The 56860-nt window shown below is 71.8% G+C and carries 48 protein-coding genes, 2 tRNA genes and 1 pseudogene (1 of these 51 only partly in view); 29 read left to right on the top strand and 22 right to left on the bottom strand.

The genetic code is table 11. The annotated features are described in order from the left end of the window. The 9 genes from BS80_RS22480 to BS80_RS22440 all read left to right on the top strand — a co-directional run. Nucleotides 1–418, top strand: partial view of a non-ribosomal peptide synthetase gene (locus BS80_RS22480; RefSeq protein ID WP_035800025.1) — the end only. The gene continues 7469 nt to the left of window position 1, outside the view; the window shows 418 of its 7887 coding nt (coding positions 7470–7887); the start codon falls outside the window, past its left edge; it ends in the stop codon at nucleotides 416–418. Further along, nucleotides 415–7650: an amino acid adenylation domain-containing protein gene (locus tag BS80_RS22475; protein WP_332262188.1), complete on the top strand. Its 7236-nt coding sequence runs from the start codon at nucleotides 415–417 to the stop codon at nucleotides 7648–7650. The genes BS80_RS22480 and BS80_RS22475 overlap by 4 nt, the downstream gene beginning before the upstream one ends. Nucleotides 7651–7733: 83 nt before the next feature. Further along, nucleotides 7734–7940, top strand: coding sequence for an MbtH family protein (locus tag BS80_RS22470; protein WP_035800023.1), 207 nt, complete (start codon nucleotides 7734–7736; stop codon nucleotides 7938–7940). An 87-nt stretch (nucleotides 7941–8027) separates the two neighbouring features. Continuing rightward, nucleotides 8028–8279 carry an acyl carrier protein gene (locus BS80_RS22465; protein WP_035800021.1) on the top strand — a complete coding sequence of 84 codons (252 nt, stop codon included), beginning with the start codon at nucleotides 8028–8030 and terminating at the stop codon, nucleotides 8277–8279. Further along, complete coding sequence (locus tag BS80_RS22460; protein WP_035800018.1) at nucleotides 8276–9586, top strand: beta-ketoacyl-[acyl-carrier-protein] synthase family protein; 1311 nt, start codon at nucleotides 8276–8278, stop codon at nucleotides 9584–9586. The genes BS80_RS22465 and BS80_RS22460 overlap by 4 nt, the downstream gene beginning before the upstream one ends. Further along, on the top strand, nucleotides 9583–10710 hold the full coding sequence (locus tag BS80_RS22455) for a beta-ketoacyl synthase N-terminal-like domain-containing protein (RefSeq protein WP_035800015.1): 1128 nt from the start codon (nucleotides 9583–9585) through the stop codon (nucleotides 10708–10710). Before BS80_RS22460 ends, BS80_RS22455 begins: the two co-directional genes overlap by 4 nt. Beyond that, nucleotides 10707–11456 carry a 3-oxoacyl-ACP reductase FabG gene (gene fabG / locus BS80_RS22450; protein ID WP_035800012.1) on the top strand — a complete coding sequence of 250 codons (750 nt, stop codon included), beginning with the start codon at nucleotides 10707–10709 and terminating at the stop codon, nucleotides 11454–11456. Before BS80_RS22455 ends, fabG begins: the two co-directional genes overlap by 4 nt. Nucleotides 11457–11496: 40 nt before the next feature. After that, nucleotides 11497–12606, top strand: coding sequence for a class I SAM-dependent methyltransferase (locus tag BS80_RS22445; protein ID WP_035800010.1), 1110 nt, complete (start codon nucleotides 11497–11499; stop codon nucleotides 12604–12606). A gap of 103 nt (nucleotides 12607–12709) precedes the next feature. After that, nucleotides 12710–12919 (top strand): acyl-CoA carboxylase subunit epsilon, encoded by a 210-nt coding sequence (locus BS80_RS22440; protein WP_035800009.1) that lies wholly within the window; start codon nucleotides 12710–12712, stop codon nucleotides 12917–12919. Nucleotides 12920–12981: 62 nt separating this feature from the next. Here BS80_RS22440 and BS80_RS22435 read toward each other — a convergent pair whose 3' ends face one another. Beyond that, complete coding sequence (locus BS80_RS22435) at nucleotides 12982–15021, bottom strand: serine hydrolase domain-containing protein (protein WP_051966914.1); 2040 nt, start codon at nucleotides 15019–15021, stop codon at nucleotides 12982–12984. A gap of 264 nt (nucleotides 15022–15285) precedes the next feature. Here BS80_RS22435 and BS80_RS22430 point away from each other — a divergent pair, with 264 nt between their 5' ends. The 3 genes from BS80_RS22430 (at nucleotide 15286) to BS80_RS22420 (ending at nucleotide 18097) form a co-directional block, all read left to right on the top strand. After that, nucleotides 15286–16593 (top strand): sensor histidine kinase, encoded by a 1308-nt coding sequence (locus BS80_RS22430; protein ID WP_083975060.1) that lies wholly within the window; start codon nucleotides 15286–15288, stop codon nucleotides 16591–16593. Beyond that, a complete protein-coding gene (locus tag BS80_RS22425; protein ID WP_083975059.1) occupies nucleotides 16557–17210 on the top strand; it encodes a LuxR C-terminal-related transcriptional regulator in 654 nt (217 codons plus the stop codon). Before BS80_RS22430 ends, BS80_RS22425 begins: the two co-directional genes overlap by 37 nt. Nucleotides 17211–17422: 212 nt before the next feature. Then, on the top strand, nucleotides 17423–18097 hold the full coding sequence (locus BS80_RS22420) for a Crp/Fnr family transcriptional regulator (RefSeq protein ID WP_030240972.1): 675 nt from the start codon (nucleotides 17423–17425) through the stop codon (nucleotides 18095–18097). Nucleotides 18098–18124: 27 nt separating this feature from the next. Here the strand turns inward: BS80_RS22420 and BS80_RS22415 are convergent, their stop codons facing one another. From BS80_RS22415 to BS80_RS40985, 5 genes are all read right to left on the bottom strand, one after another. Continuing rightward, nucleotides 18125–18946, bottom strand: coding sequence for an MBL fold metallo-hydrolase (locus BS80_RS22415; protein ID WP_035800003.1), 822 nt, complete (start codon nucleotides 18944–18946; stop codon nucleotides 18125–18127). Next, the gene (locus tag BS80_RS22410) at nucleotides 18943–19155 is read right to left on the bottom strand and encodes a hypothetical protein (protein WP_157536480.1); all 213 of its coding nucleotides are present in this window, start codon (nucleotides 19153–19155) and stop codon (nucleotides 18943–18945) included. The genes BS80_RS22415 and BS80_RS22410 overlap by 4 nt, the downstream gene beginning before the upstream one ends. Then, nucleotides 19142–20044 carry an NUDIX hydrolase gene (locus BS80_RS22405; RefSeq protein WP_051966913.1) on the bottom strand — a complete coding sequence of 301 codons (903 nt, stop codon included), beginning with the start codon at nucleotides 20042–20044 and terminating at the stop codon, nucleotides 19142–19144. The genes BS80_RS22410 and BS80_RS22405 overlap by 14 nt, the downstream gene beginning before the upstream one ends. A gap of 73 nt (nucleotides 20045–20117) precedes the next feature. Next, entirely contained in the window at nucleotides 20118–20582 is a 465-nt protein-coding gene (locus BS80_RS22400) for a RidA family protein (protein WP_035800001.1), read from the bottom strand. After that, on the bottom strand, nucleotides 20579–20746 hold the full coding sequence (locus BS80_RS40985; RefSeq protein WP_157536478.1) for a DUF4177 domain-containing protein: 168 nt from the start codon (nucleotides 20744–20746) through the stop codon (nucleotides 20579–20581). Before BS80_RS40985 ends, BS80_RS22400 begins: the two co-directional genes overlap by 4 nt. A gap of 184 nt (nucleotides 20747–20930) precedes the next feature. Between BS80_RS40985 and BS80_RS22395 the strand changes: the two genes are divergently transcribed. Together BS80_RS22395 and BS80_RS22390 are read left to right on the top strand one after the other, a co-directional pair. Then, the gene (locus tag BS80_RS22395) at nucleotides 20931–22019 is read left to right on the top strand and encodes an ArsA-related P-loop ATPase (RefSeq protein WP_051966912.1); all 1089 of its coding nucleotides are present in this window, start codon (nucleotides 20931–20933) and stop codon (nucleotides 22017–22019) included. Continuing rightward, nucleotides 22016–23188, top strand: a complete 1173-nt coding sequence (locus tag BS80_RS22390) for an ArsA family ATPase (RefSeq protein WP_035799999.1) — start codon at nucleotides 22016–22018, stop codon at nucleotides 23186–23188. The genes BS80_RS22395 and BS80_RS22390 overlap by 4 nt, the downstream gene beginning before the upstream one ends. 140 nt (nucleotides 23189–23328) lie before the next feature. Here BS80_RS22390 and BS80_RS22385 read toward each other — a convergent pair whose 3' ends face one another. Then, complete coding sequence (locus BS80_RS22385; RefSeq protein ID WP_035799998.1) at nucleotides 23329–23652, bottom strand: WhiB family transcriptional regulator; 324 nt, start codon at nucleotides 23650–23652, stop codon at nucleotides 23329–23331. 430 nt (nucleotides 23653–24082) lie between these two features. Here BS80_RS22385 and BS80_RS22380 point away from each other — a divergent pair, with 430 nt between their 5' ends. Further along, the gene (locus BS80_RS22380; protein WP_035799996.1) at nucleotides 24083–26479 is read left to right on the top strand and encodes a transglycosylase domain-containing protein; all 2397 of its coding nucleotides are present in this window, start codon (nucleotides 24083–24085) and stop codon (nucleotides 26477–26479) included. Nucleotides 26480–26531: 52 nt separating this feature from the next. Here BS80_RS22380 and BS80_RS22375 read toward each other — a convergent pair whose 3' ends face one another. Then, on the bottom strand, nucleotides 26532–26987 hold the full coding sequence (locus tag BS80_RS22375; RefSeq protein ID WP_035799995.1) for a GatB/YqeY domain-containing protein: 456 nt from the start codon (nucleotides 26985–26987) through the stop codon (nucleotides 26532–26534). Nucleotides 26988–27166: 179 nt separating this feature from the next. Between BS80_RS22375 and BS80_RS22370 the strand changes: the two genes are divergently transcribed. Both BS80_RS22370 and BS80_RS22365 read left to right on the top strand, forming a co-directional pair. Continuing rightward, nucleotides 27167–28108 (top strand): metallophosphoesterase, encoded by a 942-nt coding sequence (locus tag BS80_RS22370; protein WP_035799992.1) that lies wholly within the window; start codon nucleotides 27167–27169, stop codon nucleotides 28106–28108. 100 nt (nucleotides 28109–28208) lie between these two features. After that, nucleotides 28209–28282: transfer RNA gene (locus tag BS80_RS22365), tRNA-Pro, on the top strand. A gap of 258 nt (nucleotides 28283–28540) precedes the next feature. Here the strand turns inward: BS80_RS22365 and BS80_RS22360 are convergent. Continuing rightward, nucleotides 28541–30031 (bottom strand): RICIN domain-containing protein, encoded by a 1491-nt coding sequence (locus BS80_RS22360; protein ID WP_198045579.1) that lies wholly within the window; start codon nucleotides 30029–30031, stop codon nucleotides 28541–28543. Between the two features lie 166 nt (nucleotides 30032–30197). Here BS80_RS22360 and BS80_RS22355 point away from each other — a divergent pair, with 166 nt between their 5' ends. Both BS80_RS22355 and BS80_RS22350 read left to right on the top strand, forming a co-directional pair. Beyond that, nucleotides 30198–31061 (top strand): glycoside hydrolase family 16 protein, encoded by an 864-nt coding sequence (locus tag BS80_RS22355; RefSeq protein ID WP_157536476.1) that lies wholly within the window; start codon nucleotides 30198–30200, stop codon nucleotides 31059–31061. A gap of 209 nt (nucleotides 31062–31270) precedes the next feature. Then, nucleotides 31271–31753, top strand: a complete 483-nt coding sequence (locus tag BS80_RS22350) for a hypothetical protein (protein WP_157536474.1) — start codon at nucleotides 31271–31273, stop codon at nucleotides 31751–31753. Nucleotides 31754–31902: 149 nt separating this feature from the next. Here the strand turns inward: BS80_RS22350 and BS80_RS22345 are convergent, their stop codons facing one another. Beyond that, nucleotides 31903–33048 (bottom strand): hypothetical protein, encoded by a 1146-nt coding sequence (locus tag BS80_RS22345; protein WP_232246572.1) that lies wholly within the window; start codon nucleotides 33046–33048, stop codon nucleotides 31903–31905. 822 nt (nucleotides 33049–33870) lie between these two features. On the opposite strand from BS80_RS22345, the gene dacB reads away from it, so the two are divergent. Beyond that, entirely contained in the window at nucleotides 33871–35556 is a 1686-nt protein-coding gene (gene dacB / locus BS80_RS22340; RefSeq protein WP_083975054.1) for a D-alanyl-D-alanine carboxypeptidase/D-alanyl-D-alanine endopeptidase, read from the top strand. 275 nt (nucleotides 35557–35831) lie between these two features. On the opposite strand, the gene BS80_RS22335 is transcribed toward dacB, so the two are convergent. Beyond that, complete coding sequence (locus BS80_RS22335; protein WP_035799984.1) at nucleotides 35832–37448, bottom strand: MFS transporter; 1617 nt, start codon at nucleotides 37446–37448, stop codon at nucleotides 35832–35834. A gap of 143 nt (nucleotides 37449–37591) precedes the next feature. Between BS80_RS22335 and sigJ the strand changes: the two genes are divergently transcribed. Further along, the gene (sigJ, locus tag BS80_RS22330; protein ID WP_035799981.1) at nucleotides 37592–38536 is read left to right on the top strand and encodes an RNA polymerase sigma factor SigJ; all 945 of its coding nucleotides are present in this window, start codon (nucleotides 37592–37594) and stop codon (nucleotides 38534–38536) included. Nucleotides 38537–38661: 125 nt separating this feature from the next. Next, on the top strand, nucleotides 38662–39897 hold the full coding sequence (locus BS80_RS22325) for an NAD(P)/FAD-dependent oxidoreductase (RefSeq protein ID WP_035799979.1): 1236 nt from the start codon (nucleotides 38662–38664) through the stop codon (nucleotides 39895–39897). Nucleotides 39898–40025: 128 nt separating this feature from the next. On the opposite strand, the gene BS80_RS22320 is transcribed toward BS80_RS22325, so the two are convergent. The 3 genes from BS80_RS22320 to BS80_RS22310 form a co-directional block, all read right to left on the bottom strand. Then, on the bottom strand, nucleotides 40026–40817 hold the full coding sequence (locus BS80_RS22320) for an ABC transporter permease (protein WP_035799977.1): 792 nt from the start codon (nucleotides 40815–40817) through the stop codon (nucleotides 40026–40028). Next, nucleotides 40814–41776 carry an ATP-binding cassette domain-containing protein gene (locus tag BS80_RS22315; RefSeq protein ID WP_035799974.1) on the bottom strand — a complete coding sequence of 321 codons (963 nt, stop codon included), beginning with the start codon at nucleotides 41774–41776 and terminating at the stop codon, nucleotides 40814–40816. Before BS80_RS22315 ends, BS80_RS22320 begins: the two co-directional genes overlap by 4 nt. Nucleotides 41777–41889: 113 nt before the next feature. Next, complete coding sequence (locus tag BS80_RS22310) at nucleotides 41890–42552, bottom strand: DUF4097 family beta strand repeat-containing protein (protein ID WP_035799972.1); 663 nt, start codon at nucleotides 42550–42552, stop codon at nucleotides 41890–41892. A gap of 224 nt (nucleotides 42553–42776) precedes the next feature. On the opposite strand from BS80_RS22310, the gene BS80_RS44130 reads away from it, so the two are divergent. Next, nucleotides 42777–43532, top strand: a complete 756-nt coding sequence (locus BS80_RS44130; protein WP_035799969.1) for a GbsR/MarR family transcriptional regulator — start codon at nucleotides 42777–42779, stop codon at nucleotides 43530–43532. Nucleotides 43533–43593: 61 nt separating this feature from the next. Here BS80_RS44130 and BS80_RS22300 read toward each other — a convergent pair whose 3' ends face one another. After that, nucleotides 43594–43923 (bottom strand): HGxxPAAW family protein, encoded by a 330-nt coding sequence (locus BS80_RS22300; RefSeq protein WP_157536472.1) that lies wholly within the window; start codon nucleotides 43921–43923, stop codon nucleotides 43594–43596. A gap of 131 nt (nucleotides 43924–44054) precedes the next feature. On the opposite strand from BS80_RS22300, the gene BS80_RS22295 reads away from it, so the two are divergent. Then, complete coding sequence (locus BS80_RS22295; RefSeq protein ID WP_035799965.1) at nucleotides 44055–44540, top strand: MarR family transcriptional regulator; 486 nt, start codon at nucleotides 44055–44057, stop codon at nucleotides 44538–44540. A 23-nt stretch (nucleotides 44541–44563) separates the two neighbouring features. Here the strand turns inward: BS80_RS22295 and BS80_RS39565 are convergent. Beyond that, nucleotides 44564–44848 (bottom strand): annotated as a pseudogene (locus BS80_RS39565) (mycothiol transferase); the annotation flags it as partial. 110 nt (nucleotides 44849–44958) lie between these two features. Between BS80_RS39565 and BS80_RS22290 the strand changes: the two are divergent. Continuing rightward, a complete protein-coding gene (locus BS80_RS22290) occupies nucleotides 44959–45696 on the top strand; it encodes a maleylpyruvate isomerase family mycothiol-dependent enzyme (RefSeq protein ID WP_051966911.1) in 738 nt (245 codons plus the stop codon). A gap of 18 nt (nucleotides 45697–45714) precedes the next feature. Here the strand turns inward: BS80_RS22290 and BS80_RS22285 are convergent, their stop codons facing one another. From BS80_RS22285 to BS80_RS41990, 4 genes are all read right to left on the bottom strand, one after another. Beyond that, nucleotides 45715–47721, bottom strand: a complete 2007-nt coding sequence (locus tag BS80_RS22285) for an NHL repeat-containing protein (protein ID WP_035799963.1) — start codon at nucleotides 47719–47721, stop codon at nucleotides 45715–45717. Between the two features lie 211 nt (nucleotides 47722–47932). Beyond that, on the bottom strand, nucleotides 47933–48736 hold the full coding sequence (locus tag BS80_RS22280) for a hypothetical protein (protein ID WP_051966910.1): 804 nt from the start codon (nucleotides 48734–48736) through the stop codon (nucleotides 47933–47935). Beyond that, nucleotides 48733–49080, bottom strand: coding sequence for a PadR family transcriptional regulator (locus tag BS80_RS22275; protein WP_035799961.1), 348 nt, complete (start codon nucleotides 49078–49080; stop codon nucleotides 48733–48735). Before BS80_RS22275 ends, BS80_RS22280 begins: the two co-directional genes overlap by 4 nt. Nucleotides 49081–49168: 88 nt before the next feature. Then, nucleotides 49169–50119, bottom strand: coding sequence for a DUF2218 domain-containing protein (locus BS80_RS41990; RefSeq protein WP_232246571.1), 951 nt, complete (start codon nucleotides 50117–50119; stop codon nucleotides 49169–49171). Nucleotides 50120–50243: 124 nt separating this feature from the next. Between BS80_RS41990 and BS80_RS22265 the strand changes: the two genes are divergently transcribed. The 3 genes from BS80_RS22265 (at nucleotide 50244) to BS80_RS22255 (ending at nucleotide 52752) form a co-directional block, all read left to right on the top strand. Continuing rightward, on the top strand, nucleotides 50244–50843 hold the full coding sequence (locus BS80_RS22265; RefSeq protein WP_051966909.1) for an ArsR/SmtB family transcription factor: 600 nt from the start codon (nucleotides 50244–50246) through the stop codon (nucleotides 50841–50843). A 137-nt stretch (nucleotides 50844–50980) separates the two neighbouring features. Continuing rightward, nucleotides 50981–51982 carry a daunorubicin resistance protein DrrA family ABC transporter ATP-binding protein gene (locus tag BS80_RS22260; RefSeq protein ID WP_035799959.1) on the top strand — a complete coding sequence of 334 codons (1002 nt, stop codon included), beginning with the start codon at nucleotides 50981–50983 and terminating at the stop codon, nucleotides 51980–51982. After that, entirely contained in the window at nucleotides 51979–52752 is a 774-nt protein-coding gene (locus BS80_RS22255) for an ABC transporter permease (RefSeq protein ID WP_035799957.1), read from the top strand. The genes BS80_RS22260 and BS80_RS22255 overlap by 4 nt, the downstream gene beginning before the upstream one ends. Here BS80_RS22255 and BS80_RS22250 read toward each other — a convergent pair. Next, a complete protein-coding gene (locus BS80_RS22250) occupies nucleotides 52736–56056 on the bottom strand; it encodes a BTAD domain-containing putative transcriptional regulator (protein ID WP_035802414.1) in 3321 nt (1106 codons plus the stop codon). The genes BS80_RS22255 and BS80_RS22250 overlap by 17 nt on opposite strands. 171 nt (nucleotides 56057–56227) lie before the next feature. Between BS80_RS22250 and BS80_RS40980 the strand changes: the two genes are divergently transcribed. After that, nucleotides 56228–56318: transfer RNA gene (locus BS80_RS40980), tRNA-Arg, on the top strand. A 28-nt stretch (nucleotides 56319–56346) separates the two neighbouring features. Here the strand turns inward: BS80_RS40980 and BS80_RS42985 are convergent. Continuing rightward, a complete protein-coding gene (locus BS80_RS42985; protein ID WP_232246570.1) occupies nucleotides 56347–56499 on the bottom strand; it encodes a helix-turn-helix domain-containing protein in 153 nt (50 codons plus the stop codon). Nucleotides 56500–56860: the final 361 nt, after the last annotated feature.

Below are 56860 nucleotides of genomic sequence, written 5' to 3'. Positions count from 1 at the left end.
CACCGCGGCCGTGCTGGCCGCCGAGCCGCGCCCGCAACTCGGGTTCAACTACCTGGGACGGCTGCCGGCACCGGGCGGCGAGGACTGGTCACTCACCCCGGAGGCCGCCGCCCTGGCGGCCGGCGCGGACGACGGGCTGGCGCTGCCGCACGTGCTCGGTGTCAACGCCAGGACCGAGGAGGGGCCCGACGGGATCCAGCTGGTGGCCGCCTGGACCTGGGCCGGACAGCTGCTGCCCGCCGAGGACGCGCAGGACCTGGCACTGACCTGGTTCCGGGCGCTGCAGGCCCTGGTCACGCACGCCCAGGGGCCCGGCGCGGGCGGCCACACGCCGTCCGACCTGGAGCTGGTCGCGCTGAGCCAGGACGAGATCGACGAGTTCGAAGACGAGTTGGACGACTGGGGGACGGAACTGTGAAGGGTGCCGGGAGAGGCACGACGTCGAACGCCGCACGGCGTTCCAATCTGACCGACGTGCTACCGCTGACCGCGTTGCAGGAAGGGCTGATGTTCCACGCGGAGTACAGCCGACAGGAGTTGGACGTCTACACCACCCAGCTCGTGCTCGACCTGGCGGGCGCGCTGGACGCCGACCGGCTGCGGGGGGCAGTCGACGCGCTGCTGGAGCGGCACCCGAACCTGCGGGCCGCCTTCCGCTACCGCAAGTCCGGCGAACCGGTCCAGGTGATTCCGCGGACGGTCCAGCTCCCCTGGGAGGAAGTCGAGCTGGGCGAACTCCCGGCGCAGGACCGACGCGCCGAGACGGACCGCCGGGCCGACCGGGAGCGGGTCCGCCCGTTCGACCTGGCCCGCCCGCCGCTGCTCAGGTTCGCCCTGCTGCGGTTCGGACCGGAGTCCAGCACACTCATCCTGACGGCTCATCAGATCCTGTTCGACGGCTGGTCGATGCCGATCGTGGTTCAGGAGCTGTTCGCCCACTACGCCGACCCCGGGGTCCGGCTTCCCCGGGTCACCCCGTACAAGTCCTACCTGGCTCACCTGGCCGCACAGGACCGGCCGGCCGCCGAACTCGCCTGGCAGCAGGCGCTGGACGGCGTCCAGGAGCCCACCCGGCTGACCGGCGACGTGGTCGCCGGTCAGGCCGGCCAGCAGCCGCCCGGGCAGCACACGGTGGAGCTGGACGAACAGGCCCTGGCCGAGCTCACCGGCTGGGCCCGCGAGCGCGGGCTGACCCTGAACACCGTGGTGCAGGGCGCCTGGGCGGCCACCCTTGGCACCCTCACCGGGTTGCGCGACGTGCTGTTCGGCGGCACCGTCTCCGGTCGGCCGCCCGAGCTGCCCGGCGTCGAGACCATGGTCGGCCTGTTCATCAACTCCCTTCCGGTGCGCGTCGACCTGGACCCGGCCCGGAGCTTCACCGAGATCCTCGGCCGGCTCCAGGAGCAGCAGACCGCGCTGCTCCCGCACCAGCACCTGAGCCTGACCCGGATCCAGCAGCTCGTCGGAGTCGGCGAACTCTTCGACAGCGCCCTGGTCTTCGAGAACTACCCGCTGGACCCGGCCGCGCTGGGCGAACCGGTGCACGGCCTGCGGCTGGTGGACCTCCAGGCCAAGGACGCCAACCACTACCCGCTCAGCCTGATGGCGCTGCCCGGCGCCCGGCTGCGACTGCAGATCGGCCATGACCCCGCCCGGTACTCCGCGGCGGCGGCCGAGACGGTCGCCGAACGGCTGCTGCACATCCTGCGGACGATCGTCGCCGAGCCGGACCGTCCGCTCGGCCGGCTCGACCTGCTGCTGCCCGGCGAGCGCGACCGCGCGCTCGACCGTCCGGCGCCGCCGACGGACGGGCAGCACTGGACGGACGTGGTGGCCCGGGTCCGGGCCTTCGCACTGGCCGACCCGACCGCCGTCGCCGTCGAGGACGGCCGGGAGAGCCTGGACTACCGGGAGTTGGCCGGCCGCGCGAGCGCGGTGTCCGGCGCGCTGCTGGCGGCCGGCGTGGGCGAGGGACCGGTGGGCATCCTGGCCCGGCCGGGCGCGCGCTTCGTCAGCGCCGTGCTCGGCGTGCTCGGCGCCGGCGCGGGCTGGCTGCCGCTGGACGTGACCGCCCCCGTGCGGCGCTCCGCGACCCTGGCCGCCGAGGCCGGTATCAGCGCACTGCTGGTCGAGCCCGAACTCAGCTCCATGGCAGCGGAGTTGCTGGCCGAAGCCGGCCCGGGGACGGCGCTGCTGGAGATCACCGAGGCGGCCGACACCCCGACCGGGCTGGTCCCGCTCACGGGTTCCGGCGACGACCTGGCCTACGTGATCTTCACCTCCGGCTCCACCGGCAAGCCCAAGGGCGCCATGGTGCACCGCGCCGGCATGGCCAACCACCTGCTGGCCAAGGTCGCCGACCTGGAGCTGGACGCGCACAGCGTGCTGATCCACAACGCCCCGGTGACCTTCGACATCTCGGTCTGGCAGATGCTGGCGGCACTGGTCGTCGGCGGCCGGCTGCGGGTGGTCGACAAGGAACTCGCCGCGGACCCGGACGCCCTGTTCGGGCTGGTCCGACCCGAGAGCGTGACCGTCCTCGAAGTCGTCCCCTCCCTGCTGCGGGCCGCCCTGGACGGCTGGGACACCGGCCGCGCGAGGCCCGAACTCCGGTCTCTGGAATGGCTGGTGGTCACCGGCGAGGCGCTGCCGGCCGAGCTGTGCCGCCGCTGGTTCGACTACTACCCGCAGATCCCGCTGCTGAACGCCTACGGCCCCACCGAATGCTCGGACGACGTGACGCACGCGGCGATCCGCTCCGCCGACGAGGTGGCCGCCGTGCGCGCGCCGATCGGCCGGGCGATCCGCGGCACCGGGCTCTACGTGCTGAACGACAGCCTGCAACCGCTGCCGGCCGGGGTGCCCGGCGAGCTGTACGTCGGCGGGACCGGCGTCGGCCGCGGCTACCTGGCCCAACCCGGGCGCACCGCACCGGTGTTCGTGGCCGACCCGTTCACCGACCGGCCCGGAGCGCGGATGTACCGCACCGGCGACCGGGTGGTGCGCCGCCCGGACGGGCAGTTGGAGTTCCTGGAGCGCCGCGACCACCAGGTGAAGATCCGCGGCCACCGGATCGAGCCGGGCGAGGTGGAGGCCGTGCTGCGCTCGGTCGCCGGGGTGGCCGACGCGGTCGTCGTGGTGGGCAAGGACAGCCGCGGCGAGGCCCGGCTGATCGGCTACCTGGCCGGACCGGTGGACCCGGCCCAGGTCAGGGCCGCGGTCGGCGCACTGCTGCCCGAGTACATGGTGCCCGCGGCCCTGATGGCGCTGCCGGCCCTGCCGTTGACCGCCAACGGGAAGGTCGACCGCAAGGCACTGCCGCCGGTCGAGGTCTCCACGGACACCGGCCGCGGCCCGCGCACCCCGCAGGAGGAGGTGCTCTGCGCGATCTTCGCCGAGGTGCTCGGACACCCCCGGGTCGGCATCGACGAGGACTTCTTCGAGCTGGGCGGCCACTCGCTGCTGGCCACCCGGCTGGTCAGCCGGGTGCGCTCGCTGCTCGGCGTCGAGCTGGCGATCCGCGCGGTCTTCGACGCCCCGACAGTGGCGGCCCTGGCGGGCCGGCTGACCGAGCGCGCCGACCGGCCGGCGCTGGTCGCCTCGGCCCGCCCCGAGCGGCTGCCGCTCTCCTATGCGCAGCAGCGGCTCTGGTTCCTCAACCGCCTGGAGGGACCGGCCGGGACCTACAACATGCCCTGGACGCTGCGGCTGGAAGGGCCGTTGGACCGCGTCGCACTGGCCTCGGCGCTGACCGACGTGGTCGGCCGGCACGAGAGCCTGCGCACCCTCTACCCGGAGCTGGACGGCCACCCGCACCAGCTGGTCCTGGCCCCCGAGCTGGCCACCGTCGAACTCTCCGTCCGTCGCACGACCGAGGCCGAACTCGACCTCGCCGTGGCTGACTTCGCCGCCCAGGGCTTCGATCTCGGGAGCGAGCCGCCACTGCGCGCCGCGCTCTTCACGGTGACGGAGCGGGACCACCTGCTGGCACTGTCGATCCACCACATCGCCGGGGACGGCTGGTCGAACGCACCACTCTCCCGCGACCTGTCGACGGCCTACGGGGCCCGGCTGGCCGGCCGCGCCCCGCAGTGGGACGCGCTGGCGGTGCAGTACGCCGACTACGCCCTGTGGCAGCGCGAGCTGCTCGGCGACGCGGCCGATCCGCAGAGCCTGGCGGCCGGCCAGATCGCCTTCTGGCGCGAGGAGTTGGCCGGACTGCCGGACGAACTGCGACTGCCGACCGACTTCCCCCGGCGGGCCACCGCCAGCTACCGCGGCGGCGCCGTGTGCTTCACCGTCTCCGCCGCCGTGCACAGCGCCGCCCTCGCGCTGGCCAGGTCCACCGGCAGCAGCCTGTTCATGGTGGTGCAGGCCGCGCTGGCGACCCTGTTCGGCACGCTCGGCGCCGGTGCGGACATCCCCCTCGGCACCCCGGTGGCCGGCCGCACGGACGACGCCCTGGACGAGCTGGTCGGGTTCTTCGTCAACACCCTGGTGCTGCGCACCGACCTGTCGGGCGACCCGACCTTCCGGGAGCTGCTGGCCCGGGTCCGGGCCGCCGACCTGGCGGCCTTCGCCCACCAGGACGTGCCGTTCGAGCGGCTGGTGGACGCGCTCGGCCCGGCCCGGTCACTGGCCCGCCAGCCGCTGTTCCAGACGCTGTTGGCGTTCCAGAACAACGCCGCCCCCGTCCTGGAACTGCCCGGCCTGCGGACCACGGTGGGTGCCGTCGACACCGCCAGCGCGAAGTTCGACCTCTCGTTCGAGCTGGCCGAGTCCTTCGAGCCGGAGCGGCAGACCCCGGCCGGGCTGCACGGGCGGCTGGAGTTCAGCGCCGACCTGTTCACCCAGGACGGCGCCCAGCTGCTGGCCGAACGCCTGGCGCACCTGCTGGCCCGGCTCGTCGAGCAGCCCGACCGCCCGCTGAGCGCCTGGTCCGCCCTGCTGCCCGGCGAGCACGGACAGTTGCTGGAGACCGGCACCGGACCGGCCGCCCTTAGCTCGGAGCGGTCGCTGGCCGAACTGTTGGAGGCCCGGGCCGCGGCCACCCCGAGCGCCGCGGCGCTGGCCTTCGAGGACGTCGCGCTCAGCTACACCGAGCTGCACGAGCGGGCCAACCGGCTGGCCCGCGTCCTGGTCGAGCAGGGAGCGGCTCCGGACCGGCTGGTGGCGATCATGCTGCCGCGCTCGGTCGACATGGTCGTCGGCGCCCTCGCGGTGCTCAAGTCCGGGGCCGCCTACCTGCCGATCGACCCGTCCTACCCGGCGGACCGGATCGGCTACATGCTCAAGGACGCCCAACCGGTCCTGGCCCTCGGCCTGACCGGCACGGCGGACGCCGTCCCCGGCCTGGACGGCGTGCCGCTGCTGGCGCTCGACGCCCCGCGGACCGCCGCGCTGCTGGCCCGCACCTCCGGCACCGACCTGACCGCCGCGGACCGCCGCGGCGAGCCGCACCCGGCGCACGCCGCGTACGCCATCTACACCTCCGGCTCCACCGGCCGCCCCAAGGGCGTGGTCGTCCCGCGCGCCGCGCTGGCCAACCATCTGCTCGACCTGGCCGGGCGGTTGGAGTTGGCGGCCGGGGACAGCCTGCTCTCGGTCACCACCTTCGGCTTCGACATCGCCAACCTGGAGCTGCTGGTCCCGCTGCTCAGCGGGGCCCGGCTGGTGCTGGCGCCGCCGGCCACCGTCCGGGACCCGGCCCGGCTGGCCGAGCTGATCAGGAGCTCGGGCGCCACCGTCATGCAGGCCACCCCCACGCTCTGGCACACCCTGGTCAGCGAGCAGCCGGACGCACTGCGCGGCCTGCACGTGCTCACCGGCGGCGAGGCGGTCAGCGCGGCGCTGGCCGAGGCACTGGACGGCGCGGCCGGACAGGTCAGCAACCTCTACGGGCCGACCGAGACCACCATCTGGTCCGTCCTGGCCGAGCTCGGCCAGCGGGCCGAACCGGACCACCTGGGCGCACCGCCGATCGGCCGCCCGCTGGCCGGCAACCAGGTCTACCTGCTGGATCCCGCCCTGCAGCCGGTGCCGGCCGGGGTGGCCGGTGAGCTCTACATCGCCGGCGCCGGGCTGGCCCGCGGCTACCTGAACCGGGCCGCGCTGACCGGACAGCGCTTCGTCGCCGACCCGTTCGGCCCACCTGGCACCCGGATGTACCGCACCGGCGACCTGGCCCGTTGGCTGCCCGACGGGAGCCTGGACTACCTGGGCCGAGTGGACCACCAGGTGAAGATCCGCGGCTTCCGGATCGAGCTGGGCGAGATCGAGGCCGTCCTGCTCGACCACCCGACGGTGGCTCAGGCCACCGTGGTGGACCGGGCGGACGAGCACGGCGAGAAACGCCTCTTCGGCTACCTGGTGCCGGTCGCCGGGGCGGAACTCGACCTGCCGCAGCTGCGCGCGCACCTGGCGGCCGGGCTGCCGGACTACATGGTGCCGGCCGGCTTCGTCGTCCTGGACGCGTTCCCGCTGACGCCGAACGGGAAGGTGGACCGCAAGGCGCTGCCGGACCCCGCCGGCGCCGCCACGGGGGCCGGCGGCGAGCCGGGACGGCCCGCACAGAACGCCGTCGAGGAGACGCTGCTGCGTGTCTTCGCCGACGTCCTGGGGGTGGACCGGGTCGGCGTCGACGACAGCTTCTTCGAGCTGGGTGGCGACAGCCTGCGCTCGATCCGGCTGGTCAGCCGGGCCAGGGCGGCCGGCCTGGGGATCACCCCGGCGGACGTCTTCGTGCACCGGACACCGGCCGGCCTGGCCGGCGCGGCCACCCGGCTGGCGGCGGCCTCGCTGGGCGAGGCGGTCGACCTGCTGGGCGACGCCTTCGCCAAGGTCCTGCCGATCCGGCCACGGGGCGGCCGGCCACCGCTCTTCTGCGTGCACGGCGCGGTCGGCCTCGGCTGGCCTTTCCTGACGCTGGCCGCGGAAATCGACCCGGACATTCCCGTCTACGGTTTCCAGGCGGGCGGAATCCTGCACGCGGAAAGCCGTCCGGAGGGCGTCCCGGGAATTGCCGAGGAATATGTCGCCCGCATGCTGGAAATTCAGCCGGACGGGCCGTATCATATTGCTGGCTGGTCGTTCGGCGGACTGGTGGCCCATGAAATGGCCATTCAGCTCCAGGCAAGCGGCAGGCAGGTGGCGCTGCTGGCGAACCTCGACGGTTTCCCGGCGGCACCCGCCCCGCACACCGCCGACCGTCCCGCCGTCGACCTGAGCGACCGGGCGCTGCTCACCGAACTCCTGCGGCGCGCCGGCGCCGGCCCCTCCAGCGCAACTCCGCCCGGCACCGAGCTGGACACCGCCACCGTCCTGGCCCGGCTGGAACAGGACGGCAACCCGCTCGCCGAGCTGGACGAGCAGCAGTTGGAGAACCTCCTCACGCTGATCCGCACGCACAGCGCGCTCGGCGAGGCGCACCGGCCCGGGGTCTACCGCGGCGACCTGCTGCTCTTCGCGGCGACCCGCGCGCTGAGCGCGAACGCCCCCACCGAGGCGGCCTGGGCCGGCCACGTCGAGGGCCGGATCGTGCGCCACGAAGTGGACAGCGACCACGACTCCATGCTCGACCCCGAACCGGCCGCAGCGATCGCCCGCATTCTCTCGGCGGCGCTTTCCGAGGCCCACTGGTCAATTCCGTAGCCCCTCCAAAGGATTTCCGAGCGGAATTCCAGGGCGGATCCGCACACCCTCTTCCCGACCATTCGACAGGAATTGAGAAGGCCATGAGCAACCCCTTCGACGACGAGACCGGAACCTTTCTGGTGCTGGCGAACCACGAGAACCAGCACTGCATCTGGCCGGCCTTCGCCGAGGTCCCGGGCGGCTGGACGGTCGTCAAGCCCGAGGGCAGCCGCGAACAGGCGCTGGCCCACATCGAGACCCACTGGACCGACATGCGCCCGCAGAGCCTGATCGACGCGGCCGCCTGAACCGCAGCACCGAGCACTCCAGGGCCTCGCCCCCCGAGCACCGCCGAAGAACCCCTCCCCGACCGAGCAAGAGCAAGGAGCACTGCCATGAGCGCCACCACCGCCGCCGACGTGGACAAGGTCCGCGAGATCATCGCCGACGCCCTCGACCTGGAGGCCGAGGAGCTCACCCTCACCGGCCTCTTCATCGAGGACTACGGCGCCGACTCGCTCAGCGCCATCGAGGTCCTGGCCAGCCTGGAGAAGGCCTTCGGCGTGACCATCCAGCAGGACGAGCTGCACCACATGATCAGCCTGGAGGCCGTCCTCGAGGTGCTCTCCCGGGCGGCCGCGCGATGACCGGACCAGGAACGGACGACCTGCCGTCAGCGGGTCCGCAGAGCCACACCGCGGCGGGCCACCACCGGGTGGTCCTGACCGGGCTGGGCGTCCTGTCCAGCATCGGCACCGGCGTCGAGGAGTTCACCCGGGCGCTGCGCGCCGGGGAGTGCGGGGCCGGCCCGATCACCAAGTTCGACACCACCGGGTTCCCGCACACGCTGGGCCACGAGGTCACCGGCTTCGACCCGGCCCGCTGGATCCACCGCACACCCGTCGAGCAGCTCGGGCGGGCCACCCGGTTCGCCGTCGCCGCCGCCCGGATGGCGGTCGAGGACGCCGGCGTGGAGCCGGAGCAACTCGGCGCGCTGCGCGGCATGATCACCATCGGCACCACCGACGGCGAGTCGAGCGAGCTCGACGACCTGGTGGAGGCGGCGCTGGCGGAGGGCACCGGGCGGACCGACCCGGTGGCGGCCGGCCGGCTGCCGGCGCACCGGCTGGCGGTGGCGGTGGCCAAGGAGTTGCGGCTGTCCCGGGTGACGCCCGCGGTCCTCGGCACCGCCTGCGCGGCGGGCAACTACGCGATCGGGGACGGCTTCGACGCGGTCCGCTCGGGCGAGGTGGACTTCGCCCTGGTCGGCGGCTCGGACGCGATCTGCCGCCGGACCTTCGCCGGGTTCTCCCGGCTCGGCCTGGTCTCCCCGGACCGCTGCCGCCCGTTCGACGCCGACCGCGAGGGCCTGCTCACCGCGGAGGGCGCCGGCGTGCTCGTCCTGGAGACCCTGGAGTCGGCGCTGCGGCGCGGCGCCCGGATCTACGCCGAGCTGCTCGGCTACGGGCTCAACTGCGACGCGCACCACCCGACCGCGCCCGACCAGGCCAGCGTCGGCCGCTGCATGGAGCTCGCGCTCGCCGACGCGGGGGTCAAGCCGGCGGAGGTGGACCTGGTCTCCGCCCACGGCACCGGGACCAAGACCAACGACATCACCGAGACCCGGGCGATCCGCGAGGTCTTCGGCGACACGCCGCCGCGCGTGGTGGCGCTGAAGTCCATGCTCGGCCACTCGATGGGCGCGGCCAGCGCGCTGGGCGCCGCAGCCTCCGCGCTCGCGCTGGCCCACGGGTTCATCCCGCCCACCGTCAACCACCGCACGACCGATCCGCAGTGCCCGATCGACTGCGTGCCCAACGAGTCGGTACCGGCCCGCCTGCGGGTCGTGGTCAACAACGGCCTGGCCTTCGGCGGCAACAACGCCTCCGTCGTCCTCGGCCACTTCGACGAGCAGTTCGCACCGCACGGCAACCAGAAGGAGCCGGCCTCATGAGTACGACCGCGATCCGTCGGGATCGCCCCGTCATCACCGCCTGGTCCGCTGTCTCCGCCTTCGGCATCGGCCGCACGGCCTTCGCGGACGGCGTCCTCGCGGGGCGCCCGACCGCCACCGTTCCGGAGCCGGACGCCTTCCACCCGACGGACGAACCGGCCTGCCTGGTCCCCGGGTTCGCGGTCCGGGAGGTGCTCGGCAAGGCGGGCACCCGGACCTGGGACCGGTCCACCGGGCTGGCCGTCACCGCGGTGCGCGAACTGCTCGACGAGGCGGTGGCCGACCGGTGCCCGGTGGCCACCGGCACCGGCACCGCCCTGGTGCTCGGCACCACGGTCGGCAGCGCGCAGAGCTCCGGCGAGTTCAGCCGGGCCTCCTTCGAGGGCCAGAAGCCCTACGACGTACCGGCCCAGCTGATGCCGAACGTGCTGATGAACGGTCCGGCCGCGGCCACCGCCATCCGTTTCGACCTGAAGGGCCCCAACACCACGGTGGCGGGCGGCCGGGCCGCCGGCCTGCTGGCGCTCGGCTACGCCCGCCGGCTGCTCGCCGCGGGCCGTGCCGAACGCGCCCTGGTCGGCGCGGTGGAGGACTACTCCAGCACCCGTGCCTGGCTGGAGCAGAGCACCCGGATCCCGGCGGCCGACGGCGAGGGCGGTACTCCGCTCGGCGAGGGCAGCGCGGTGCTGCTCCTGGAACCGTCCGCCACGGTGCCCGAGGGGCGCCGGGTACTGGCCGAACTGCTGTCCCTGGAAGTGCGGGTGGACACCGAGGAGGATCCGGCCCAAGCGCTGGGGAGCTGTGTGCGCGAGGCGCTGGCCCAGGCGGGCGCCCGGCCCGAGGAGTTCTGGGCGGCCGTCGTGAGCGGCCTGCCGGGAGCGTCCGGGCGGCGCGGCACCGCCGAGCTGGTGGAGATCTTCGGCGCCGCGGCCACCGGCCGGGTGGCGCCGCACGAGCTGATCGGCGACACCGCCGCCGCCTCGGCGGTCTTCCAGGTCGCGACCGTGCTCGCGTTGGCCGACCAGGACCCGCTGGCGGCCGGACGCCTCGCGGCCATCACCTCGATGGACCGCGACGGCGTGGTCGCCTGCGCCGTGCTGCGCCTGCGGGGAGGTGTCCGATGACCACGACCGACGGACCGGGAGTCGCCCTGATCAGCGGCGGCTCGCGCGGCATCGGCCGGGCGGCCGCGTTGCGGCTGGCGGCGGACGGCTTCGACATCAGTTTCTGCTACCGCGCCGACGACGAGTCGGCGAACCTGCTCGGCAAGGAACTCGCCGTACTGGGCGTCCGGTTCCTCGCCGACCGGCTGGAGATCAGCGACCCGGAGGCGGTCCGCGCCTGGGTGGCCCGCACCGAGGCCGAACTCGGCCCGATCACGGTCGCGGTGGCCAGCGCCGGGATCACCCGGGACAAGCCGCTGCTGCTGATGTCCGACGACGACTGGCAGCAGGTGCAGGACACCAACCTCAGCGGCACGGCGCACCTCTGCCGGGCCGTGCTGTTCCCGATGATCAAGCGCAAGTCCGGCTCGATCGTCACCCTCTCCTCGGTCTCCGGGGTGTACGGCAACCCGGGCCAGAGCAACTACGCGGCCTCCAAGGCCGGGATCATCGCGCTGACCCGGGCGCTGGCCAAGGAGGTCGGCCGCTACCGGATCCGGGTCAACGCGGTCGCCCCCGGCATGATCGAAACCGATATGACGGCCGTCCTGGACGGCAAGCAGCGGGCCGGCGCCCTGCAGAGCATCCCGCTCGGGCGCTTCGGCACCGCCGACGAAGTCGCCGAGGCGATCTCCTACCTCGCCTCCGACCGCGCCGCGTACGTGACCGGCTCGGTCCTGCAGATCGACGGCGGCATCGTCCTGTGAAACCCCACCGCTCACTACCTCGCCAAGGAGAAACCGCGCCATGACCGTTCCCGCCCTGAACGCCTCCCGCAACCTCACCCCGCTGGTCGACACCGAGCTGCTGCCCTCCCCCACCGGCGAGATCCGCGCCGCGCACCGGCTCTACGAGCACCTGATCGGCATGTGGGCCACCGGCGTCATCGAGGCCGCCCAGGACCTGGGCGCGTTCGCCGCGCTCACCGTCGCACCGGCCACCGCGTCCGGGCTGTCCGAGCTGCTCGGCACCGACCTGCGGGCCACCCGGGTGCTGCTGGACGGCCTCTACGCCTATGACGTGGTCGAGCGCAGCCGCGGCGCGGACGGCCAGGCCGTCTACACGCTCCCCGCCGAGCTGCACCAGGTGTTCGCCCCCGACGGCCTCTACAGCCTGGCCGGCAAGATCGGCCACGACCGCAACGTCGCCTGGCACGCCTGGCGCAACCTGGCCGACGCGGTGCGCTCCGGCGCCCGCGGCGAGGACGGTGCCCAGCAGCTCAACCAGATCTCCGAGAGCGACTACACCTCACTGGTGCGCGGCATCAACTTCTGGGCCCCGCCGATCACTTCCGCCCTCGCTGACGGGCTGCGCGAGCTCGGCTGGACCGACGGCGAGGCGGCGACGCTGCTGGACGTGGGCTGCGGCACCGGCATCTACAGCCACCTGCTGCTGGACGAGTTCCCCGGGCTCCAGGCCCGCGGCCTGGACGCCGAGCGGATCATCCCGATCGCCACCGAGCAGGCCGCCCGGCTCGGCGTGGCCGACCGCTTCGACCCGGTGGTCTGCGACTTCTGGAACGACGACTGGGGCACCGGCGTCGACCTGGCGCTCTTCGTCAACATCTTCCACCTGCAGACCCCGGAGTCCGCACGGGAGTTGCTGCTGAAGTCGGCCAAGTCGCTGTCCGAGGACGGTGTGATCGCGATCGCCGACCACATCGTCGACGAGGACGGCGGCGTCGGCTCCACCCAGAACCGCTTCTTCCGGCTGTTCGCCGCCTCGATGCTGGCCACCGGCGGCGGCGACTCGTTCACCGTCCAGGACTACGACCAGTGGCTGGCCGACGCCGGGCTGCGCCGGGTCGCGCTGATCGACACCCCGATGCACCGCGTCCTGCTCGCCCGCCGCGCCTGATCGCCGGCGACCCCGCTCGCCCGAACCAGCCACCCGAACGGCCCCGGCGCAGTTGCCGGGGCCGTTCGCATCACCCGACACCCGACCTCCCGAAGGGGACCAGATGACCACCGAGGAGCCGGCGCCCGCCGTCCGGGTGCTGCACGGCGCGCCCACCCCCGAGGAGCTGGCCGCGCTCTGCGCCGTCCTGCTCGTCCGCGCCCGGCGGGCCCCCGCCCGGGTGACCGGTCGGCGCGGCCGGCCCACCCTCTCCTGGCAGCGCGCCCCGCAGGTCCCGCACGTCCCCAGCACCTCCTGGCGGGCGATCGCGTGAGCCCGGCCACGGCAGTGGGCCCCGGAGCGATGCTCCGGGGCCCTGGTACTACCGGCGGCGGCTCACCCGATCAGGTCCAGGCTGCCGACCACGTGGTAGGTCCCGATCAGGTTGTAGCCGCCGGCCACCACCATGAAGAGCAGGGCCGCCACCGCGAGCACCGTGTAGTGCAGCCGGCCGGCCAGGCCCCACCAGCGCCGGTACCAGGCGAGGACCGCGCAGAGCAGCACCCCGGCGGTGCCGACCAGAGCCGCCGCCAGCAGCGCCGGCACCAGCTTCAACAGGCCCGAGTCACCGAGGAAGAGCGTCTCGTCGAAGGCGTTGGAGTCCGAGGTCAGGTAGGCGAACATCCCCGTCGCGCCGACGATCAGCAGCCCGGTGCAGCCGGCCAGCAGGCGGGCCAGCCGGGGCGCCGCCGGGCGCTCGGCGCCGTTCGAGCGCTTCGAGCGGACGACCGCGCCGAGCACCCAGCCGAGCAGGCTGAGCAGCACCAGGCCGAGGCTGTAGAGCGCCACCTGCTGGTGCAGTCCGGGCGCCTGGTACCAGGCCAGCGGCTGGAACTCGATGGTCGGGTCGGCGTCGGTGAGCAGCGCGGTGACCTGACCGTCGGTGTCGGTCTCGAAGGCGATCCGGGCCTGTCCGCCCTGCTGCTGGAAGAGGCCGGGCTGCACCTGCACCCAGTGCTGCTCGTCCTCGTCCGGATTGCGGCTGAGCGGTCCGGTGGTGGTCAGCACGCCGTCGGCGCCGGCCGACACGTGCACCGAACCCATCAGCGCACCGGCCTTGGTGAGGTTGCTGTGGCTGGTGCGGGTGGAGCGGTAGTCCCCGGTGAAGCGGGCCAGGTCACCGGGGATCGTGGCGACCGGCGCCGCGGCGGCCGGGGCCGGGTAGAAGTGGTCGACGAAGTCGTTGACCAACTCCTCGGTGGCGTACGAGGCGTGGGTGTCGACACCGTCACCGTTGTAGGTCACGTAGACGCCGACGCCGCGCTGCGGCAGCAGGGCGAGGTTGCTGTGGAAGCCGGGGACGTCGCCGTCCTTGACCAGCAGCTGCTGCCCGTTGCGGTCGCGCTGCTCCAACAGGTAGGCCATTCCGGGCAGTCGGGGGTCGACGCCGAAGTGCCGGCTCTGCATCAGCTGGGCCGTCGCGGCATCGAGGATCCGCTGGTCGCCGAGCCTGCCCGACTGGAGCTGGGCGAGCAGGAACCTGCCCATGTCGGCGGCGGTGGTGACGGCACCCGAACCGGTCGGCGCCCAGGGACCGTACTGGCCCTGGTTCACCACCTGCCCGCCGCCCTCGGGCCGGTAGCCCAGGGCCGTGCCGGCGTCGACGGCTGCCGAGTGGACCTGGCTGAAGCTGGTCCGGTCCATGCCCAGCGGCTGGAGCACATGCTCGCTCAGATAGCGGTCGAAGGGCTCCCCGGAGATCACCTCGACCAGGTATCCGGCCAGCGCCACACCGTAGTTGTCGTAGGCCGTCGCGGTTCCCGGCGGGCGGACCCGGGCGGGCTGGTGGGCGGCGAGACTGGCGCCCAGCGATCCGGCGTCCTGCGGCTGGGCGACGGCCAGGCCCATGAACGTGTCGTCGAAGCCGGCGGTGTGGGTGAGCAGGTTCTCGGCGGTGACCGGGTGGCCCGGGTAGCTGTCCTTGATCTTGAAGCCGGTCAGGTACCTGTTGACGTCCGCGTTCAGGTCCAACTTCCCCTCCTGCACCAGCTGGAGGACCGCGACGGAGGTGAAGACCTTGGCGTCCGACCCCATGAAGAAGTCGGTGTCCTGGGTCACCGGTGTCTTCTTCGCAACGTTCGAGACGCCGTATCCGGTCGCCAGTACGGTCCGGCCGCCGGCCACCACCACCACTGCGGCACCTGGGATTTGATACTTCGCCAGCTGTTTCGGGATGATGCCGTCGACCAGGGCGCGGACCTGGGCGGCGTTCGTCGGATCCGGCGCCGCGGCGGCCGCGGCGGCCGGCCCACCGGCCGGCCCGGCGGCGTAGGCGGGTGTCAGGGTGCACACCAACACGGTCAGGGCGGTGAGCAGCAGCACGGCGAGGCCGAGCGGGCTGAGGACGGATCCGGTGCGGCGGGTTCGAGCGGTCATCGTGGACTCCCGGTGGCGACGCGCAGGGCGCTGGAGCGGGCCCGCCGTTCCCGGCCCGGCCCCGCTGCTGACACCCAGAACGCTAGGCCGCGGCCACCCGCCCGCGACATGGTCTTGGGGGGTGTCTGCGGGGGTGTACCCAGGTACCGCCAAGAGGGGTCCAGGGCCCAGTGATCGGCGATCGCAACAGCGGCAAGCTGAGTAGCAGAAGAAATCGACGGGTAGTCATCCAGGCCGAGCGGCCGGGGAAAAGGGGACCGACACATGAGCATGGACATCAGCCACGGTGGCGCGGCGGGTTCGCGGATCGGCGGCGGGCTGACCGCGGTCGGACGGGGAGCGGTGCTGGCCGGGGTCGCGGTGGCGGAGGTGGCGCTGCTGTCCCTGCTGATCACCGCGATGGGCCTGCTGGGAGCCGGCATCGGCCTCTTCCTGGTCCCGCCGATGGCGGCGGCGATGCGCGGCACCGCCGACCTGACCCGGCGGCTCTCCCGTGACTGGTCGGGCGTCCCGATCGCCTCCCCCTACCTGCCCCGCCCGGCCTTCTCCGGCGGCCTCAAGGGCTGGTGGGAGCGTTGCCAGTGGGTGCTCACCGACCGGGCGACCTGGCGCGACATGGCCTGGATGCTGGTCAACCCGGTGGTCGGGCTGGTCCTGGCACTGCTGCCGCTGGCCCTGGTCGGCTACGGCCTGTTCGGCCTGCTGATGCCGATGCTCTGGCACAGCATCACCCAGAACGGCGGCAACGACTGGTACTTGATGGTCAAGGTGACCGGCTCCGGCAGCGCCTTCGCGGCGGCCGCCCTGGGCGTACCGATCGTGCTGGCCGGCGCGCTGTCCGGCCCGGCCCTGCTGCGGCTGCACGCCCGGTTCGCCCAGAGCCTGCTCGGCCCGACCGCCGCCAGCGCCGCCGCGCTGAAGGTGCGTCACCTCACCGAGACGCGGCACGACGCGCTGACCACCCAGGCCGCCGAACTGCGCCGCATCGAAAGGGATCTGCACGACGGTGCGCAGGCTCGGCTGGTCGCGATGGGGATGAACCTGGGCGTGGCCGAGCGGCTGTTGGAGCGTGACCCGGAGGCCGTCCGCGCCCTGCTGGTGGAGACCCGGGAGGCCTCCGCCTCGGCCCTGAACGAGCTGCGCGACCTGGTCCGCGGCATCCACCCGCCGGTCCTGGCCGATCGCGGACTGGCCGACGCCGTACGGGCGTTGGGCCTGGACAGCCCGCTGGACGTGACGGTCTCGGCCGACCTGGCCGGCCGCCCCGAGGCCCCCGTCGAGTCCGCCCTGTACTTCGCGGTCTCGGAGGCCCTGACCAACGCCGCCAAGCACGCCGACGCCGCCCGGGTCGACGTCCAACTCTGGTACGGCGACGGCAAGCTGCGCGCCCAGGTGACCGACGACGGGATCGGCGGAGCAGACCCGTCGCGGGGCACCGGACTGCGCGGCCTGGAGCGCCGGCTTGCTACCTTCGACGGAGTCCTGGCCGTCAACAGCCCGATCGGCGGCCCCACGACGCTGACCATGGAGCTGCCGTGCGCGTTGTTCTCGCCGAAGACCTCTTCCTCCTGAGGGACGGCCTGGTCCGAATGCTCCAGGCGTACGACTTCGAGATCGTCGCCGCGGTGGACACCGGACCCGATCTGCTGCAGGCCCTGTTGGAGCAACGTCCGGATGTGGCGGTCGTCGACGTGCGACTGCCCCCGACGTTCACCGACGAGGGCCTGCAGGCCGCGTTGGAGGCCCGCCGGCAGATCCCCGGTCTGCCGGTGCTGGTGCTCTCCCAGTACGTCGAGCGGCTCTACGCCAAGGAGCTGCTGGCGGACGGCAGCGGCGCCATCGGCTACCTGCTGAAGGACCGGGTCTTCGACCCCGACCAGTTCGTCGAGACGGTCCGCCGGGTCGCCTCGGGCGGCACCGCGATCGACCCGCAGGTGATCGCCAAGCTGGTGACCGGCGCGGAGCGCGGCAACGGCCCGCTCTCCCGGCTGACCCCCCGCGAGCGCGAGGTGCTGGAGCTGATGGCCGAGGGCCGCTCGAACGGGGCGATCGCCGAGCGGATGGTGATCACGGAACGGGCGATCAAGAAGCACACCGCCAACATCTTCCTGAAGCTCGACCTGCCGCCCTCCGAGGAGGACCACCGCCGGGTGCTGGCGGTCCTCGCCTACCTGGAGGTGGGCGGGTGACAGGGGCCTCCGAGGGAGGCCCCACAGGGGTATCCCGGCGTACGAATGGCTGCGTACGCAGCCCCGGGACCGCACCCCTCCTCATATGATCTGAGAAGCATGCGTCATTCTTAGTGATAGATCGCATTGTTTGTGCGTCCGGCATGATGGGGAACAGCAAGCACTTGCGCCGTCCGTGACCAGCCACGGGACGGCCGAGAAGGAGGAAGCACGTGGACGACGTTCTGCGGCGGGCCGCGCTCTTCGCGGCTCTCGACGACGAACAGGCCGGCGAGCTGCGCGCTTCCATGACCGAGGTCACCCTCGCCCGTGGTGAGTCGCTCTTCCACGAGGGCGACCCGGGCGACCGGCTCTACGTGGTCGCCGAGGGCAAGGTCAAGCTGCACCGCGCCTCGCCGGACGGTCGCGAGAACATGCTCGCGGTGCTCGGCCCCAGCGAGATGATCGGCGAGCTCTCGCTGTTCGACCCCGGACCCCGCACGGCCACCGCCAGCGCGCTGACCGAGGTCAAGCTGCTGGGCCTGGGCCACGGCGACCTGCAGCCCTGGCTGCACGCCCGTCCGGAGGTCTCGATCGCCCTGCTGCGCGCCATCGCGCGCCGCCTGCGCCGGACCAACGACGTGATGTCCGACCTGGTCTTCTCGGACGTCCCCGGCCGGGTCGCCAAGGCACTGCTCGACCTCTCGCGCCGCTTCGGCGTGCAGTCGGAGGAGGGCATCCACGTCGCCCACGACCTCACCCAGGAGGAGCTGGCCCAGCTGGTCGGTGCCTCCCGCGAGACGGTCAACAAGGCGCTGGCCGACTTCGCCGGCCGCGGCTGGCTCAAGCTGGAGGCCCGCGCCGTCGTCCTGATGGACGTCGAGCGACTCTCCCGCCGCTCGCGCTGAGCACCCCGCTCCACCGGGACCACGGACTCAGATGAGTCCGTGGTCCTCGAGGTATCGCAGCTGGGCCCGCACGGAGAGCTCGGCGGCCGGCCAGAGCGCCCGGTCCACGTCGGCGTAGACCCGCGCCACCACCTGTTCGGCGGTACGGCAGCCGGCCTCCACCGCGGTCTCCACCTGGGCCAGGCGCCCGGCCCGGTGCGCCAGGTAGTACTCGACCCCGCCCAGCGCGTCGCCCAGCACCGGCCCGTGTCCGGGCAGCACCGTCCGCACCCCGTGTTCGGCGGCCAGCGCGCGCAGCCGCCGCAGCGAGTCGAGGTAGTCCCCGAGCAGGCCGTCCGGGTGGGCGACCATCGTGGTCCCCCGCCCCAGCACGGTGTCCCCGGTGAGGATCGCGCCGTCGGCCGGCAGGTGGAAGGTGAGCGAGTCCGAGGTGTGCCCGGGGGTGGCGACGACCCGCAGCTCCAGGCCGCCGACCTCGATCACCTGGCCGCCGTGCAGGCCCTCGCCGCCGAGCCGGTGTGCCGGGTCGAGCGCCCGGACCTCGGTGCCGGTCAGCTCGGCGAACCGGGCGGCGCCCTCGGCGTGGTCGGCGTGGCCGTGCGTGAGCAGGGTCAGCGCGACCCGTCGGCCCTGCTGCTCGGCGATCTCGATCACCCGGCGCAGGTGGCCCTCGTCCAGCGGTCCCGGGTCGATCACCACGGCCCGGTCCGAGCCGGGCTCGGCGAGCAGCCAGGTGTTGGTCCCGTCCAGGGTCATCGGGGACGGGTTGGGGGCCAGGACGCAGTGCGCCCTGGGTGTGGCGGCCCCGCCGACGGTGTCGGCGGGGTCACCGGGAAGCAGACCGGTCACTGCGTGCCTTCGAGTTCGTCCAGGCGTCCGCCTTCGGTACGCCGGGCCAGCGGGCGGGGAGCGAGGGAGCGGACCAACGGGCGCCAGGTCGGGTCGGTCGCACCGACCACGGCCTCGCGGCAGAGCCGACGGCCCGGCGTGCGCCGGGCGTCCAGGCTGCGGGCGTGGAGTGCACGCACCGTACGGCGAGCCACGTCATTGTGGATCATCGGTTGGAGGTCCTTCCTCGGGATAGCTGCCATCGATGGTCAGCTCTTCATACCCTGACCATCGGACGGTCATTCGATCACCCGACAGCTCGGCCGTGCCGAGGACGGGAGCCAGATCGCGGGCCACCGACGCGTCGAGCGCCTCGCGCGCCGTACGGACCGTCAGCAGCTCGCGCAGCACCGACAGCGTCGGCGGGAGCATGCCGTACCGGCCCTCGGCACAGCCGCGGACCGCCTCGGCCGGGGTCAGCCAGGCCACCCGGTCCGCCTCGCCGACCTCGTCCGCGGCCTGCTGGCCGGGCGGCAGCGCGGCGACGAAGAACCAGGTGTCGTAGCGCCGGTCCTCGAAGGCCGGGGTCACCCAGCGGGCCCAGCCGCCCAGCAGGTCGCTGCGCAGCACCAGGGCGTTGTCACGGCAGAACTCGGCGAAGGAGAGCTCATGGGCTTCCAGCGCGGCGCGTTCGGCGCTCCAGTCCCGCGCCGGGGCGATGGTCCGCTCGTCCGGGCCGGCCAGCAGCACGCCGGCCTCCTCGAAGGTCTCCCGGACCGCCGCGCAGACCACCGCCTGCGCCGTCGCCCGGTCCACGCCCAGCCGGGCCGCCCAGGCGTCCGGGCTCGGGCCGGCCCACGCGGGCGCGGCCTCGGCGTCCCGGGGGTCGACCCCGCCGCCCGGGTAGGCGTACATCCCGGCCGCGAACGCCATCGACGTCCGGCGGCGCAGCAGGTACGCCTGCGGCCCGTCGGCGGCGTCCCGCAGCAGCACCACGGTGGCCGACGGCTTCGGCACGGGCGGGATCAGCTCGCCCGCGGCCAGCGCCCGGATCCGGGCGGGCCAGCCGGGCGGCATCGAGGGGGCGGCCGGAGTCGAGCCGGAGAGGTGCGCAGCCATGCCCGGATGCTATGCACCCGGGCACGGCTCTGAACAGACCCGATCACTTCCGGACCTGTCCCGGAGTGGACCCTCAGCCGCGGACGCGGACCTGGATCTCGACCTCGACCGGCGCGTCCAGCGGCAGCACCGCGACGCCCACCGCGCTACGGGCATGCACGCCCGCCGCGCCGAGTGCCTGGCCGAGCAGCTCGCTGGCGCCGTTGACGACGCCCGGCTGCCCGGTGAAGTCGGGGGCGGAGGCGACGAAGCCGACCACCTTGACGACCTGCTCGATCAGGTCCAGGTCACCGATCACGGACTTCACGGCGGCCAGCGCGTTGAGCGCGCAGAGCTGCGCCAGCTCCTTGGCCTCCTCGGCGGTGACCTCGGCGCCCACCTTGCCGCTGTTCTGCAGCTTGCCCGCCACCAGCGGCAGCTGGCCGGAGGTGAAGACGAACTCGCCCGCACGGACCGCCGGCACGTACGCGGCCAACGGCGGCGCCACCTCGGGCAGGGTCAGGCCGAGCTCGGCCAGCTTGCTCTCGACCTTGCTCATGCCTGGGCACCCTTCTCGCGCTTGAGGTAAGCCACCAGCTGCTCGGGGTTGTTCGGTCCGGGAACGACCTGGACCAGCTCCCAGCCGTCCTCGCCCCAGGTGTCCAGAATCTGCTTCGTGGCGTGGACGAGCAGCGGCACGGTTACGTATTCCCACTTGGTCATGAGGGTGACTCTAGACGGTTGCCGAGCCCCCTGAGGCGATGTGAGGTGGGACACAAAGCGGGCAAGAATGCCCGTCGTCACCCGGATGCTCCCGGCATCCGGCCCGGGTGCTGGTTACCCTCGCGAGGAGGGGCCCGGTCCCCGAGAGCCAAGCGGTCGAGCCAGCAGCGGACGGAGACGGAGCGTGGCAGGTACGGAGGAGCCCGGCGACGCGCGCGGCGGCCCCGACTGGGAGGGCGTCCGCCTGCACGTGGTCAGCGGCAAGGGCGGCACCGGAAAGACCACCGTCGCCGCCGCGCTGGCGCTGGCGCTGGCCGCCGAGGGGCGGCGCACGCTGCTGATCGAGGTCGAGGGCCGGCAGGGCATCGCCGAACTCTTCGGCATCTCCGCGCTGCCGTACGAGGAGCGCAAGGTCGCCGCCGTCGCAACGGGCCGGTTCGGGCCGCCCAGCCGGGCCCGCGGCACGGGTAGCGGCACGGGCGAGGTGTTCGCGCTGGCCATCGACACCGAACAGGCGCTGCTCGAGTACCTCGACATGTTCTACAAGCTCGGCCGGGCCGGGAAAGCGCTGCAGAAGGTCGGCTTCGTCGACTTCGCCACCACCATCGCCCCGGGCGTCCGGGACGTCCTGCTCACCGGCAAGGCCTGCGAGGCGGCCCGGCGCAAGGGGCCGGACGGGCGCCGGGCGTACGACGCGGTCGTGATGGACGCGCCGCCGACCGGGCGGCTCACCCGGTTCCTGAACGTCAACTCCGAGGTGGCCGGGCTGGCCCGGTTCGGGCCGATATACAGCCAGGCCCAGGCCGTGATGGGCGTGCTGAAGTCGCCGGAGACGGCGGTGCACCTGGTCACGCTGCTGGAGGAGATGCCGGTCCAGGAGACCGTGGACGGTTTCACCGAGCTGCGGGCGGCCGGCCTGCCGGTCGGCGGGGTCATGGTCAACATGGTGCGGCCGCCGGTCCTGGACGCCGCCGCGGTGGCCGCCGCGCACGGCGACCACCGCGAGGAGGTGGCGCTCGCGCTGGTGGAGGCCGGCCTCGGCGGCCGGTCCCGGACGGCGGCGACCCGCCGGGCCGCCGTGGAGCCGCTGCTCGACCCGCTGCTCGACCAGGCCCGCGAGCACGCCGAGCGGGTGACCCTGGAGCACGAGCAGCGCGCGGACCTGGCCGAACTGGGGCTGCCGTCCTACGAACTGCCACTGCTCAGCGGCGGGGTGGACCTGGGCGGGCTGTACCGGCTGGCGGGCGAGCTGAAGGCACAGGGGGCGGCATGACCAGCGAGCGAGACCTCTCCGTCGACCGGCTGATCGATGACCCGCGGACCAGGATCATCGTCTGCTGCGGCTCCGGCGGGGTCGGCAAGACCACCACCGCCGCCGCGATCGGCCTGCGCGCGGCCGAACGCGGACGGCGCACGGTGGTGCTGACCATCGACCCGGCCCGCCGGCTGGCCCAGTCGATGGGCCTGACCGAGCTGGACAACACCCCGCGCCCGGTCAAGGGCGCGGCCGGCCCGGACGGTCCCGGCGAGCTGCACGCCATGATGCTCGACATGAAGCGCACCTTCGACGAGGTGGTGATCGCGCACGCCGATCCCGAGCGCGCCAAGGCGATCCTGGAGAACCCGTTCTACCAGTCGCTCTCGGCCGGGTTCGCGGGGACGCAGGAGTACATGGCGATGGAGAAGCTCGGCCAGCTGCGGGCCACCGGCACCTGGGACCTGATCGTGGTCGACACCCCGCCCTCCCGCTCGGCGCTGGACTTCCTGGACGCGCCCAGCCGGCTCGGCTCGTTCCTCGACGGCCGGATCATCCGGGTCCTGATGGCACCGGCCAAGGTCGGCGGCCGGGGCGCGATGAAGTTCCTGAACGTCGGGGTGGGCATGGTGACCGGCACCCTCGGCAAGATCTTCGGCAGTCAGCTGCTGACCGACCTGCAGACCTTCGTGGCCGCGATGGACTCGATGTTCGGCGGCTTCCGCGAGCGGGCCGACCGGACGTACCAGCTGCTCAAGGCCGAGGGCACGGCCTTCCTGGTCGTCGCCGCGCCCGAACGCGACGCGCTGCGCGAGGCCGCGTACTTCGTGGACCGGCTGGCGGCGGACGAGATGCCGCTGGCCGGACTCGTCCTCAACCGGGTGCACGGCACCGGCGCGCCGCAGCTGACCGCCGAGCGCGCGCACGCCGCGGCGCAGAGCCTGGAGGAGAACGGCGCGGATCACGAGTCCGAGCAGGCCGAAGCCGACGTGCTGGCCGCCGGACTGCTCCGACTGCACGCCGAGCGGATGGAAGTGATGGTCCGTGAGCGCCGCACCCGGGACCGGTTCGTCTCGGTCTATCCCGATGTGCCGATCGTCGAGGTGCCGGCCCTGGCCGGCGACGTGCACGACCTCGACGGGCTGCGCCAGATCGGCCGGCGCCTGAGCGGCACCGACGACGACTGAGCCTCAGCCCCCACTGAGGCATCCGTCTGCGGCATCCTGCTGGGGCAGCGAGCCGCGCCGTCCAGCTGCGTCGTCCAGCTGGGCATCCGTTTGCCGGGTATCCCAGCATCTACGTGTTGGGACCCGGTGCTGACCGGGCCTCAGCCCGCCTGGGCGTAGTCCGACAGGATCACGCCGGTCGCCAAGGACTCCTCGTACTCCGTGCGGGCGGTCTCCAGCAACCGCCGCCACGACATCACCGTCGGACGCCGGCGCAGCAGCGCCCTGCGCTCGCGCTCGGTCATTCCCCCCCAGACCCCGAACTCGACCCGGTTGTCGAGCGCGTCGGCCAGGCACTCGGTGCGCACCGGACACCCGCTGCACACCGCCTTGGCGCGGTTCTGCGCCGCCCCCTGGACGAACAGCTCGTCCGGATCGCTCGTGCGACAGGCAGCCTGCGCACTCCAGTCATCTACCCAGCCCATGCCGGCGCCGTCCTCTCCCGAATCGAGGCTCCCCCACGGCGGCAACGGCATATTCACCGCTGCCAGTTGAGGACGTTACGGAAGATTGGCGAAGCGCAACAGCCCCCCAGGGCCCAATCTCGAATGACCCGATTGGACTATGGGTGCCCGTCAGATCACTCGTTGGAGTGATCGCAGGTTGCAGGCCTTGCGGGCGCCTGGATCGCCCCTTTCGTCACGCTGTGCCACAGCCGTCGGCCCAGGAGACCCCGACGACGCCACAGAACGGCCGTGACAGCTATCTCATACCCCATCAATTCGGACAACTCTCAACACTCACAGGAGTCTCGGGAGTATACGGAGCGAAGCTGTCACGCCCCCTCGTCAAGCGTAGGCGAACGCGTGCCTTCAAGGGCGGGAATCCGCAACGTGGAAACGTAGAGTCGCCCCCATGGCACCGAAGCGCCCCACATCCGCCCCGCGCCCCGGCGAACCGGCAGGCCGAAAGGGCACTCCTCCCGTCGAGCTGGCCGGCCAGGGGGCGAAGTTCCTCGGGGTCAGCGTCCTCTCCGGCTTCCTGCTCGCCGGCCTCGCGCTGCCCGCGGTGGGCGCGCTCGGCATCGGGGCGAAGAAGGGCGCGGAGAGCTTCGACAACATCCCGGACGACTTCAAGACCCCCACGCTCTCGCAGGCCTCGTTCATCTACGACAGCAAGGGCCAGCAAATCGCCAAGGTGTTCGACCGGGACCGCACCATTCTGACCCGGGATCAGATGTCCCCGATCATGCGTCAGGCGCAGGTCGACATCGAGGACAACCGCTTCTTCGAGCACGGCGCGATCGACCCCAGGGGCGTCGTCCGGGCGATCAGCAAGAACGCCGAGTCGGGATCGGCGACCCAGGGCGCCTCCACGCTGACCCAGCAGTACGTGAAGAACGTCTTCGTCGAGCAGGCCGGCGACGACCAGGCGGCCTTCCTGGAGGCCACCAAGAAGAGCCTGGGCCGCAAGATCCAGGAGCTGAAGTACGCCATGAAGCTGGAGGAGGAGCTGCCCAAGGAGCAGATCCTCACCAACTACCTGAACATCACCTTCTACGGCCACCAGGCGTACGGCGTCGAGGCCGCCTCCAACCGCTACTTCGGCAAGAGCAACAAGGACCTCACCGTCGCCGAGGCCGCGACGCTGGCCGGCCTGGTGCAGAACCCCTCGGCGTACGACCCGATGCTCCACCCGGCCGCGGCCAAGACCCGCCGGGACACCGTGATCGCCAAGATGGCCGAATACCGGCACATCACCGCGCAGCAGGCCAAGGACGCCACCGCCACCCCGCTCGACCTGAACTACCACGAGCCGCTGAACGGCTGCATCACGGCCAGCGCCGGCATGGGCTTCTTCTGCGACTACGTCCGGCACGTGATCAAGGGCGACCCGGTCTTCGGCGCCTCCGCCGCCGACCGCAACAAGCTCTGGAACGACGGCGGGCTGAGGATCTACACCACCATCGACCCCGACAAGCAGGCCGCCGCGAACAAGGCCGTCACCACGAAGGTCTACACCACCGACACGGTCTCGGCCGCGATGACCATGCTCAAGCCCGGCACCGGCGAGATCCTCGCGATGGCCCAGACCCGCCCCTACGGCCTGGACGCCACCAAGCACCAGACCGTGGTCAACCTGAACGCGGACGCCGCGATGGGCGGCGGCAACGGCTTCCAGCCGGGCTCGACGTTCAAGCCGATCCTCGCCGCGGCCGCGCTGGAGTCCGGCACCCCGCTGAACCAGCAGTACCCCGCGCCCGCGCAGATGCCCTACCCCAGCATGACCACCTGCGAGGGCACCTGGACCAACAGCGGCCACGACCTGGTGGCCAACGACAGCCCGTCCGAGGTCGGCCCGTTCGGCATGCCCGAGGCGATGGCCCGCTCGGTCAACACCTACTTCGTCCAGCTGGAGCAGGACGTCGGCCTCTGCCCGATGAAGCAGATGGCCAACAAGCTGGGCATCCGGGGCAAGGCCAGCGGCGCGCCGCTGGAGGAGGTCCCGGCGATGACGCTGGGCGTCGAGGAGATGAGCCCGCTGGACATGGCGGGCGCCTACGCCGCGTTCGCCTCGCGCGGCACCTTCTGCACCCCGGTCGCGATCAGCTCCGTCACCGGAAGCGACGGCCGCAAGCTCACCGTCCCGGCGGCCGACTGCGAGCAGGTCATGCAGCAGGGCACCGCCGACGCCATCAACACCCTGCTCAACGGCGTCACCGAGAAGGGCACCGGCAGCGCGCTGGGCCTCGACGACGGCCGCATGATCGCCGGCAAGACCGGCACCACCGACGAGCGCCGCGCCGCCTGGTTCGACGGCTACACCCCCGACCTGGTCGGCGTGGTCTGGCTCGGCGGCCCCGAGGGCGGCGTCAAGATGGACGGGAGCATCAAGATCGGCGGGCGGTCCTTCGCCGACAACAACGGCGTGTACGGCTCCACCGGCCCCGGCCCCGCCTGGCAGGAGGCGATGAGCGAGGCGCTCGCCGGCACCCCGCGGAGCACGTTCCAGCTGGTCACGCTGCCGGCGCCGACGGCCGGCGGCTCAGCATCGCCGAGCCCCGGCCAGAACCCTGGGCAGAACCCGGCGCAGCCCGCCGGCCAGAACTCCCCCGCGACCAACCCGCCGCCGAACCCGGCGCCGGCGGCCGGCCTCAACCCGCCGCCGGGCGGCGGCACCACCCGCGGTCCGGGCACCGGCGGGATCGGCGGCGGGATCGGCGGAGCCGGCAGCCTGCCGCCGATCCCGGGCGGCGGCATCGGCGGGATCACGGGCGGCGGCAAGCCCGGCAAGCCGACCGCCCACCACTGAGGGGGAGGGGGCGGGGCCCCGCCCCCTCCCCCTCTCCTCGCCTACTTCTCGCCTACTTCTGCAGAGCGGCCTTCACGGCGGCGGCCACCCGGCCGCCCTCCGCCACACCGTCCACCTTCGGCCGGACGATCTTCATCACGGCCCCCATCGCCTGCGGCCCGCTCGCCCCGCTCTCGGCGACCGCGTCGGCGACGATCGCCGCCAGCTCGTCGTCGTCGAGCTGCTTCGGCAGGTACTCCGCCAGCACCACACCCTCGGCCCGCTCACGCGCCGCGGACTCGGTTCGGCCGGCGCCCTCGAAGGCGGTGGCAGCGTCCAGGCGCTTCTTCGCCTCCCCCCGGACGACCTGCAGCACCTCGCCGTCCGTGAGCTCACGCTTCACCTTGCCGGCCGTCTCCGCTCCGGTGACGGCGGCCAGGGTCAGCCGAATGGTGGACGAGCGCAGCTCGTCCCGAGCCTTGATCGCGGCCGTCAGGTCATCCCGCAGCCGCTCCTTGAGCGTTGTCATGCAGCCGAGTCTTACACCTACGCCCTGCCCCCGCCCCCGATTAACCCCGCCACCGCCTGAGCTCCGGGCGATCACCAGCCGATCGCCGGCCGATCACCGACCGACCGCCCTCAGGGCGCACGCTCCCGGCGCGTCAGGGGGCGTGCACTCGCCGTGTCATGGTCTGCGACGATGGGACGATGCGAAAGCTGTACTCCGTTCCGCTCGGAATCGCCGCGACCGGCGCCGCCTGCCTCACCTACTCCGTCGGGTACGAGGTCCGTGCCTTCCGGCTGCGCCGGGTGCAGGCCGCCGTCCTGCCGAAGGGGGCCAAGCCGGTCCGGGTACTCCAGGTCTCGGACATCCACATGGTCGTCGGGCAGCGGAAGAAGCAGCGCTGGCTGCAGAGCCTGGCCGGCCTCCGCCCCGACCTGGTGGTGAACACCGGCGACAACCTCTCCGACCCGCTCGCCGTGCCCGCCACCCTGGCCGCCCTCGGCCCGCTGATGGAGTTCCCCGGCGTCTACGTCTTCGGCTCCAACGACTACTACGGTCCGACCCCGAAGAGCCCGACCCGCTACCTCAAGGCCCTGAGCAGCGGAAACCACGGACTCAACAACGCCGACGGCACCGGCCGACGCGGCATCACCGGCGCCGTCCACAACCCGTGGGAGAAGCTCCGCGACGGCTTCGACGGCGCCGGCTGGCTCGACCTCACCAACAGCCGCGGCCGGCTCCCGCTGGCCGGCCTGGACGTCGAGTTCACCGGCCTGGACGACCCGCACATCCGCCGTGACCGCTACGCCGACGTATCCGGCGGACCGTCAGCCGACGCCGACCTCTCCATCGGCGTGGTGCACGCCCCCTACCTCCGCAGCCTGGACGCGTTCACCGCCGACGGCTACCCCCTGATCCTGGCCGGTCACACCCACGGCGGCCAGCTCTGCATCCCCTTCTACGGCGCCCTGGTGACCAACTGCGACCTGGACACCAAGCGCGTCAAGGGCCTCTCCACCCACCGCGCCGGCGGCCGCGAGTCCTACCTCCACGTCTCCGCCGGCTGCGGCACCAACCGCTACACCCCCGTCCGCTTCGCCTGCCCCCCCGAAGCCACCCTCCTCACCCTCACCCCCCGCCCCTGACCCCTCCCCACACCCGCCCAGAAACCGGATTTCGTCTCCTGACCTGCGTCGGGTAGAGTTCTACTCGTTGCGAAGGAAACAGAGCGACAAACCGCAGGACCGGGGTGTGGCGCAGCTTGGTAGCGCGCTTCGTTCGGGACGAAGAGGCCGTGGGTTCAAATCCCGCCACCCCGACCCAGTAGTACGAGTCAGGGCCCTATCGGAGAGATCCGATAGGGCCCTGACTCGTTCTGCGTGACCACCTGAGTGACTGAGGCTCAGGATCTCGCTTGAGTAACACGAACCGGTTCGCCAGCCGTGACAGTCGCCAGTACCGCCCGCTCCCGAAGGTCACGAGGCGAGGGCGTGGTCAGTCCAAGCCAGTGTTGGTAGCAGGGGGACCCGCTGGTGGGCCCGCCGCAGCGCGGCGGGCCCGTTCGGGTCACCGGGCAGTCAGCTGAGTGCCCACTGCTGGGTCCAGCCGCTCTTGCAGGTCCACACGCCCAGGGTCTTGAAGTCCTCGTCGTAGGTCAGGCAGTCGTCGGAGCTGATCCGGATCTGGTAGGTGCCGTTCCCAGTGCTGGCGAGCTCCCATTTCTGCTCGTCGGCACCGTTCCAGGGCTGGGTCTCGGCGAGATAGCTGCCGGTGTTCTCGGTGAGAGCCAGGCCGGAGGAGACGTTTGTGATCTTGTAGCGGCCGCCGCCCAGGGAGGTGAACTGCCACTTCGAGTCGCTGCCGCCCCGGATCCCGGCGACGACCGGCGCTCCGGCGTTGGAGCCGGTGACGACGGCGCCCAGGCCGTCCGACAGGCGCAGGTACGGCGTGCCGTCGATCACCTTCCCGCCGTCACCCGTTCCCCCGCCGCCGCCGTCCACGATCACGCCGCCCCAGTGCCAGCTCTGGTGGCCGAGGCTGCCGTTGGCCGCCGATCCGCAGCCCCAGACCTGGAGCCGGGTACCGTTGCTGACCACGCCGTTGGGGACGTCGATGCAGACATCCTTGCTGCGGTCCGTGGGGTCCTCCATGTGCCGGAAGGTGCCGTCGGGCGTCAGGTACCAGCGCTGACTGGCGGCCTCCACGCAGTCCCAGAGCTGGAGCTTGGTCCCCTGCGCCGTGTTGTCATCGGGCAGGTCGAGGCACTTGCCGTTGGCACGGAGCTGGAAGCCGTTGTACGTCCAGGACTGGTTGCTGCCGCCGTGGCAGTCCCACAGCTGGATCGGGGTGCCGTTGGCGGTGCCGTTCTGGTCGACGTCCAGGCAGGCGTGGTGGCCGGAACTGGCGTCCGGGCTCAGGCTGTTGGTCTGCTGCGGGGTGGACCGGGCGGGAAAGTGGAGGGTGCGGTCGGTGTGACTGCAGGCGATCTTCCCGCACGGGGGGTGGCGCACCGTGTCCGTCTCGCCGTCGCTCCCCACGAAAGCCCAGTTCGAGTAGCCACCGTCCCCCTTGTTGGTGAACGTCGACTCGCCCTTGAAGACCCAGAGCCGGAAGTCGTCGTAGCCGAACGGGCCGCCCTCCGAGTCGTGGTGCTGCAGCTTGAAGGTCGTGTCGATCAGCACGCCGTGCATGTTCGCCGCATAGGGGTTGACGAACCATTTGGTGTCGTAGGCGTCGGTGCCGTCGTACTTGAACACCAGGATGTTGTAACCGGGCGCCGTGGCCTGGAACTGGGTGACGGCGTCCTGGGTGAACTTCGCATTGTCGCTCTTGGCGCCCCGAGCCGCCGAGACGAAGACGTTGATCTCACCGAAGATGGAATTGATCAGGGCGCTGATGCAGTTGCCACCCCCTGGGGTGTCCTGCCCCGCGCAGCCGTTGGCGCCAGCTGCGGCAGCACGCTGCGGTGCGGCCAGGCCGCCCACCCCTGCCATCGCCAGGGCCATCAACAGAACCGCCGTGACGGCGCGTTGGCGCAACGTTTGTTTCAGGCGCGAGAAAGCGCGCATGGTGAACCCCTGATTCCTCACTGGAATGTGCGAGATCCGGATGCTAGATCCACTTCTCGACCGATCCAGACCACCTTGACGAACCTGATACGCCCGCCAGATCGATCTTGACGCGCCGTCCGTTGACGAGGGGTTTAGATCCCCGGCGCGGAGGCTCCAAGCCGCAGTGACGCGCCACAACGTGACCATCTGCCCGTCAGGATTCACCTACACCTCGGGCGCGCGGACCTTCCTTGCCGGCACGTACTCGGAATTCGGCTACTACAAGGACAGTACGGGCTACCACGACCTGCCCCAGCAGACTCTGACGGTGGCCCCGCCGTCCGGGCCTCCGGCGGATCCGACCCAGGGGAAGACCCTCACCTGGGACGAGGAGTTCAACCAGCCCATCGCCTACGGAACCCGCTGGGTCGGCACCACGACCAGCGCCTACCAGTACGGCACTCACAACCCCAACGACGACAAGCTCGACTGGCTGGCCCAGTCCGCTGTGACCGTCGCCAACGGTGTCGCCACCTTCACCGCCCAGCCCAGCTCCCACGTCCTGGAGAACGGCAAGCAGGCTTGGACCACCGGGCTGCTCACCACCGAGGGTTCCTCGGAGGGCTTCCAGGTCCGGACGGACGACTACATCGAGACCCGGGTCCAGATGCCTTCCGGCATCGGCGCCTGGCCCGCTCTGTGGAGTTGGCGCAACGGCGACAACGAGATCGACAAGTACGAGTACCACCCCGACAACCCGAACCTGCTGGAGCTGACCAACCACGTCCAGGCGTCCCAGGACTACTACACCAATGCCGCCGGGGTGGCTCCGGGCGACTGGGTCGTCATCGGGACACACTACGGCGCCACCTCGGTGGACTGGTACGTGAACGGCGTGAAGGTCTTCTCCGACGGGACCGGAGTGGGCGCGTCCTGGTCGGCCTACCTCATCCTGAACCTCTCGGTGGAGGCGGGGACCTATCACCCCGGGCCGCAGAACTCCACGCCGATCACCTCGGCCGCCGACTACGTCCGGGTGTACCGGTGAGCGCACGCACCACCCCCTCCGGCAGCACCGCCTCGCCGGCAGCAGACGAGTCGTCCACCCCTCCGACGTCCAGTCAGTTAACGTGGCGCGATACCCCATCGGCCGCTCCAACCGGTCGCCCCGGCACCCTGACCGGCGGGCGTCCCCGGACGCCCCGGGCGTCCCACGCACCGCAGCACGTTGGCTCTCAGACAAGGCAGGTGCTTGCTATGACTCACGGACCAGGATCGCGACGGCAGTTGGCGCTGTGGACGGTCGCGGCAGCATGCCTGCTGGCAGCAACCCCAGCCATGGCCGCAGGCCCCTCCGACTCGCACTACGCCGTGGTCAGCATCACCGTCCCGCCTGCTCCTCCGGGTGGGTCGACGACCGTCAACGTCCTGGTGGTCAACGATGGACCGGACACCAGCGCCTCGGCCCACAGCGTGCGGGTCACCCTGCCGAACGGCGCCACCACCACGGGCGCCTCTTTCCCCTCGACCTGCACCACCGACGGGACCGGCACCGTCGTCACCTGCACGTTTCCGCCGGGCCTGCGCGCGCTGCGCACGGCCACCGTGCTTCTCCCGGTGCAGATTTCGCCGACCGCTCCTCCGCACGGCGAACTGGACGGCGGCTGGGTGCACCTCGAAAGTGCCGATGACCAGGTCAGCCCACTGCACGACGTGGAGTTCGACATCGTGACGCCGTAGTCCCCGGGTGCCCGGGGACCCCCGCCCCGGGCACACCTCGAACAGGACCGCACCGACATTCATCGGCGACACCGTCGGGCCCGCGAGAATGTCCGGTGACAGGGCTTCGGCCATCAGGACCCGCGAGCGACGGCGACGTGGACCGTGGTTCAGCTGCCGCCGCCCCTGGGCTCCAGGTCGCCGATCACTCCGAGCCGGATGCCGAACCACGGATAGGTGAGGTTGAAGAACACGTTGTCCTGGGGCTGGAGTCCGACCGCGGAGGGCCACATCTGATACGCGCCGGCGTTGGACACCCCGCCGTGCGCGCGGCGCCAGACCCGTGCGGAGTCGCCTCCGGTCGGGGGCGGCGTGATCGTGTCGGTCGACTCGACCGCGTTGCCGCCCTGGTCGAGGGTGCCCCACGGTGAGGTGCTCCTCGCCTGGCCGACCGTACTGAGGCTGCCCTGGTAGGCGCTCGCGTAGCTGGCGGGATCGAGTCCGAACGGGTTGACGGTGGCACAGACGTCGGGCTGCACCTCGCCGGGGCACCAGTTCGGCGCCGGCTGGCCGGTGGCGTGGTACGAGGCGAGGGGCTGGGTCGCCGCGTTGACGACATCGCCGGTGGTGGGGTTGAGGACCGTGGGGGCGGGAGCGGTCGCCTCGCCGTCGCCGAAGACTCCGGGATTGGTCGGGTACTTCCAGTAGGAGTAGGTGCCGCCGCCGTTCGGGTCGTAGTAGGCCGCCTTGATCCACTCGTCCTGGCTCGGTACGACGAAGCCGGAGTCATGGGCTCGGGTCGCGTCCGGCCGGGCGAGGTCGTACATCCCGCGCTCGGTCTCCGGCGACAGTTCGACCTGGTAGGTGACGTAGTGGAAGCCCTGGCTGCTGCTGTCCTGCTTGGAGATCAGTCGGCCGTTGTAGAGCGCGTTGACGAAGCGCGCGGCCTTCAGGAAGTTCGCGAAGCCGTACGGCTTGTCCGCCCACTCCGGATACGCCACGGAGTAGTGGCAGCCGTCGCCGCCGGCGGCGGAGAAGTTGACCGAGCCGTACTTCGGCCAGGCCGACGAGCTCTCGGTCCTGTCGTAGAGGCCGTGGGGGTCGCGGCCCGCAGGGTCAACCGTGTTCAGGAAGGCCACCCACTCGCCGACCGTCACCTCCAACTGCCCGATCTCGTAGGGGTCTCGGACGGCGCCGACCATCAGGCAGTCACTCGACGTCGGCGGGGCGTCGGTGCACGTGCGGTAGACGGCATCCGTGAACGGAACGACACCTACCGCCGGGTTGCCGGGCGCACCGACCTTGGCGGTCGTCACGGTGATGACCGCGCCCCTACCGTGAGCGGCCTGGTCGGATGAACGCGATCCGGCGGCAGCGGCACTCGAACCGAGCATCGCGTGCGAGGTGAGCAGCACCGACACTCCGCACGTTGCCAGGACGGCCCTGCTGAGACGAGTGCGACTGGAGACGACGTGCATGGGCAAACCCTTTCGGCCCTTGCGGCTCGCCCGTGGCCGCAAGCGGCGCGGAGCGGTCCGACGATCACAACAGCGGGTGACCACAAGCTACCTCTCTCGTTACTCTCCGCACTCGCGACGTGGCGGGACCCGAGCCTCCAGTCCGTCAGCCGTTCGTTGGTACAGCAGCGAAGTACAGCAACCGGGGCGTCCAGCAGGTGGCCCTCAGCGCATCTGGCATCGCCTCTGACCTGTGCAGACGACCTCAGTGACCGCCCCGCCCGTGATTCGGGACGAAGAGGCCGTGGGTTCAAATCCCGCCACCCCGACCCAGTAGTTCGACTTCAGGGCCCTACCGGAGAAATCCGGCAGGGCCCTGACTCGTTCTGCGTGACCAACTGAGTGACTGTCCCTCAGAGCCGAACTTGAACAGGTCGTCCATGACCACCGCGCCGGTCTGGATCACGGGCCCCCTTGATGACTCAGCCGGCCACGCGCGGGCAGGCCCGCCCACTGTTCGACCCCGACTCATACGGGTGCCCGGCTTCGACCAACCGAATGAGTTTCACACCCCACGCCGTCAGCACACCGCGCAGCAGCCCCGCCCCCGGAGACCGCGTACCTACCATGCGCCGTGAGCGCCCTGCAGAACGGGGCTTCCACCTCCAGAACGGTTGACGAATGAGATCAAGGATCCGTGGTCGGCTTCGGGCCTGGGCCACCGTCGGTGTCACGCTCGCGGTCGCGGCAGGTACAGCTGCCGCCGCACCTGCGGATAACTCGCACAGCGACCTCGGGCCTGACATCGCGGCGATCATGAACAAGCCCGCGTACAAGCACGCGCAGTGGGGTCTGCTGGAGATCGACGCCGAGAACGGGCGGGTCGTCCACTCGATGTACCCCGACCAGTTCTTCATGCCGGGTTCGACCGTCAAGCTGATCACCATCTCCGGTGCCTGGCACGACCTCGGCCCGGACCACCGCTTCACCACGCCGGTGAACGCGGTCGGCCACCTCAACGGATCGACCCTCACCGGGAACCTGGCGCTCGTCGCTCAGGGCGACCTCACCATGGGCGGCCGGACCAAGCCGGACGGGTCGGTCGACTTCACTCCCATCGACCACACCTACGCCGACGACGTCCCGGGCGCCACCCTCACGCCCGAGGACCCCCTCGCCGGCCTGGACCAGATCGCCCAGCAGGTCCGCGACTCGGGCATCACCACGGTCGACGGCGATGTCGTGATCGACGCACGGCTGTTCACGCCCCCGCCGATCACCCCCCAGCCGACGCCCCTCATGATCAACGACAACGTCATCGACCTGTTGAGCACGCCGACCTCCCCCGGGCAGCCTGCCCAGCTGAGCTGGCGCCCGCAGGTCGCGCCGTACCGGGTCACCTCCAACGTCCAGACGGTGGAGGCCGGTGGCACCACCGACATCCAGGTCTCCACGTCCCCCGACGGCACCGCGATCACGCTCTCCGGCACAATCGCCGCCGACGCCCAGCCCGCCCTGAAGAACTCCCAGATCCAGGACCCCAACGCCTTCGGGCGCACCGCCCTGATCGAGGCCCTGGGCCGCGCCGGGGTCACCGTCACCGCCCCACCGACCGGGCCCAACCCGGACAGCACACTGCCCGCCTCGTACACCGGCGATCCTCAGGTGGCCGCCTTCGTCTCACCGCAGTACCGCGACTACGCCAAGCTGATCCTGAATGTCAGCCACAACCTCGGCGCCAACCTGGCCCTGTGCAACATCGCCGTGAACCACGGCAGCAACAACTGCTTCGACGCCTTCCCGGTCATCCACGACTTCCTCACCCAGACGGCAAACGTCGACCCGACCCAGTTCCAGATGGCGGACGGACGCGGTGACGTTCCCGTCGACCGCGTCACCCCCACCGGGCTCAACCAGTTGCTCGCGTACTGGCTGCGCACCCCCGACGCGGACGCGTTCCGCACCTCACTGCCGATCCTCGGTGTATCCGGCACGGGTGCTCTCTACTGCACCACCGACTGCCCAGCCAAGGGCAAGGTCTTCGCCAAGCCCGGCACCATCATCGGCGGCGACCTGCTCAACCAGCAGATCGCCATCAACGCGCAGACGTACGCGGGCTACCTGCAGGCGGACGACGGCCACCTCTACACCTTCTTCATCGGCGTCAACGGCGCGGCGGCACCGACCATCCAGGGATTCTTCGACACCAACGACGACGTCGACCAGATCGCCGTCATCCTCCAGCAAGAGGCGTGCGCAGAACACGGCGCCGACCGCTCGCACCACAAGGCCGTCAAGTCCGCGACAAGGCCACTACCCCGGGCAGGTACAGCAGAGAAGTACAGCAACCGCCCCGTCCAGCAGTGACCACCAGCGTCCCCGACACCGTCTCTGACCTGCCCGGACGACCTCGGCGACCACGCCGCCCGTAATTCGGGACGAAGAGGCCGTGGGTTCACATCCCGCTACCCCGACCCAGTAAGACCAGCTCAGGGCCGGTGCTCCGCAAGGAGCACCGGCCCTGACTGCTTTTCCGGGCCCTGGGAGAACCGCTGGGAGAAATCACGTCCCGCAGGATCTCCTGACCCGTTCTCGATCGCGCTTCGTCGACGTAGATGGCGCAGGAGCGTCCGTTGGCTCCGCTACTTGGCCGTGGCGCGAGGCTGGGCCGTCGGGATCCGTTGGACGAAGAACAGTGCGACGACCGAGGCGAGGGCGAGGAGGGCCAGCGCGGCACGCAGGCCGTCGATCCTCGCGTCGCTGTTCGCGTCGAGCGCCGCGTGGGTCGTCTCCGCGCTCGCGCCCGCTTGCGCGAGGGCGTCCTGGAGCTGCGTGTCCGACAGGAAGGGCACGCCGCCCTGGAGTTCGACGCTCGCCTGACTCTTGACCTGGGGTGGGATCGCCGGGCTCTGCTCGATGTTGGTGATGAACGAGCTCGTCATCATCGTGATCAGGATCGACCCGGCGAGTGCTGTTCCGATCGAGGCGCCGAGATTGGTGACGGTGTTCTGGATCCCGCCCACTTCGGCGCTCTGCTCATCCGGTACCGCGGACACGGTGACCGCCCCGAGCTGGGATGCGAGCAGGCCGATGCCGAGGCCGATCAACAGGAGTGGAATCGTGACGATTCCCCCGCCGGCATCGGTGTCGAGAGCAGCAAGCAGGACGACGGTACCCGCGAGCATCGAGAGGATCCCGAGCCGCACGATCAGCCGCGGCGACACGTTCGGGAGCAGGCGCGGGACCGCGACCGCCGCCGCGAGCAGCGTGACGGACAGCGGGAGGATGCGTACGCCCGTCGCGAGCGCGGACAGGCCAAGTGCTACGGACAGGTACAGCGGGACGACGAAGAACACACCCATCTGCACGAGGAACTGGAAGAAGAACATCGTCAGTCCGCCGGTGAGCTGCCGGTTCCGCATGAGCCCCGGGTCCACGAGCGGTTCCTTGTGCTGCTCCACAAGGTGGCTCTCCCAGCGGAAGAAGACCCACACCAGGAGCATTCCTCCCAGCATGAGCCACACGACCATGGAGATCCCGAGCCAGGAGGGCGCATCCGGCTTCGGCGTGAACCAGCCCCAGTCGTCCGAGCGGAGCACACCGTAAACGAAGACCCCGAGCCCAGCGGCACTGAGGCAGGCGCCAACGAGATCGATGCGCGGTCGTCTGCCGGGTGGCGTGTCGCTGACGCGGCGGGCGAGGGCCAGAATGCCGACTACGATCACGACCTCGCCGGCGAAGACCCACCGCCAGGAGAAGTACGTCGTCGCGACACCACCGATGATCGGCCCCAGCGCGATGGCGATCGCCCCTGCCGCCGCGACGAGCCCATAGGCGGCCGGCCGCCGCTCCGGGGGGAAGTTGCCGGCGACGAGCGCCACGATTGCGGGCATGATCAGCGCTGCTCCGATCCCCTCGAGGAATGCCCAGCCGATCAGGAGGACCGTCAGGTTCGGTGCGAGCGCCGTGGTCAGGGACCCGGATGCATAGACGACACAGCCGATCATGAACGCACGCTTGCGGCCGACGAGCGCGCCGACCTTCCCGCCGAGGATCATGAACATCGCCATCACGAGCGTGTAGGCCGTGATGGCCCCCTGGATCCCGGTCACCGTCGTGTCCAGGTCCTGGGCCACCGTCGCGATCGAGACGTTCATCACCGAGCTGTCGAGTGCCATCAGGAACTGCCCGGCCGCCAGCGTAAGGATGACAAGCCGCGCCGTTGCCGTCTTCACGGGGGCACCCGTTCCAGTCGTCATGGGCGGATGATCCCAGGAGTCCCGGCGCTCGACCCTCGACCCGCCGGGGTGATCAGCCGGTTGGGGGAACGAGCGACGAGCGCCACGATCACGACCTGCTCGCGGCTGACGTTGTGTTGGCAGGGCGGGTAGGATCCGCGGGCATGGCCCTGAGCATGAGCGACGTGGACCGGTTCGAGGCTGCCAGGCCGCGGCTGGAGGCTGTTGCGTACCGGCTGCTCGGCTCGGCGGGTGAGGCGGAGGACGCCGTTCAGGAGACGTTCCTGCGGTGGCAGGCGACGGACGTCGAGCGGATCGAGGTGCCTGAGGCCTGGCTGACGAAGGTCCTCACCAACTTCTGCCTCAATCAGCTCACTTCGGCACGCGCCCGGCGTGAGACGTATGTGGGGCAGTGGCTCCCCGAGCCGCTGCTCGCCGGGGATCCGATGCTCGGTCCGGCCGACACCGTGGAGCAGCGCGAGTCGGTGTCGTACGCCGTCCTCGTCCTGCTGGAGCGCCTGTCGCCCAACGAGCGGGCGGTGTACGTGCTGCGCGAGGCCTTTGACTGCCCGCACCGGGAGATCGCCGAGATCCTGGACATCACCGAGGCCGCCAGTCAGCAGATCTACCACCGGGCCAAGAAGCACGTCGCGGACGGCAGGGCGCGCACCGAGATCGACGCGGCCGCCGCTCGCAGGATCGTCGAGGAGTTCCTGGCCGCGGCGACCAGCGGCCGTACCGAACCGCTCGTACGCCTGCTCACCGAGGACGCCGTCTCGGTGGGCGACGGCGGCGGGAAGGTCCCGGCCCGTGCGAAGGCGTGCGAGGGGGCGCTCGCGGTCGCCAAGTTCCTGCGCGGCCTGTTCAGGCCCAGCGAGGCCAAGCGGGCCTATGTCGGCGGCGCGCCCGAGATCCACGCCACGACCGCCAACGGCGAGGCCGCCCTCGTGGCGGTCGTGGACGGCCGGGTCATCGGGGTCACGTGCCTGGAGGTCACGGCGGAGGGCATCGCCGGGGTCCGCAGCCAGGTCAACCCCGACAAGCTGGTCCGCGCGACCGGGCGGTGGGCCGCCGCGGACCACGGGGAATCCCCGCTCCACATCCTCTGATCCGACCCGACGCACGCTGTGACGTGCCTCACACCCCGATCCTGTCAGGAAACGCCGGGCTGCCCGGTTCAAGGGGCGGAACCGCGCAGGACAACGGCGGACCCCACGCAGACAGGAGCAGGCACATGCAGCACAGCATCGTCGTCCTCGGCGCCGGCTACACCGGAGCCGTCGCCGCCGGCCGCCTCGCCAGGAGGCTGCACAGCGAGGACGTCACCATCACCCTCGTCAACCCCGAGCCCGACTTCGTCGAGCGTGTCCGGCTGCACCAGCTCGCGGCCGGCCAGGACCTCGCACCCCGCCCGTTCAGCGAGATGTTCGCGGGAGCGGGCACAGGCGCGGGCACAGGCGCGGGCGTGGAGCTGAAGCTCGCGAGGGTCACCGCCGTGGACGTGGACCGCAAGACGGTGACGGTCGCCGCCGTGGACGGCCCCGCGCGGGAGGAACTCGCGTACGACACGCTGGTCTACGCACTCGGCAGCGGCTGGAACGACGAGGGCGTTCCCGGCACCGCCGACCACGCCCACGAGGTCTCCAGCCGCCCCGGGGCCCTGCGCCTGCGCGAGCGCCTGGCCGCCCTGGGCGCCGGCCGGGCCGTGGTCGTGGTCGGCGGCGGCCTGACCGGCCTGGAGGCCGCGACCGAGATCGCCGAGGCTCGCCCGGACCTCGATGTCGCCCTGGTGACTAGCGGCGCTCTCGGCGACTGGCTCTCGGAGCGGGGCCGCGCCCACCTGCGGAAGGTGGTGGACGAGCTCGGCATCACGGTCCACGAAGACACGGCGGTCACCGCCGTGCGGGCGGACTGCGTGACGACGGCCGACGGCACGACGATCCCCGCCGAGGTCACCGTCTGGACCACCGGCTTCGCCGTCCACCCGATCGCCCGTGCCAGCACCCTGGAAGTCACCGACCGCGGCCAGATCGTGGTCGACTCCACGATGCGCTCGGTCTCCCACCCGGACGTGTACGCCGTCGGCGACGCGGCGATGGCGATCGGCCCGGCCGGAAAGCCCCTGCGGATGTCCTGTGCCTCGGGTGTTCCGATGGCCTGGCAGGCCGCCGACGCGCTCGCCGCCCGTCTCACCGGCACCAAGGTCCCCCGGGTCACCATCCGCTACTTCCAGCAGTGCATCTCGCTCGGCCGCAAGGAGGGCCTGGTCCAGTTCGTCACCGCCGACGACCGCACGGTCAGCCGCGCCCTCACGGGCCGGGTGGCCGCCCTCTACAAGGAACTGATCTGCCGGGGCGCGGCCTGGGGCGTGGCCAACCCGACCGCGGGCATCCCGTCCCGGCGCCGGCGTGTGGTGCGGCAGGAGACCCGAAGCCGTCCAGAAGGTGCGGAGGCGACTGCGGCCGCCTGACTCCGTCGGCGGCGCGAGTCAGGCGTCGGGCCGGGAACGCCGACGGGGCGGCGGGCGCCGACGCGGTGTCGGAGCACGCCGCCCCAGGGCGGGTGAGCTGCGGGAGGTGACCCGCGCCGGCATCACGGTTACTTCGGGTCGCGGTTGAACGTCGAGGTCGACCAGAAGTAGCCGAGCAGCGCGAGGCCCACGCACCAGGCGACGGCGAGCCACCCGTTGTGGCCGATCGCGGTGCCGAGGAGCAGGCCGCGCAGGGTTTCGATGGTGGGCGTGAACGGCTGGTACTGGGCGATGGGTTGGAACCAGCCGGGCATGGAGTGGATCGGGGTGAAGGCGCTGGAGAGCAGTGGCAGCAGGATCAGCGGCATCGCGTTGTTGCCGGCGGCCTCGGCGTTCGGGCTGATCAGGCCCATCCCGACCGCGATCCAGGTGAGCGCCAGGGCGAAGAGGACGAGCAGCCCGAACGCCGCCAGCCACTTCAGGGCGGTCGCGTCCTTGGAGCGGAAGCCGATGGCCAGGGCGACGGCGCCGACGAGGAGCACGCTGGCGACCGACTGCAGCACGCTGCCGACGACGTGCCCGACGAGCACCGAGGGACGGTGGATCGCCATGGTGCGGAAGCGCGCCATGATGCCCTCGGTCATGTCGTTGCAGACGGACACCGCGGTTCCGATCACGGTGCTGCCGATGGTCATCAGCAGCAGACCCGGGACGACGTAGGCGATGTAGGCGGATCGGTCCGGAGTGCCGCCGCCGATGCCCGCGCTCATCGTGCCGCCGAAGACGTAGACGAAGAGCAGCAGCAGCATGATCGGGGTGAGCAGCAGGTTCAGGGTCAGTGACGGGTAGCGGCGGGCGTGCAGGAGGTTGCGGCGCAGCATCGTCGAAGAGTCGCGTACGGCGAGGGACAGGGAGCTCATCGGGCGTTCTCCTTGGGCTGGTTGGGGATGTCTGCGCCGCCGGTGAGGGCGAAGAACACGTCGTCGAGGTCGGGGGTGTGCACGGTCAGCTCGTCCGCTTCGACGGCGGCGGTGTCCAGGCGGTCGAGGATGGCGCGCAGGTCGCGCTGGCTGCCGTCGCTGGGGATCTGCAGGGCCAGGGCCTTGTCGTCCCGGGTGGCCCCGCGTAGGGCGAGGGCGGCGTTCCGGTAGGCGGCCGGGTCGGCGAAGCGCAGTCGCACGTGCCCGCCGGGGACCAGCCGCTTCAGCTGGTCGGCGGTGCCCTCGGCGGCGATCCTGCCGTCGTTGAGGACGGCGATACGGTCGGCGAGTTGGTCGGCCTCCTCCAGGTACTGGGTGGTGAGGAAGACGGTGACGCCCTCGCGGACCAGCTCGCGGATGATCTGCCACATGGTGTGCCGGGAGCGCGGGTCGAGGCCGGTGGTCGGCTCGTCGAGGAAGATGATCCGCGGGTTTCCCACCAGCGTCATGGCGATGTCCAGGCGGCGCTTCATGCCGCCGGAGTAGCTGGAGGCGGGCTTCCCCGCCGCCTCGACCAGGTCGAAGCGCTCCAGCAACTCGGCTGCGGTGCGCCGCCCTTCGCTGCGGGAGAGGTGGTGCAGGTCCGCCATGAGGAGCATGTTCTCCTCGCCGGTGATCAGCCCGTCGACGGCGGAGAACTGCCCCGTGACGCCGATCGCGGCGCGCACCGCCTGGGGATCGGCGGCCAGGTCGTGGCCGCCGATGTGGATGTCGCCGGTGCCCGGGTCGGCGGAGACGAGGGTGGAGAGGATCTTCACGGCGGTGGTCTTGCCGGCGCCGTTCGGGCCGAGCAGGGAGAAGATCGTCCCTTCGGGCACGGCCAGGTCGACGCCGTCGAGCACGACCTTGTCGTCGTAGGACTTGCGCAGCCCGTTCGCCGCGATGGCCAGGTTGGTCATGGTGAGAGTGCTCCTCAGGTGCTGCTGATCAGCGGGTGCAGGTCGGAGGCTGTGGGTCGGAGGCTGTGGGTCGGAGGCTGTGGGTCGGAGGCTGCGGGGGCAGACGCTGCGGATCAGAGGCTGCGGGCGGTGATGTCGCCGTGGGCGGTGGTCGCGTGGATGTCGAGCTCGGTCGTGCCGTCGTTCTTGAGGCTGTTGCTGATGCGGCCGTGGGTGGTTCCGGCGTCCAGGGAGGCGGAGGCTCCGGCGGCGGCGCCGACCGAGATGTCGCCCATCTGGGTGGTCAGCACGAGCTGCCCGCGCACGGCCTCGGCGATCCGGATGTCACCCCTGGCGGTGCTGATCTGCGCGGGGCCTCCCAGGCGGCCGACCTCGACGTCGCCGTCGACCGCGGTGAGGCGCAGGCTCGCGGCTTCGTCGATCTTGGTCTGGCGGTACGCGCCTTCGAAGACGACGTCGCCCAGGCGGCCGACGGCCCGCAGTTCGGCGCAGGCCGTCTTCGCCTCGACCCGGGAGCCGGCGGGCAGCTGGATGGTCACCTCGATGGCTCCCGAGGCACCGAGGTACTGGTTCTTGGTCGGGACCTCGATCCGCAGGACTCCGTCGCGGTAGTCGACCGTGGCCTGCTCCGCCGCCTTCACATCGCGGCTCTTCGAGGCATCCGCGGGCAGGACCTCGACCGCGGTGTCGGCCCGGTCGGCGGCGATCAGCTGCACGCGCCCCGCAGGGATGTCCAGGACGGCGGCGATCGGGGCGGGGGTGGCGAACTTCTGCATCGTTCTCTCCTCTGAACTGTTGTTGCGAACAGTGGAAACGCTACGTTGCATTCCACTGTCCGACAACTGCCCAGATGCTCAAAATTGCCATCGCTACAGGTGGATGGCATGGAATCGTTGCAGTGATTCTGAAGCCTAATGCAACGACAGTCGCCCTATTCGTTGCAATGGATGGAAACTGAACGCTATAGTGAGGGCATCACGGAGGACGAAGGGAGATCGCGGTGCCGGGAGGCAGACTCACTCAGCAGGAACGCCAGCAGATCGCGTCGGGGCTGGCCGACGACCTCGCCTACGCGGAGATCGCCAGACGCCTGGACCGCCCCACCTCGACGATCACGCGGGAGGTGATGCGCAACGGCGGCCCGACCGACTACCGCGCCGACCTGGCCCACCGCGCCACCGAACGCCGCGCCCACCGGCACAGCCAGCCCGCGCCGCGGGAGCCGCAGGCGCCCGAGCAGCCGCACGGACGCGACGCCGACGCCGTGCGGGCGTACGAGGACGCGTTCACCGCCGTCCTCATCCAAGCGGGCACCCCCAAGATGGGGGCGCGGTTGATGGCCTGCCTCTACACCACCGACGCGGGCAGCCTCACCGCGGCCGAACTCGTGCAGCGCCTCCAGGTCAGCCCGGCGTCCATCTCCAAAGCGATCACGTTCCTCGAGAGCCAGGGCCTGGTCCGCCGGGAACGCGACGAAGGCCGCCGCGAGCGCTACGTCGCCGACGAGGACGTCTGGTACCAGTCCATGATCGCCAGCGCCCGTGGCACCATCCAGATCGCCGAGACCGCCCGCCAGGGCGTCGGCGTCCTCCGACCCGACACCCCGGCCGCCGTCCGCCTGGAGAACATCGCCCGCTTCCTCGACTTCGTCTCCGAGAGCATCACCCGGGCTGCGGACCAGGCCCGCGACGTCCTTCACACGAAGACCCGAACACCCCTGGAGGCCGCCGCCGAGCCGGGGTCAGATCTCGGATAGCCGGCCTCGATCCCGGGTCGGGACCCCCGTGCGCTCCGGTGTTGAGCAACGTCGATCGCCGTCAGGCGTCGGCACGCTCGCGGACGCGGGCTGCGACGGGCGCGCGGACTGCGGGGGCGCGGCCGGCGAGGCGGCAGCCGAGGCAGTCGGGGTGACCGTGGCGGGCTGCGGCGTCGCGGGTTCGCCAGGGGCGGTCGGCGGAGCGGCGGGGGCCGGTGGGCTTGCCCCAGGCCGCGAGGTGGAGGAGCCAGGCGGCGAGGGCCCCGAGGGCGGTGAGGGCCAGGCCGCAGCCGAGTCCTGCGGTGGAGCCTGCCGCGAACGCCACGCCCGCGACGGCGGCACCGGCGACGACCAGGGCGGTTCCGGTCCAGCCGGCAACGGTGTGACCCATGTCGTGATCGTCGTGTGCGCCCACGTCTCCTCATTTGGTGTGATGGGTCCCGCGACCGACGCCAGAGGGGCAGCGGCCACCCTACGATATATCTCACGAGCTAAGTAACTTAGACCCTAAGGAGATTTCCTGTGGAGGGCAAGCCCCGCCCCGAGGCCACGACCGAGCAGGCTCTGTATGCGATGGACCGGATGGTCGCCCTCGCGCAATTCGGGCAACAGGACATCGCCTCGCTGCTGGGGCTCAACGTCACCGACCTCACCTGTCTCGGCTTTGTCATCGAGGCGACGCTGGCCGGCGAGCCGCTGGCCGCCGGCGACCTCGCCGAGCAGGCGCAGCTGACCACCGGCGCCGTGACGGGCGTGCTCAACCGGCTGGAGAAGGCCGGGTACGCCCACCGCGAGGCGGACCCGGTTGACCGGCGCCGGGTGCGCGTGGTCATGGAGGACTCCGCGCAGGCCCGCCTGATGGAGGTCTACGGTCCGTTCTACGAGCGCATCGGGGCGCTGTTCACCGACTACACGGCTGACGAGGTGGCCGTGATCGCGGACTGGTTCAGCCGGGCGAAGGGTGTTCTGGAGGAGTCACTGAACGACATCCGCAGCGCCAGGAAGTGACAGTCGGCGGGCGCTCGGGCCCAGAGGCCGATCGCGCCGTCGATGCGTTCGCGCAGGAGGTCGGCATGGCCGTTGTGGCGGGCGTATTCCTCGATCAGGTGGACGAGTACCCAGCGCAGCGAGACCGTTCCTCGCCAGGTGTCGTCGCCCAGGATGTCGAGGTCGGGTGCGGCGGTGACGAAGGTGTCGGCGAAGGACACCTCGGCGCGCCAGGCGGTCCAGGCGGCCGCGACGAGGCCGGGGTCGGGGTCGGGGTCGGGCCGGGCGCCGTCGAAGTCGGCGTCGGGGGTCGCCGGGGAGGAGAAGAGAAACCGCCGACGCCGCCGGTACCGATCACCGCTGTCCCCACAAGACCTCTCCCTGTTCGTCCGGAAAACTGACCCGCCGTCAAGTTCATGGTGGCCGCTACAGTACGGCTGTGATCGACATCTTCGAGGAAGTCACCCGCTCAGGGGCCCGGCTCGGCGCCGCTCTCGACACGCTGACCGACACGGACGTCCGTGCGGCCGCGAGGGTCTCCGGCTGGACGCGTGGCCACGTCCTGACCCACCTGACCGGCAGTGTGGACGCCTACCTCTGGCTGCTGGCCGTGGCCCGGACCGGCGTCGAACCCGGCCCGAGGACGGGTGGCGAGGCACTCGACGGCACCGACCGGTCGGCCGCCGAACTCGCCGCCGACCTGCGCGGCCGACTCGCCCGCCTGGCCGAGGCAGCCGCGTCGATGCCCACCGACGCCTGGGACACCCTGGTCACGGCGCTGGCGGGCTGGCGGCACCCGGCCTGGTACACGCTCTACCGCTGCTGGCGGGAACTCGAACACCACCACGTCGACCTGGACATCGGCTATCGCCCGGCCAACTGGCCGCGCACGTACGTGACATGGGCCCTCGACGACACCCTCGCCGCGCTGGCCGCGCGCGACTTCCCGATCTCCCGCGTCGAAGCGCCGGACCTCGACCGTTCCTGGAGCCTGGCCCCGACCGGGCCTGTCGTCACCGGGCCCGGCCACGCCCTCCTCGGCTGGCTCAGCGGCCGCGCCACCGACGCCGAGCTCGGATCCGACGCAGCGTTCGCATCCGACGCCGCGTTCGCCACCGGCCGCCCGTTGCCGGCGCCGCCCCGCTGGCCGCTGCCGCCGGCACCCGGCTGGGACTGAGCTGGGACCGAGCCCGGCTCAGGGCTGCTGCGGAGGTCCGATCAAGGGGGCGCGGACGGGGGCGGCGAGGCCGATGAAGACGACCAGTTCGTGGCCGCCCGGGTTCGTCTGGAACGGTACGGTCTGCCAGTTGTTGGCCAGCCACACGTTGCCGGAGGGGTCGATCTGGACACCGGTGTTCCGGACCAGGCCGTCACTGGTGTAGCCCGTGTCCGGCGGCGAGATCGGCTGGCCGGTGGTGGAACCGGGCGGGCAGGACGACAGCCGGGCCCCGCAGAGTCGGACCAGCCGCTGTCCGCCGAAGTTGGCGACCCACACGGTGTCGTCCCCGTCGACGGCGACGCCCCACGGCAGGACGAGTCCGGCGTTGCTGAAGGGTTGGTCGGGGGTCGTTCCGTCGGGCCGGATCATGGTCACGGACGCGCCCGGTGCGCCGGGCACCGCGTTCTGCACCGCGTCCGCGAGGCCGGCCGACGTGCCGTCCTCGCACGGCAGCGGGACGACGCCGCTGTTGGCCACCCAGAGGTTGCCCAAGCTGTCCGAGGCGATACCGAGGGGCTTGCTGAGGCCGCCGCCGGTGACGGAACGGGTCGGCGTGCCGTCGGGCGACAACATCACGACGCTCTCGCTGCCGTTACCGGTCACCCACGCCTGGCCCGCCGGGTCGACGGCGATGTCGAACGGCTTCACCAGGGCGTCGGCGGGCGGGGTGATGCTGCGTGCCTGCTCCGGGTGTCCCTGGGGGATCCGGGTCACGCTGCGGCCTCCGCAGTTGGCGATCCAGATGTTCCCGTCCCGGTCCGACACCGTCCCCTGCGGCTGGACGATGTCGCCGGAGCGCCAGCCGCGCCGGGGGGAGAGGGCGCGTCCGGTCGGGCCGAACTGGGAGACGCTGCGGTAGAACCTGCTCGGGTCCAGGGCGCAACCGGAGCCCTGGAAGCCGAAGTTCCCGGCCCAGACATCGCCCTTCGGGTCCAGCGTGATCCCGAACCCCGCTCCGTAGAGACCGCCTCCCCGGTAGGGCGCGCCGGGCGCGTCCTGGCCGGTCGGCGTGAACCTGAGGATGTGGTCGTCCCCGCAGACGGAGGCGTGCGGGTCCGCGTCGAACCGGTAGTTGTTGGTGACCCAGGCGTTGCCGTCGGCGTCGAACGCGATGTTGCCGGGGCCGTTGAGTTCGTGGCCGTTCCCGTCGTAGCGCAGCGCCAGCGTCCAGGCGTCGGGCGCGGCCGACAGCGCGGGTTCGTAGAGCGGCTTCGTGACCGCCAGTGCGAAGAGTTCGCCCACGTGGTTGCCGGGCGCGTGGGCGATGTCGACGGCGGCCTGCAGGGTGTCCTCGGGCGCCGGCTTCCCGGGCTGCTGCGCCAGGCCGAGCAGCGAGCGGCAGGTCGTCCCGTCGACGCAGCCGGCCAGCAGGTCGGCCAGCGAGTTGAAGGTGCGCAGGGTCGAGGTGAGCGGGCCGTTCGGCGGGGCGTCGAGCAGCCGCGCGACCTCTCCGGTGGTGACGTCGGCGAGATTGTGCGAGATCGCGGCGGCGTTCCGCAGGCCGGGACGGGACCCGGAGATGTCGGCGCCGTCGGTGAACTGGGCCATGGCGTAGGCGGTCGCGACCGTCGTCCGCTCGTTGATCACCACGTCGGGCCCGGGCCCGGGCGTGCCGAGGACGGCGGCCAGCCGGACCGGACCACCGTGCCGCCCGCCGTCCCGCCCGCCGCGGCGGACGTCGGCGATCAGGTACAGGACCGCAGCGGGATTCGAAGGCCGGCCGTAGGAGAGCTGGAACCTTCCCTGCGCGTCGCTGCGCGTCGTCGCCAGCGGCGTGGCCGGGCCGCCGCGACGGTCGCCGGCCTCGTAGAGGGTCACCTCGGCAGAGCCGAGCGGGGTGTCCCCGCTCCGCACGGTGCCGCACTGCTGCAGCGGGTCGCGGGTGGACAGCGGGCCGCCGTCGCCCGCCACGGCGGACCAGGCGGGGGCGGACAGCGCCGCCAGAACGGCTGCCAGCAGGAGGACGCCGCGGCGACGACGCATGGGGAGCTCCGTTCCGTCGACGACGGGGAGTCGGCCCCGCCGCCTGGATGAGAAGCGGCCCCGGATCCGGACCGCAGCGCCGAAGGTCCCACAGGCGACCGCCGAGCATGCGCGGGCGTGCCCGAGCGGCGGACGAATTACGCGGAACAGCGGAACAGCGGAACAGCGGAACAGCGTGGCTCGGCGCGCGGGGACCGGTGCCCGGCAGCGCTCAGGCCTCCTCGGCGTTGACGGCCTCGTGCTTCAGGCGGCGCCAGGCGATGGTTCCGCCGATCGGAGCCGCGACAACCGAGCCGATCAGGAACGGGACGAGCATGTGGTCACCGCAGTAGTGGATCGTCAGCACGGACAGGACGCCCGTCACGACGGCTGCTGCCACGAACTGCTTCAGCTTCCCCCGGTACGTGGAGCTCAGGAACAGCTGGCGGTCCGGCGCTGCGACCAGTTCGTCAAGCGCCGCCGCCGGACCGGCACTTGCCGCCTTCGGACGCTTGAAGTACAGGAAGTACAGCCAGTGGCCGCACGGCTCCCAGGCGTCCAGCGCCAGGTCGGCCGCGACCGACGCACGCTCCTTCGCGTTGTTGGCGATCTCCCGCCGGTACTCCCAGCGCATCGCCGCCTGCGTGTCACGGCGGCACACGAAGCGGCCGAGCCGGTCGAGGCCCTCCATCTCCCAGCCCTGGTCGCCGTAGTGGTTGAGGTACGTTCGGTCGGCGTAGATGTCGGCGGTCCACTTCCAGGTCTCCGCCCCCTCCCCCGGCCCCTCACCGGTGCGCCCCTCGACGAGGCTGGCCGCGAAGGTCTCCGGCGCGCCGAACTCCTCGTACGCGTCGGCGGATTCGGCCTCGGCCAGGTAGCCGGTGAGGTCGGCGACGGTGGTCGCCACCTGCTGTTCCGGCAGGCCGGCGGCACGCAGCAGGCGGGCGAGCTCGGCGAAGTAGTCGCCGCCCGAACCTCCGCTGCCACCAACACTGTTACTGCTGCTGTTGTTGTTACTGCTGCTGCTGCTAGTCACGATGTTCCCCCCGGCTGTGCGCTGTTCAAGGTGGTCCTGACCGCGGTGTGGAACTCCAGCCACGACGCGCTCTGCTCGACCAGGGCCCGCCGACCCTGGTCGGTGAGCTGGTAGTAGCGGCGTCCCGGTCCGCGTTCGGCGGCCCTGAACTCCCCTACGGCCAGCCCGGCTTCTTCGAGCCTGTTGAGCACGGGGTAGAGCGTTCCGCCCTTGATCTCGCCAAGTCCGGCGGCTGCCAAGGCTTTGGAGATCTCGTACCCGTAACTCTCACCCTCGGTGAGACAGGCGAGGACGAGGAGGTCAAGGACACCCTTGAGCCAGCTGGATCTGCGGTCTGCGGCCATGGCTGTATTCCATCACCAGCTAGATAGGAATGCAACCTATCTAGCTTTTCGACCTACCAGGCGGAACCGGCGCCGGAGAGCGGCGGCCTCAGCGCTTGCGGGCGAGGGTGACGCCGTCGCGGACGGCCAGCATCACCGAGTCGACCCGGTCGTCGGCCACGATCAGGTCGTTCAGCCGGCGCATCGCCACGTGGTCCACACCCTGGCAGGCCGGGTCGAGGACGCGACCGCCGAGGAAAACGTTGTCCAGAACGACGAGGCCGCCGGGGCGCAGCCGCTGGACGATCTCCTCGTAGTAGGCGGCATAGCCCGTCTTGTCCGCGTCGATGAACGCGATGTCGATGACGGGCTCGACGGGGAGCGCGCGCAGCGTGTCGATGGCCGGGCCGATCTTCAGGTCGATCCGGTCGGCCACGCCGGCCCGCTCCCAGTAGCTCCTGGCGATGGCGGCCCACTCGTCGTTGACGTCGCAGGCGAGCAGGCGGCCGCCCTCGGCCAGTCCGCGGGCGATGCAGAGCGAGGAGTAGCCGGTGAAGACCCCGACCTCGACGGCGTTCCGCGCGCCGACCAGCTGGACCAGCATGGTCAGGAAGGCGCCCTCGTCGCGGGAGACCTGCATGCCCGCGGCGCGGCCGGTGACCTCGCGGGTCTCGACGATCAACTCCTGGAGAAGGTCGTCGGGTGGCGTGCACTGGGTCAGCAGATAGTCGTCGAGCAGCGGGTGGACGAGGTCGAGGTCCTCGCCCGCGACGGGGGCCGTCCACTCGACACCGAGGTCCTCCTCCTCCCCGGCGAAGCGCACCAGGTGACGGGTGACGATCTCCTGGACATCGGCCAGGGCGTCGAGGTCACCGGCGGTCGCGATCAGGTCCAGCTGGTGTCCGATCGGCGCGAGTACACAGGTCCCCTGACGGAAGGTGATGGTGCCGCGGCCGTCGGCGGCGAGTTCGGCGCTGGCCTTGTGACCCAGGTGCGAGACGAGCTGCTTGATGTAGCGCTCGGGGCGAGCGGTGGTGACGCGGGCTGTCGTGACGGGCATCGAACTCCTTGGGTGCATAGGCTCAGACGTCAAGCGATGAACTTTCTCAACGCTTGATCGGAACGGATTCTGCTGGCCGGAGCAGGTGTTTGTCAAAGCATCGAGGTTCGTAGACACTTGCACCATGGCTGACGACCGCACCGCACCCTCACCCACGCCCGAGTCCGCACCCGAACGCGAGTCCGAGCCGGTGATGCTGCTGGCACCGGCCCAGTTCAAGGCCCTCGGGCACCCGGTTCGCCACCGCATGGTGAACGTCCTGCGCCAGCGCCCGGCCACCCTGCGCCAGTTGACCGGGGCGCTGGGGATGACCAAGGGGACCCTCGCGTACCACGTGCGCGTGCTCCGCGAGGCCGGGCTCGTGCGGCTGGCGGAGACCCGGCAGGTGCGCGGCGGCACCGAGCAGTACTTCGCCCTGGTCAGCCGCAGCTTCCAGACACCCGAGGATGCCAAGGTCGGCCCCGAGTTCCTGGTCAAGGCGGCCCTGGACGAGATGCTGCCGCCTGCCCCCGGCCAGGCCGACCACACCTACCTGCGCCACCTCTGGCTGACACCGCAGGAGGCGCACGCGCTGGCCGCGCGACTCCGCGAGCAGGACGGCGAGTTGGCGCCGACCGACAGCTCCCGGGGCGAGGCCTACGGGCTGCTCGTCACCCTCTACCGGGCCGACATCCCCAGCCTGGAGCCGGACGAGGACCCGGCCCCCGCCCCCGACGAGGGCTGAGACCGGCCGGTCCCGGCGTATCAGCGGTCCTGTCAGCGGTCGTATCAGCGGTCTGTCAGCGGTCCCTTCACCGGTCATCAGCGGGCTCGGACACAGTCGTCTCACGGAACGAACGACGACGACGAACCGAGGGGACCATGACCACCCAGTCCACCCGTCCGGCGATAGCAACCACCGGACTGCGCAAGGCGTACGGCGACAAGACCGTCCTGGACGGCATCGACCTCCACGTACCGGCGGGGAGCGTCTTCGCCCTGCTGGGCCCCAACGGTGCCGGCAAGACCACCACCGTGCAGATCCTCTCCACGCTGGTCGGCGCGGACGCCGGCCAGGTCCAGGTGGCCGGGCACGACCCGTCCACCGATCCGGACGCGGTCAGGGCCGCGATCGGCGTGACCGGTCAGTTCTCGGCGGTGGACAAGCTGCTGACCGCCGAGGAGAACCTGCTCCTGATGGCGGACCTGCGACACCTGCGCCGAGCCGACGGCCGGCGACGGGCCGCCGAACTGCTGGCGGCGTTCGACCTGGTCGAGGTGGCCCGGAAGCCCGCCGCCGCCTTCTCCGGCGGGATGCTGCGCCGGCTCGACCTGGCAATGACCCTGGTCGGCGACCCGCGGATCATCTTCCTCGACGAGCCGACCACCGGCCTGGACCCGCGCAGCCGCCGCGGCATGTGGCAGATCATCCGCGACCTCGTGGCGGGCGGGGTGACCATCTTCCTCACCACCCAGTACCTGGAGGAGGCCGACCAACTCGCCGACCGCATCGCCGTGCTGGACCACGGGAAGCTGGTCGCCGAGGGCACCGCGCACGAGCTCAAGCGGCTGGTCCCGGGTGGGCACATCAGCCTGCGGTTCACCGACCCGCAGACCCTGGACCGGGCCGCGCGCAGACTCGGCGAGGGCTCCCGCGACGAGGACGCGCTCACCCTGCTGGTCCCCAGCGACGGCGGCGTGCGGTCGCTGCGGTCCGTGCTCGACCTGCTCGACGCCGAGGGGATCGAGGCCGACGGGCTGACCGTGCACACCCCCGACCTGGACGACGTGTTCCTCGCCCTGACCGGCAGCCCCACCGCGACAGCCGGCACCACCGCCGCCGCCACCACCAGCGCCACCCCGGAGAAGGAGACCACGCGATGAGCAGCACCTCGTACGTCCTGCGCGATTCGGCGACGATGCTGCGCCGCAACCTCAAGCACGCCGTGCGCTACCCCGGGCTGACCCTGGGCACGCTGATGGTCCCGCTGATCTTCCTGCTGCTCTTCGTCTACGTCCTCGGCGGCACGCTGGCCAGCGGTATCGGCCACGGCAGCAGCTACATCAACTACCTGGCCCCGGGCATCATCCTGATGACCGTGGCCACCGGCTCGATGACCACGGCGGTGTCCGTCTGCACCGATCTGACCGAAGGCATCATCGCCCGGTTCCGCACCATGTCGATCTCCCGCGCCGCGGTGCTGGTCGGACACGTCGTCGGCAGCGTGATCCAGACGATGGTCAGCATCGCGCTCGTCATCGGCGCCGCACTGCTGATCGGGTTCCGGCCCTCCGCCGACCTCGTGCACTGGCTCGCCGCGCTGGGGATCATCGCCCTGCTCAGCCTCGCGGTGACCTGGCTGGCGGTCGCGCTCGGCACTCTCAGCAAGAACCCCGAGGGCGCGAGCAACCTGGTGATGCCACTCGCACTGCTCCCGTTCGTCGGCAGCGCGTTCGTCCCCACCGGCTCGATGTCGACGGGGGTCCGGCTCTTCGCCGAGTACCAGCCCTTCACGCCGGTCACCGAGACCGTCCGGGGGTTGCTGATGGGCACCCCGATCGACGACAACGCGGTCATCGCCGTCGCCTGGTGCCTCGGCATCAGCGTGGCCGGCTTCCTCTGGGCCACGAAGCTGTTCAACCGCCAAGCGTGACCGCGGCCAACTCCCGCAGCCGTTCGAGCCCCAGCCCTTCGAGCCCCAACTCGGCACCCTCGCGCGCCGCCTCGTCGAACTCCTCGCCGAGCGCGGCGCGCGCCGCCGTCTCCAGCCGTACCGCGTCGGGATGCGACAGGTCGGGACCGCCGCGCACCGCGACGCTCGCGGCCAGCAGTAGGGCCACCGCCCGTGGCCGGCCCTGGCGCAGCGCCTGGTCCGCGATGCCGACCAGCACCCGGGCGACGGTGGGTGCGTGCAGGGTGCCCACCGCGAGGTCCAGGGCCTCGGCTCGGTGCGTGCGGGCCGCGTCCAGATCGCCCTCCAGCGCGTCGAGTCGTGCCGCCGAGTCGAGTACCATCGCCCGGAACACCGGGTGGACGGCGATCGGCCGCAACACCGCTTCAGCCCGCGCGAGTTCGGTCCGCGCCGTGCGCAGATCGCCGGTCCAGCAGGCGAGTTCGGCCTTGGCCTGGGCCATCCCGGCCAGGGCGTCCGGCCAGCCGACCTTGCCGGCCTCCCGTTCGGCCTCGGCCATCGCCGCCGCGCTGCCCGCCACATCGCCCAGCAGCCAGCGCAGTTGGGCCTCCTTGACCCGCATGGACAGCACGTCCTCGACGATCCCGATCTCCGTGGCGAGGACGACGGCCTGCTCGTAGTAGCCGAGCGCGGCGACCAGGTCCCCGCGTTGGGCGACCAGGTCGGCCAGCACGGTCAGCGCGAACGACAGGCCCCACCGCTCGCCGATCGAGCGGAACCCCGCCAGCGCCGACTCGATGTCGGCGGCCGCCTCGGCGTGCCTGGCCCCGAGGTTGAGCAGCGCCCGGCCGCGGTGCAGCCGGACCTGCGCCGCCACCCACGGATCGTCTTCGGGCATCGGGGCGTTGAGCGCGTCCAGCGGCGTTGCCGACCCCTGCTGGGCGCTCTGCCACATCCGGTCCAGCGGTTCGAGGAACTGGATCAACTGGTTGCGGGAGTGCGTCCGTTCGGCCAGCAGGATGGCCTTGCGCAGCAGGCCCTCCGCCTGGCGCTCGTCGCCCAGCCCGGCCGTGGCGAACAGCACCGAGACCGCCCAGGCCACCGCCAGCGCCTCCGCCTCGACCCCGTCCGCCGCCGCCGAGTCCCCTGCCCCGGCCCCGGTCCCGCCCGCCACCGGCGCTCCAGCCTCGTCCACCAACGCCAGCGCCTCGGCGGCGAGTTCGGCACCCTCCGCCTTGTGGCCACTGAGCCACCAGTACCAGCCGGCCGCCGCGACGATGCGCACCGCGGTCGGGGCGTCCCCCGCCGCGATGGCACCGCGCAGCGCGGCGGTGAGGTTGTCGTGGTCCGCGCCGAGCCGGGCGAGCCAGACCAGTTGCCCGGCCCGGCGCAGCTGCGGGTCGGCGGCCTCGGCGAGTTCGGCGAAGCAGCCGGCGTGCGCTTGGCGGACCCGTTCCCGCTCGCCCGCCTCGTCGAGCCGTTCGAGGCCGTATGCCTTGATCGTCTCCAGCATCCGGTACCGCCCGTCGCCGGTGGCCACCAGCAGCGACTTGTCGGTCAGCGCGTCGAGCAGCTCCCAGACGGCCGAAGCCGCCACCTCGCCCCCACCTCCGCCACCGCCAGTACCGCCACCACCGTCGGCGCACACCCGCTCGGCCGCCTCCAGCGTCGCGCCACCGGAGAACACCGCGAGCCGCCGCAGCACGGCCCGTTCCGGCCCGGTCAACAGCTCCCAGCTCCAGTCGACCACGGCCCGCAGGGTCTGGTGCCGGGGCAGCGCCATCCGCGAGCCGCCGGTGAGCAGCCGGAACCGGTCGTCGAGCCGGCCGGCCACCTGCTCGACGCTCAGCGTGCGCAGGCGCGCCGCGGCCAACTCGACGGCCAGCGGCAGCCCGTCCAGCGCCCGGCAGATGCCCACCACGGCCGCCACCGTCGCCTCGGTCACCTCGAACCCCGGTCGCGCCGCGGCTGCCCGGTCGGCCAGCAGCCGGACGGCGGCGTACGAGGTCGCCTCCGCCGCACCCGCGCCCTCCGGCGGCAGCGCCAGCCGCTCCACCGGCCACAGGGCCTCGCCGGTGAGCCCGAGCGGCTCACGGCTCGTCGCGAGGATCCGCAGGCCCGGGCACTCGCCCAACAGCCGGTCGGCCACGGCGGCGACCGCCTCGATCAGGTGCTCGCAGTTGTCCAGGACGAGCAGCGCGCTGCGGCCCCGCAGCGCCGCCACCAGCCGGTCCAGCGGCTCGCCCACCGGGCCCAGCGCCATCGATCCCTGCTCGCGCAGGCCCATCGCGGCCAATACCGCCTGCGGCAGGTCCGCGCCGTCGACGACCGGCGCGAGCTCCACCAGCCAGACGCCGTCCGGCAGTCGGTCGACCAGCGGGCGCGCCGCCTCGATCGACAGCCGCGTCTTCCCGGCGCCGCCCGGCCCGGTGAGCGTGGTGAGCCGGTACTCGTCGAGCAGCCTGCCGACCTGGGCGACGTCCCCGTCGCGGCCGACGAAGCTGGTCAGCCCGGCCCGCAGGTTGGACATCGGCCGGGGCCTCGCCGCGGCCGGCACGGGCGCCGCCGGGAAGGACAACGGGACTGGCACCGGGTCGAGTTGGCCGCGCAGCACCGCGGTGTGCAGCGCGGACAGCTCGGGCGACGGGTCGGCGCCCAGCTCGTCGGCGAGGACCTCGCGCGCCCGTTCGTAGGCCGTGAGCGCCTCGGCCGGCCGCCCGGCCGCCACCAGCGCCCGCATCAACGCGCCCAACAGCCGCTCCCGCAAAGGGTGTTCGGCTACCAGCGAGGTCAGTTCGGAGGTCAGTTCGCGGCCGCGGCCCAGCCGGAGGTCCGCCTCGATCCGATCCTCCAGCGCCACCGCCCGCAGCTCCGACAGCCGGGCCACCGGCGCCCGGAAGAAGTCCCCGCCCGCCACGTCCAGCAGGGCAGGCCCCCGCCAGAGGTCCAGCGCCTCGCGCAGCAGCCGGGCGGCGTTCGCGGGGTCCTGCGGCAGCGCCGACCGCCCCGCCTCCGCCAGCCGTTCGAAGCGCGTCACATCCACCGCGTCCGGCTCGACCACCAGGCGGTAGCCGGCCGGATGCGACTCGACCTCCACCCCGGGCAGCGCCCGGCGCAGCCGGGAGACCAGCGCCTGGAGAGCGTTCCCCGCCCCCATCGGCGGGTCGTTCTCCCAGATCCCGTCGATCAGCAGGTCGGCCGGGACCACCCGGCCCGGTTCGAGCGCGAGCAGGATCAGCAGGGCGCGCAGTCTGGCACCCCCCACGGCGGTGGCGCCGCCGTCATCGGTCCGGACTTCCAGTGTCCCCAGCATCCCGATCCGCATGATCACGATTCTGCCGTGCCGACGTCCCCGCGCGATAGCCGCCGTCCGCCACCGGCCGCCGCCGACCACCCCCGGGCAGAGCCACCGGTCGTCAGCACAGAGTCAGGGCGGCGTCAGCGGAGCCTGGCACAGTCTTCCTTGTGACGGGACGGGAAACCGGACCGGACGCACGGATAGGTGCCCGGAGCGGTTTATCGGGGACCGGAACCCCGGTTCCGGTCGGGTCCAGCGGCCCACGCAGGTTCGAATCCTGCCCTCTCCGCCGACAGGCGCGCGCCCCTGGCGCGGCACTACACCAGGGCCGCCAGTTCACCCCGGGAGGCGACCCCGAGCTTCGGGTACGCCTTGTACAGGTGGTGCCCCACGGTCCGCGGGCTGAGGAAGAGCTGCGCCGCGATGTCCCGGTTGGAGAGCCCCTGCGCGGCCAGCCTGACGATGTGCACCTCCTGCGGCGTCAGCCCGGCCAGCGGACCGGCCGGGACGGCGCAGCCACTCGCCGAACAGCAGGCTGGTGCGGGCGAGTTCGAAGGGGCGGTCGTCGGCGGCGTGCAGCTTCAGCGCCGCCAGGTAGCCGGACTCGGCGAGCTCGTCGGGGCCCAGCAGCGCCTGGCAGCGGGCCACCAGCGCCCGTGCCCACCCGGGCGCCGCCGTCGCCCAGCGCCGGTAGCGCTCGAACGCCTCGGCCGCGCGCTCCGGTTCGCCCAGGCGCACGGCCGCCTCCACCAGGTCGGGCACGGCCCGGACGGCCGAGACGTGGTGACCGAGCGGTCCGCCGGTGAGCGCGGCCAGCCGGTCGGCCGCTCC

This window comes from Kitasatospora mediocidica KCTC 9733 (genome assembly GCF_000744225.1).
Taxonomy (GTDB): Bacteria; Actinomycetota; Actinomycetes; order Streptomycetales; family Streptomycetaceae; genus Kitasatospora; species Kitasatospora mediocidica.
This window is presented reverse-complemented; position numbering and strand designations above follow the sequence as displayed.

What these genes read in the sequence shown, in the direction of transcription:
- BS80_RS22460 (WP_035800018.1), top strand. Translation starts at nt 8,276, where the DNA reads ATGACCGGACCAGGAACGGACGACCTGCCGTCAGCGGGTCCGCAGAGC.
- BS80_RS22360 (WP_198045579.1), bottom strand. Translation starts at nt 30,031, where the DNA reads ATGCGCGCTTTCTCGCGCCTGAAACAAACGTTGCGCCAACGCGCCGTC.
- BS80_RS22275 (WP_035799961.1), bottom strand. Translation starts at nt 49,080, where the DNA reads ATGGCCGCAGACCGCAGATCCAGCTGGCTCAAGGGTGTCCTTGACCTC.
- BS80_RS22470 (WP_035800023.1), top strand. Translation starts at nt 7,734, where the DNA reads ATGAGCAACCCCTTCGACGACGAGACCGGAACCTTTCTGGTGCTGGCG.
- BS80_RS22300 (WP_157536472.1), bottom strand. Translation starts at nt 43,923, where the DNA reads ATGGGTCACACCGTTGCCGGCTGGACCGGAACCGCCCTGGTCGTCGCC.
- BS80_RS22380 (WP_035799996.1), top strand. Translation starts at nt 24,083, where the DNA reads ATGGCACCGAAGCGCCCCACATCCGCCCCGCGCCCCGGCGAACCGGCA.
- BS80_RS41990 (WP_232246571.1), bottom strand. Translation starts at nt 50,119, where the DNA reads ATGCCCGTCACGACAGCCCGCGTCACCACCGCTCGCCCCGAGCGCTAC.
- BS80_RS22315 (WP_035799974.1), bottom strand. Translation starts at nt 41,776, where the DNA reads ATGACCAACCTGGCCATCGCGGCGAACGGGCTGCGCAAGTCCTACGAC.
- BS80_RS22455 (WP_035800015.1), top strand. Translation starts at nt 9,583, where the DNA reads ATGAGTACGACCGCGATCCGTCGGGATCGCCCCGTCATCACCGCCTGG.
- BS80_RS22325 (WP_035799979.1), top strand. Translation starts at nt 38,662, where the DNA reads ATGCAGCACAGCATCGTCGTCCTCGGCGCCGGCTACACCGGAGCCGTC.
- dacB (WP_083975054.1), top strand. Translation starts at nt 33,871, where the DNA reads ATGAGATCAAGGATCCGTGGTCGGCTTCGGGCCTGGGCCACCGTCGGT.
- BS80_RS22250 (WP_035802414.1), bottom strand. Translation starts at nt 56,056, where the DNA reads ATGCGGATCGGGATGCTGGGGACACTGGAAGTCCGGACCGATGACGGC.
- BS80_RS22350 (WP_157536474.1), top strand. Translation starts at nt 31,271, where the DNA reads ATGACTCACGGACCAGGATCGCGACGGCAGTTGGCGCTGTGGACGGTC.
- BS80_RS22390 (WP_035799999.1), top strand. Translation starts at nt 22,016, where the DNA reads ATGACCAGCGAGCGAGACCTCTCCGTCGACCGGCTGATCGATGACCCG.
- BS80_RS22255 (WP_035799957.1), top strand. Translation starts at nt 51,979, where the DNA reads ATGAGCAGCACCTCGTACGTCCTGCGCGATTCGGCGACGATGCTGCGC.
- BS80_RS22445 (WP_035800010.1), top strand. Translation starts at nt 11,497, where the DNA reads ATGACCGTTCCCGCCCTGAACGCCTCCCGCAACCTCACCCCGCTGGTC.
- BS80_RS22430 (WP_083975060.1), top strand. Translation starts at nt 15,286, where the DNA reads ATGAGCATGGACATCAGCCACGGTGGCGCGGCGGGTTCGCGGATCGGC.
- BS80_RS22375 (WP_035799995.1), bottom strand. Translation starts at nt 26,987, where the DNA reads ATGACAACGCTCAAGGAGCGGCTGCGGGATGACCTGACGGCCGCGATC.
- BS80_RS22405 (WP_051966913.1), bottom strand. Translation starts at nt 20,044, where the DNA reads ATGGCTGCGCACCTCTCCGGCTCGACTCCGGCCGCCCCCTCGATGCCG.
- BS80_RS22465 (WP_035800021.1), top strand. Translation starts at nt 8,028, where the DNA reads ATGAGCGCCACCACCGCCGCCGACGTGGACAAGGTCCGCGAGATCATC.
- BS80_RS22260 (WP_035799959.1), top strand. Translation starts at nt 50,981, where the DNA reads ATGACCACCCAGTCCACCCGTCCGGCGATAGCAACCACCGGACTGCGC.
- fabG (WP_035800012.1), top strand. Translation starts at nt 10,707, where the DNA reads ATGACCACGACCGACGGACCGGGAGTCGCCCTGATCAGCGGCGGCTCG.
- BS80_RS22385 (WP_035799998.1), bottom strand. Translation starts at nt 23,652, where the DNA reads ATGGGCTGGGTAGATGACTGGAGTGCGCAGGCTGCCTGTCGCACGAGC.
- BS80_RS40985 (WP_157536478.1), bottom strand. Translation starts at nt 20,746, where the DNA reads ATGACCAAGTGGGAATACGTAACCGTGCCGCTGCTCGTCCACGCCACG.
- BS80_RS22410 (WP_157536480.1), bottom strand. Translation starts at nt 19,155, where the DNA reads ATGATCCACAATGACGTGGCTCGCCGTACGGTGCGTGCACTCCACGCC.
- BS80_RS22285 (WP_035799963.1), bottom strand. Translation starts at nt 47,721, where the DNA reads ATGCGTCGTCGCCGCGGCGTCCTCCTGCTGGCAGCCGTTCTGGCGGCG.
- BS80_RS22400 (WP_035800001.1), bottom strand. Translation starts at nt 20,582, where the DNA reads ATGAGCAAGGTCGAGAGCAAGCTGGCCGAGCTCGGCCTGACCCTGCCC.
- BS80_RS22435 (WP_051966914.1), bottom strand. Translation starts at nt 15,021, where the DNA reads ATGACCGCTCGAACCCGCCGCACCGGATCCGTCCTCAGCCCGCTCGGC.
- sigJ (WP_035799981.1), top strand. Translation starts at nt 37,592, where the DNA reads ATGGCCCTGAGCATGAGCGACGTGGACCGGTTCGAGGCTGCCAGGCCG.
- BS80_RS22440 (WP_035800009.1), top strand. Translation starts at nt 12,710, where the DNA reads ATGACCACCGAGGAGCCGGCGCCCGCCGTCCGGGTGCTGCACGGCGCG.
- BS80_RS22320 (WP_035799977.1), bottom strand. Translation starts at nt 40,817, where the DNA reads ATGAGCTCCCTGTCCCTCGCCGTACGCGACTCTTCGACGATGCTGCGC.
- BS80_RS22335 (WP_035799984.1), bottom strand. Translation starts at nt 37,448, where the DNA reads ATGACGACTGGAACGGGTGCCCCCGTGAAGACGGCAACGGCGCGGCTT.
- BS80_RS22370 (WP_035799992.1), top strand. Translation starts at nt 27,167, where the DNA reads ATGCGAAAGCTGTACTCCGTTCCGCTCGGAATCGCCGCGACCGGCGCC.
- BS80_RS22265 (WP_051966909.1), top strand. Translation starts at nt 50,244, where the DNA reads ATGGCTGACGACCGCACCGCACCCTCACCCACGCCCGAGTCCGCACCC.
- BS80_RS22310 (WP_035799972.1), bottom strand. Translation starts at nt 42,552, where the DNA reads ATGCAGAAGTTCGCCACCCCCGCCCCGATCGCCGCCGTCCTGGACATC.